Here is a 57,671-nt window from a genome sequence, read left to right as displayed (position 1 = left end):
CCAGCCGCAAGTACGGCGGCACCGGACTCGGCCTGTCGATCACCCGGGAGATCGCCCAGCTGCTCGGCGGCGCCGTCATGGTGGACAGCACGCCCGGCCAGGGCAGCACCTTCACCCTCTACCTCCCCGTGGCACGCGCCGACTTCGAGGAGGTGCTCGACGGCGGCGGCCCTCCGACGGAGCAGCACTCCCGAACGGCCGGCCGTGAACTCCCGTCCGTCTCCCGGCCGGACTCCGCTTCCCCCACGGCACCCGAACAGCGCCGACGCCGCCTCCTCGTCGTCGAGGACCGTCCGCGCGGACTGCTCACCCTCGTCGCGGAACGCGCGGTCGCGGACCTCGCGCCCGACGACGGCCGGCTCGGGGCGATCGACATCATCACGGCGATCGGGGCACAGGAGGCGGCGAGCACACTGGCCGCCGAGCCCTGCCACTGTGTCGTCCTGGAACTGGGGATGCCCGACGACGAGGGGACGCGTCTGCTGGACGCCATAGAGGGTGACTCGGCGCTGGCCGGCGTCCCCGTACTGGTGCACACCGGTCATCGCGTGGACCAGGCGCACGAGCAGGCGTTGCGCTCCCGTGCGGACGGCCGCCCGCTGGACTTCCTGTCCAGCCTGGACGAGCTGCGCGAACGGATCACCCTGCACCTGTCCGCCGAGGAGCCGGGCGACGTGCTGTCACTGGTCCGTACGGACGAGTCCCAGCGCCCGGCCGCACAGGTCGTCGACGGCGCCTTCGCCGGCCGTACGGTGCTCGTGGTCGACGACGACGCGCGCAACCTCTTCGCGCTGAGCGGGATGCTGGAGCTGCACGGCTTCAACGTCCTGCACGCCGACAACGGCCGCAAGGGCATCGAGATGCTGCTCGCCCATCCGGACATCTCGGTGGTCCTGATGGACGTGATGATGCCCGAGATGGACGGCTACACCGCCACCGCGGAGATCCGGGCCATGCCCCAGTACGCCGATCTGCCCATCATCGCCGTCACCGCGAAGGCCATGCCCGGCGACCAGGAGAAGAGCCTCGCCTCGGGCGCGAACGACTACGTCACCAAGCCGGTCGACACCAACGACCTCATCGGCCGCGTCCGGCGCTGGCTGTCCGTATGACGGGGAGCCGCACCGCCCCGCGCGCCGACCGACCGCGTGGTGTCCGAGGACACCCGAGCCGAGGAACAGGTCAACCGTGAGCATTCCCCATCCGCCGGCCGAGCCGCTGGACGCCGGACCGAAAGAGGACGACCACGCGGGGCAGCCCTCCCCCGTGGGCAGACTCGCGGCGACCGTCGAGCGACTGCGCCGCGAGGTGCAGACGGCCCACGCGGAAGCGGACGGCCGTGCCCTGATCGAGCTGGCCAAGGGCATCCTCGTCGAGCGGCTCGGGTGCGGGCCGTCGCAGGCGGCACGGCAACTCGCGGAGCTGACCGAGCAGGCGGGCGTGACACCCCTGGAATTCGCCGTCGAAGTCATCAACCAGGCCGCGCGTGACCGGCTCTCCGACGTGACGACGGCGCTCCTCGAGACCACGGCGGACCGCGCCGACGCCGCCCACCCGCCCAGGGACGGCTCCTTCGCCGTACGGCTGCGGACCGCCGAGAGCGGCGCGCTGGCCGCGCCCGACACGCAGGCCGTGGCCGACTCCCTGCTGGAACACGCTCTGACGCCGCTCGGCGCGGAAGCCGTGGCCATCTGGGCGCTGGGCGCCGACGGCTCCCTCACCCTGGCGGGCAGCGCCGGGTTCCCGGCCGCGGAGGCGGCACGCTGGCGCTATGTGCCGCCGGGCGTGGTCACGGTGGCCCGTCGAGGGCTCGGTGAGCGAGCGGGCCAGTGGATTTCCTGTCTGGCGGAGACCGGCCTGCCCTCCATCGGCCGGAGCCACCACGCCGACGGCGGCCGGGTCGCCCTGCCGGCGGGCACCGGCGGGCGGATCCACGGAGTCCTGGAAATCGTCTGGCCCACACCGCTGGGAGCCCAGCCTCCACAGATCGTCCGCCAGGTCGAGGCCCTCGCCGAACTGTGCGCGCACACCCTGGAGACCTACGCTCCACACCACCCCGACGCCGACACACGGCCCGGGATCCTGCCGGACGCCGCCGAACTCATGGACCTCGCCGACGGTCTCCACGACCCGGCGCTGGTGCTGGTTCCGCACCTGGACGCCACCGGGGAACTGGTCGACTTCCGTATCCACCACGTCAACATCCCCTTCCTCGACCCGGCCGGCCGGCCGCGAGGCGCCGTCAGTGGAGCCCTGCTCCTGGAGACGTATCCGATGGCCGCCGGCGAGAGCGAGTTGTTCGACCAGATCGAACGGGTCTATGCCACGGGTGAGCCGTTCCGCGCCCACCGGATGCGGCTCACGGCCCTGGTGGACGACGTGCCGCTGGCCTCGGTCGCCGATATCAGCGTCAGCCGGCACGGTGGCAGCGTCCTGCTCGTCTGGCGTATGGAGGACGAGACGGCACGGCTGGCGAGCCTGCTGCAGCACGCCCAGCGCCTCGGCCGCATCGGCGGTTTCGAGGAGAACCTCCTCACCGGCGAGATCACCTGGAACGGCCAGCTCTTCAGCCTCTACGGCAAGCCGTCCGTCAGCGGCCCGGTCCCGCTGGAGGATCTGCCCGCCCACGCCCACCCCGACGACGCGGTCGTCGTCGGCAGGTTCCTGCGCACCCTGCTGCACCACCGTCGCGCCGCGTCCGCCGCCTTCCGGCTCCAGCGGCCCGACGGCGTGACCCGGCACATCCGGGTGGTGGCCGAGCCGGTCCTCGACTCCGACGGCCGGCTGTTCGTCGTCCGGGGTGCCTACCAGGACATCTCCGCCCACCACTGGACGGAGGTCGCCCTCGCCGCCACCCGCGACCAACTCGCCCACTCCGAGCAGCAGGCCAGCGAACGCAACCGGCTCACCCTCCAGCTCCAGCACGCGATCATGCCCCCGGCGCAGGCCCCGCTGGAGGCCCCCGGACTGCGCGTGGCCGTCCGATACCGGCCCGCCGAGACCCAGCACCTGGTCGGCGGCGACTGGTACGACGCGGTGGTGCTGCCGTCCGGGCTGGTGCTGCTGTGCGTGGGGGACGTCGCCGGACACGGCATCGAGGCGGCCACCAGCATGGTCGTCCTGCGCAACGCGCTGCGCGGTCTCGCCGTGACAGGCGCCGGACCGGGCCAGTTGCTGTCCTGGCTCAACATGGTCGCCCACCATCTGACCGGAGTCGTCACCGCCACGGCGGTCTGCGGCCTGTACGACCCCGACCGCCGCACCCTGCGCTGGGCCAGGGCCGGCCATCTGCCGCCCGTCCTGGTACGCGGCAACGACGCGACGCCGCTGCCCCTGATCACGGGGCTGTTGCTCGGCGCCGCGCCCGAGGCGACGTACGAGGAACACGAGGTCCAACTGGCCGTCGACGACACGTTGTTGATGTACACGGACGGCCTGATCGAACGCCGGGACCGGTCCGTGGAAGAGTCGCTGGCCCAGCTGCTGCTGGCCGCGCGCACGGTACCGCCCACGCTGGACCAGCAGTTGGACCGCCTGCTCACCTACAGCAAGTCCGACACGGACGACGACACCTGCCTCGTCGGCGTGCGGGTGGCCTAGACCCAAGCCACAGGGCCTTCAGGGCGAACCCGGCGCCGAAGAGGATCAGGGGGCAAGCGACCGGTCGCCGGACGTCTGGGATCGCGCCCTGTGGGCACGCGATATGTACGAGTTGAGCGCGGATGACAGAAAGGGGAAGTCGGTGGTGATCAAGGCGATGGGCTGGGCGCGTTCGTTTCCCGCCTCAGGAGGCGTACGCGCCGGCCGGCACTGGGCGCGAAGGCAGTTGGAGTCGCTGTCCTGGACCGCCGACGAGCCCGAGACAGTGGACGCTGTCGTCCTGACGGTGTCCGAACTGCTCACCAACGCGCATGTCCACGCGCGCAGCGACGCGAATCTGATCCTCACCTGGGACGGCGACTGCCTCCATGTCAACGTCCATGACGAGGACCCGACCCTGCCGAGCCAGCGTGACCCGCAGTCGGGCGAGACCTCCGGACGCGGAGTGGGGATCGTACGGACACTCGCCGACGAGTTGCAGATGACGTGTCAGCGGCACGGCAAGACGGTGTCGGCGTGCTTCCGCCCGCAACGTTCAGCCGGGTGAAACGGATGAAAGGGCCAGGCCCGGGCAGAAGAAGCAGATGGCTGATCTTTCGGAGTTGCTGCAGCAGGGCATGCGCCGTCGTCACCTGAACGCGCAGGCCCTCGCCACACGGACCGGTATCCGCACCCCCCGCATCCGGGTCTTCGCCCAGGACGGGGCACACGGCCCGGTCCATCCCACGCGGGCGGAGCTGGCCGAACTCGCCGCCGCCCTGGCGCTGCCCCTGCCCGACGTACTCGCCGCCGCCCGTACGCCCGAGACAGCACCGTCACCCTGACGCGGCGAGCACCGCGTCTCGGTCGTCGCCCCGGTGGTGGGCGGGCTACGACCTGGCTCTGACCAGCCCGGCGTCGTACGCCGTGATCACTGCCTGGATGCGGTCGCGTGCCCCGATCTTGGCGAGGACCCGGCCCACGTGTTTCTTCACGGTCGACTCGGTCAGGACCAGGCGTTCGGCGATCTCCGTGTTCGTCCAGCCCCGGCCGATGGCCACCAGGACCTCGCGTTCGCGGTCGCTGAGCGAACGCAGCCGGGGGTCCTCGGGAGCGGCGGCGCCGGCCGGTGCGAGGACCTGGTGGGCGTAGGCGTCCAGCAGACGGCGGGTGAGCCGGGGGGCCACGACCGCGTCGCCCGTGGCGACCGCCCGGATGCCGGCGACGAGTTCCTCCGGGCGGGTGTCCTTGAGCAGGAAGCCGCTCGCGCCGGCCCGCAGGCCGTCGTACGCGTACTCGTCGAGGTCGAAGGTGGTGACGATGAGGACGCGGGTGCGACCGCCGGTCGCGATGATGTGGCGGGTGGCCTCCAGGCCGTCCATGCCGGGCATACGGATGTCCATGAGGACGACGTCGGGGCGGAGCTCGGCGGCCATCCGGACGGCCTCGGCGCCGTGTTCCGCCTCACCGACCGGCTCCATGCCCGGGGTGCCCTCCAGGAGCATACGGACGCCCATGCGCTGGAGGGGCTGGTCGTCAGCGATCAGAACGGTGGTCATCGCAGCGATTCTCCCGGTTCTCCCGGTGCCGGTTTGGCGGGTGCGGAGGGTACGTCGAGCACGACGTCCACGAGCCAGCCGTGGCCGGTGTCGCGCGGGCCGATGACGACGGTGCCGCCGTACATGGCGGCCCGCTGGCGGATGCCTACGAGGCCGTGGCCGGGGCCGTCGTCCTGTGCCGTCGCCTTCGGTGCCGAGGGCGCACCGGGGGGTGTGCCGGTGTCGGCGACCTTGATACGTACCTCTCCCGCCTCGGCGGTGAGGCTGACCTCGGCGGACGTGCCGGGTCCCGCGTGCTTGAGGGTGTTGGTCAGCGACTCCTGGACGATGCGGTACGCGGTGAGCTGCACACCGCTGCCGAGGGCGTCGAGGTCGCCCACGGTCCGGTAACCGACGGGCAGGCCCGCCGCCCGGACCCGAGCGAGGAGTGGATCCAGGTCGCGGATGCCGGGCTGCGGGCTGAGCGGAAGGTCGTCGCCGGGTTCCTCACGCAGGACGCCGAGGACGCGGCGCAGTTCGCTCATGGCCTGGCGGCCGGTGTCGCCGAGGATGCGCAGGGCCTCGGCGGACCGTTCGTTCCGGTTGGCGGCGAGGGTGGCGGCGCCGTCGGCGACGCTGACCATGACGGAGAGGTTGTGGCCGACGATGTCGTGCATCTCGCGGGCGACCCGGGAGCGCTCGGCGGCGGCGGTGAGCCGGACACGTTGCTCGTGCTCGATCTCCAGCCGCCGGGCGCGGTCCTCCAGCGCCCCCAGATACAGCTGCCGGATGCGCAGGGTCAGACCGGTGGCGACGGCCGCCGTCGCCGTGCCGAGCACGAAGAAGAGGCCGAGCAGCGGATGCCCGACCGGCACCATGAAGCAGACCGCCTGAACCGCCTCGACCACGGTCAGTGCGGCGGCCCAGCCCAGCACCCGCATCGACCCGTTCCGGGCCACGGTGTACAGGGCGATGAGCGCGGCGATGCCGGTGGGCAGCCAGACATTCAGTGACCACTGGACGAGGGACACCGACACGATCACGAAGTACGTGACGGCCGGGGCCCTGCGGCGCCACCACAGCGGGACGACGAGTGCGGCCGCACAGGCGAACAGGACCCCGTACGGCAACTGGTCACGGACGCCGGCGTCCTCGAAGGGGGCGGAGCCGCCGTCCCGCAGCACGGCCAGCAGGCTGAACAGGGCGACGGCCAGCACCACCGCGGTGTCGAGCAGCCATGGATGCCGGCGGTCCAGTCGCTGCCCGCGGCCCCGGTCGCGCAGCAGCCGGCCCAGAAGAGGGTGTGCCCAGGCGGCGTCGAACCCGGAGGACGGCGGCGGTGACGCCGCCGCCCGGGCCGCGTCCGCGGGGGCCGCCGCACGGTGCGCAGTCATGTACACCATTGTCCCCGTGCCCAGGTCAGACGTCGGACTTCGCGAGCCGGAAGGCCGCCCCGGCGAGAGCGAGGGCCACCCAGCCGGCGAAGACGGCGAGTCCCGCGCCGGGGGAGAGGGCGTCGGAGGACTGGTGCAGGGCGTAGACCGCCGAGCCCGCGTTGCTGGGGAAGTAGGGGTTGATGCTGTCGTAGAGGGAGTCGGGCAACAGGTTGGCCAGGCCGGGCAGGATGAGCAGGATGCCGACCAGGGACGCGATGGCACCGGCGGAGGAACGGATCAGTACCCCCAGAGCCACGCCGAAGACGGCGACCAGACCGAGGTAGAGGCCGGCGCCGGCCAGGCTGCGCAGCACGCCGTCGTCACCCAGCGAGAGGGCGATCTTCTCGCCGTCCAGGCCCGGGCCGCCCAGCTGGAACGCGGCCAGGGCTCCCAGCGCGCTGAGGACCAGGGCGATGGGGCCGATCACGGCGGCCTTCGACCACAGGACGGGCAGCCGGCGCGGCACCGCGGTGAGGGTGGAGCGGATCATGCCGGTGCTGTACTCGCCGGCGGACAGCAGCACCCCGAGCACGCCGACGGCCAGCGAGGCGAAGGTGACGCCGGTCAGGGCCAGACTCACCGCGCTGCTGTCGGCGCCGTTCCCCGGGCCGGGTGGTCCGGCGGTCCCGGTGGCGTCGGGGCTGTAGGTGTAGGAGGCGATCGCCCCGAAGAGGACCAGCAGGAACACGGCCACGCCCAGGGTGATCCAACTGGAGCGCAGCGACCAGAACTTGGCCCACTCCGAGCGCAGCACTCGCGGGCCGGTCACCTTGTAGGCCGTGGATGGGGAGAGTTCGGTGACGGTCATCAGGCTGCCTTTCGTGCGGTGTCGGCCGGGTGGCTCTGGTACTCGACGACGTCGCGGGTGAGTTCCATGAAGGCCGCCTCCAACGAGACGGACTGCGGGGTGAGTTCGTACAACGCCACCCCGTGCTGGGCGGCGACCGCACCGATCTCGCGGGCGTCGCGTCCGGTGACCAGGAGTTCCTCGGCGGAGGAGGAGCTGATGGTGACGTCGGGGCCGGCCAGCAGCGAACGCAGCCTGGTGGCCTCGGTGCTGGCGACCTTCACGCCGCTGCCGCCGGCCTCCCGGGTGAAGTCGTCGACCGTGGTGTCCGCGAGCAGTCGGCCGCGGCCGATGATCACCAGGTGGTCGGCGATCAGCGCGGTCTCGCTCATCAGGTGCGAGGAGAGCATCACGGCCCGCCCCTCGTCGGCCAGCCCGCGCAGCAGGTTGCGCACCCACAGGACGCCTTCGGGGTCGAGGCCGTTGACCGGCTCGTCGAGCATGACGATCGCCGGGTCGCCGAGCAGTGCCGCGGCGATGCCGAGGCGCTGGCCCATGCCGAGCGAGAAGGCGCCCACCCGTTTGCCGGCCACGCTGGTCAGTCCGGCCAGCTCGATGACCTCGTCGACCCGGCGGCGCGGAATGCCGTGCGTGTACGCGAGCGCCATCAGGTGGTTGAAGGCGCTGCGTCCGGGGTGGACGGACTTGGCCTCCAGCAGGGTGCCGATCTCGTGGAGCGGTGCCGTGTGCTTCGCGTACGACGTGCCGTTGACGGTGACCGAGCCCTTGGTGGGGGAGTCCAGGCCGACGATCATGCGCATGGTCGTGGACTTGCCCGCGCCGTTGGGACCGAGGAAGCCGGTCACCTCGCCGGGTTTGACGGTGAAACTCAACTGATCGACGACCGTCTTGTCGCCGTACCGCTTGGTCAGCTCACGCGCTTCGATCATGGGAGGGGGCCTCTCTCACCTGGAACTCGACTCTCACTTGGAACTCGACCGCGGACAAACCGTGGTGTCTGTTCTCGAAGCTATGAGCGCGAACGGTCCGGAGGCTGGGACCGCGGGGGCATCTTCGGTGGGTCAGTGGTACCGCGGTACCACTCGGGCCTCCGCCTCGGCGCGCGCCTGGCCGGGAGGCTGTTGCGTATGCTCGGCATCTCACCGGAGGGCGCCCGTGACGTGGCCCGACGCCCGCTGCCCGACCTCCACCGACAAGGGACTGACCGCCGTGCCCAAGCCTGTCGTCCGCGAACCGCTGCGACGCAACGCGCGTTCCAACCGGGCCCGTATCCTCGTCACCGCCCGGCAGGAACTGGGCCGGAACCCCGATGTGACCCTGGAGGAGATCGCGCGGGCCGCCGGTGTGGTCCGCCGTACGCTCTTCGGGCATTTCCCGGGGCGCGCGGCCCTGCTGGCCGCCCTCGCCGACGAGGCGTCCGAGGCCCTGCGTGACAGTGTGGCCCGAGCACTCGGGTTCAAGGAGACACCGCAGCGTGCCCTGGCCCGGTTCGTCCTGTCGATCTGGGCCGTCGGAGACCGCTACCGGCTGCTTCTCGCCCTCGCCCGCCAGGATCTGGGTACGGAGCGGGTGTCCGAAATCCTCTCCCCGGCCCGTGACGGGGCCACCGCGATCCTGGAGCGCGGACAGGGCGAAGGGGTGTTTCACGACCAGCTGCCGGCGCCGGTGCTCAGCGCCGCTCTCGAAGCCCTGACCCTCGCCCTGCTGGAGAGTGTCAACGCGGGGGCATGGGAGGACGACGGGAGGCGAACGGCTGTCGCCACACTGATCGCCGCGGGCGTGGCCGAGCGGTCGGCGAACGCGATCGTGGGCGACCTGGCGTCGGAGATGCGCGCCGAAACCGCCGACAGCTGATTCCGGGCGAGCCGGAAACCGGCACGGCTGGGCGGACTGTGCCGCCCAGCCGGGAACCGGTCGCAGAAGGTCAGACCCGGTCGGCGGCGATGAGGACGTACTGGAAGGACCCGTCCTTGTAGGAGTTGATGAACGCGTCCTCGATTCCCGTCACCAGCGAGGACGTTGCCCGCAGTTCCCAGTAGGGCAGCGTGTCGGGCGTGAGATCGATGACCGCCTGAGGCACCAGGCGGTTGTCCGCCATGGCACGCAGGTACTCCCGGCGCGAGTGGATGTTGCACTCGAAGTGCGCGTTGATCTGGGAGACCCACTTCGAAGGCTGGCCGTACCGCGGGTTCCAGCAGCCGGTGATGGTCACGTAGCGACCGCCGACCTCGAGAACGCGGGAGTGTTCAGCGAAGAGGTCCTGCAGGTCGACGTACATGCTCGACTCGTTGTTCCACGAGGCGATGGCCTGCCCGGTCGCGAAGGGGGTGGAGAGCATGTTGCAGACGCGGGCGCGGACATGGTCCTGGATACGGAGTTCGTGGGCACGCCGGTTGGCGAAGTCGGCCTGCTTGGCCGACAACGTGACACCTTCGACCTTGCATCCGAATCGTTGGTGCGCCATCACCATCGACCCGCCGCGCCCGCAGCCGGCGTCCACCAGGGTGTCGTCCCGCCCGATGTCGCCGAGGTGCTCAAGGAGGAGATCGGCCTGCGCCGACTCCAGGCGGTGCAGCTCGGCGATCAGCTTCTTCTCGCTCTCGCTGTCCTCGGCGTCGCCGAGTGCGGAGTGGTCGACTTCACCGATGCCGTAGTGGTGGTGGTAGAGACCGTCGACATCGCCGAGACGCAGGTTCACGGGCCTGGCCTCCCCGTCCCAGTAGCGGGCGATGTCTCCCTGGTAGGGAGAGGCCGGGCCGGGGATACGCACAGGAGCGTCGGTGGCGGTGAGTTCGGTGCTGGTCGTGCTGGTCACAGATGAGTCCATTCTTCTAATCGGAAGTAGTTACCAGAAATCGGGCAGGCTGTAGCGGTAGGTGTTGGTCCGGTGCCAGTCGTGGTTTCCGTCGACCCATGCGGCCACGCCCCGCAGGAAGCGCTGCACGCTTGGGACGGGGCAGTCGGCGGCCAGGGCCGCGGCGTTGGTCTCGAAGTCGTGCATGAGGTCGTTGTGGACCTCGATCGACTTCAGATAGGCGTCCCGGTCGGAGAGACCCTCACGTTCGGCGATCACGACGGGCAGATTCAGGTGCCGGCCCGGAGCGTCGAGCTCCTTCGTGTACGAGTACAGGTCGTTCACGATGGTCGTCGCGTTCCCCGCGAGCGCGATGACCTTCTGCATGGCGTCCTGGGCATGCAGGTCCATCGGCAGTTCGTAGCCGCCGATGGTGTCGGTGATGGTCGGGCAGGGGCGGAAGTTGTTGAACTGGCGCATCGCCAGGTACTCCCACACCTCGGGCACGTGGTCCAGCTGCGCCCAGGCCGCCTCGGCGAGATACCCCAGGTGAAGCCGGGCGATGTCGTGCCGGAACCGGTCGCTCTGGGAGGGGCTGGCCACCTGGACGAAGTAGTTCATGGCGGAGTGGTAGGCGCGCCGGGGCGCGTCGGAGTGGAGCGACTTGGCCCACTGCTCCTGGTACTCCTCCGTCGTGTGCACGTGGTCGAGTGCCGTGTGTGCCAGCAGCAGGCGTTCGCCGAGGCCGACGGGTGAGCCCCCGTGGTCCTCGCAGTAGTAGTCGTCCACCGCGTTCTCGGCCACCATCAGCCGGGTGGCGATCATCAGGTGGTCGACGCTGGGTGCGTCGGGATGACAGCCGACCATGTAGCTGCCCACGGAGAAGCCGTCGAACTGCTCCGCCAAGTCGTCCGGATACAGCGAAACCTCGTCCAACGCCCAGGACTTGATCCTTCGGCTGACCTCTTCGACCCGCACCGGATCGGGCTCTGCCACCTGGTGGTGGTAGAGGCCCGGAATGGCGCCGCCCTCCGCCGAGGTCGCGGGCGGCTGTGAAGGCGGCGGCAGTTGCTCCCGCAGGACCAGGCGCAGGTCCGCCGTGCCCAGGCCGCTGGGGCCGCGCAGGATCCGTTCCAGGCCGGGGATCGGTGCCGGCACCACGGCTGTCGGCAGCACGGCTGTCGGGGCATCGGGGGGAGGCAGCGTCGGCACGGAGAGCGCGGGGAGCGCGGGGAGCGCGGGCGGTGCGGGCAGGGACAGCTCGCCGGGTGAGTCGCCGGTGGCAGCCCTGACATCACAGGCACGGGCCGCGGCTTCGGCGAGGACCTGCGCCCCGAAGTGGGCAGCGGCCGCCGGCAGGCTCGACTGCGGAGATGTTGGCTCGGGCGCGGGCATCGATGGCTCCTTGGTGGGGTGGGCGGCTGTCCGGGGACATGTCGGGCATGCGCGAGCCGCGCGGAGGATCCGGGGTCACCGTGCCTTGCATGCCGGGCCCGCTACCTGGGCCGGTGGGCGATCTGCACGTTCTCCAGCACGCCGACCGCGTCCGGCACGAGGATGGCGGCCGAGTAGTAGGTGCTGACGAGGTAGGAGGTGATCGCCTGCTCGTTGACACCCATGAACCGGACCGACAGACCCGGTTCGTACTCGTCCGGCAGACCCGTCTGATGAAGACCGATGACGCCCTGGTTGTCCTCGCCGGTACGCATACAGAGGATCGAGCTCGTCATCTCCCTCGTGACGGGGATCTTGTTGCAGGGGAGGATGGGAACCCCGCGCCAGGCCGGGACCTGCTGGCCACCGAGGTCGACGTGGTCCGGGTAGAGCCCGTGCGCGTTGAACTCACGCCCGATCGCCGCGATGGTCCTGGGGTGCGCGAGGTAGAACTTCGACCCTCGGCGGCGGCAGAGCAGTTCGTCCATGTCGTCCGGGGTCGGCGGCCCGGAGTGCGTCTGGAGGCGCTGCTTGAAGTCGGCGTTGTGGAGCAGACCGAACTCCCGGTTGTTGATCAGCTCATGCTCCTGGCGCTCGCGCAACGCCTCGATGGTGAGCCTGAGTTGCTCCTTGGTCTGGTTCATCGGCCCGTTGTAGAGGTCGGCGACCCTCGTGTGGATCCGGAGAACGGTCTGCGCGACCGAGAGTTCGTACTCGCGGGGGTTCAGCTCGTAATCGACGAACGTGCCGGGCAGGTCGTGCTCGCCGGTGTGGCCGGCCGACATCGCGATCTCCGCCTCGCCGCGGTGGTTCTGCCGTTGGCGGGGAAGGGACTTGAACGCCTCGATGTGGTCCCGGAGGCCCGGCGCCATGGACAGTACGGCCTCGAAGTCGGCGCGCGACAGGGTGAGCAGGGTGCCCGAGGTCACGGCGGTGGCGGTGTGGTCCCACGGGGCGTTCCCGTCCAGCAGGGCGTGGTCCCCGAACCGGTCGCCGTTGGCGAGTACGTCCAGGGCGACCTCGTCGCCGTACCCGCCGACGGAGGTCCGGCTGACGCGGCCGTGGGCGATCAGGTGGAGTTGGTCCGCGGGCGCACCGCGCTCCACCAGCGTCTCGCCGACCCGGAAGTCGCGTTGGACGCACCGATCGGCGAGGGCGGTCAGTACCTCGACGTCGTCGAAGCCGCGCAGCAGGGCCAGTTCACCGAGTTCCTGGGGGATCACCCGGACAGCGGGGCCGTCCTGGACGAACTCCACGCTCCCGTCGCCGACGGTGTAGGTCAGACGACGGTTCACCCGGTAGGTCCCGCCCTTGGCCTCCACCCAGGGGAGCATCCGCAGCAGCCAGCGGGAGGTGATCTCCTGCATCTGCGGGGCGGACTTGGTGGTGGTGGCGAGGTTGCGGGCCGCCGCCGTGCCGAGGGACTGCTGGGGTGGCTCCAGTCGCGCGTCCGGGATCGAGTCAACAGTCATCGGGCGAGCTCTCCTTGCTCAGGGCGGTGATGGCACCTGCATGGGCTCATCGGACCAAACAGGAGAAAAGGTGGTTTTCAAGGTGGAATCCGTCCAGACCCAGGTGAACATTAGTGGCGGCTGCGTCCCGTGTGCCAAGGAAAGTCGGCGCCATTAACTCGATACGATGATCGCGCCCGCACGATGTTTGCCTGGGCATCGACGGGATTCAGCCCGGTTTGGGCGGTGAATCCCGGCGGTCGGCCGCGCTCCCGCTGTCGAACGTCTCGTTCCGGTTCACCCTCATGCGGGGGTAGCCGGGCAGGACGGATTGCGGCCATGGTGGGACCCGTCGAGAAGAGTTCGTGACCCGACCCGGCCAAGACGCACGGCGCATCCGAACCACGTTCCAGGGCCGAGGCGCGAGGCCCGTACCGCTTCCTCCGCCCCGAGGTTCTGCCGCCCTGAACAGCCACTGTGCGCAAGCGCGTTCGCACGCCCAGAGAGGCACTTCCGATGGATTTCTCCTATTCACCGAGGCTCGTCCGGCTGAAGGAAAGCGCTGTCGATCTCGCGCAGAGAATCGAGGCCTACGAGGACGAGTGCGAGACGTCGGGCGGCCTCGGCCCCGAGAGCCGCGCCGCCCTGCGCCGGATCGTGCTGGACAGCGGCCTGCAGGCGATGAACGCACCGGTCGAGTGGGGTGGAGCGGGGCTGAGCTGGACCGAACAGGTCACCGTGGAAGAGGAGTTGGGGACCCTCACCAACGGACTCTGGGCGGCGGTGTGGCGCCCCACCGCTGCTGCCCTGCTGGCCTCGACCCCCGAGCAGCGGGAACGTTATCTGTTCCCGGAGAACCGCGGCGAGCGGTTCGGGGCCCGGGCCATCACCGAACCCGAGGCGGGCTCCGATCCCCGGCGGATCGCGACCGTGGCACAGCGCACGCCCGGCGGGTACCGCATCACGGGCGAGAAGTGGTTCGTGACCATGGGCGATGTGGCCGACTACCTGATCGTGCTGGCGGTGGTGCAGCCCGACGCCGCCCCCACGATGTTCCTCGTCGACAAGGACGCGCCCGGCGTCCGGCTCCTCGAAACCCCGCGCTACTCCCACAACTTCGCCTACGAGCACCCGCACTTCGCCCTGGACGGCGTCGAGGTCGGCGAGGACGCCGTCCTCGGCTCGGTGGGCGACGGGCTCGCACTGGTCCAGGCGACGTTCTTCGAGGAACGGGTGCTGGTCGCGGCGCACGCGGTGGGCGCCGCCGAGCGTGCTCTGCGGCTGGCCGCGGACTGGGCGCGTCAGCGGGTGCAGGGCGGAAGGCCCATCATCAAGCACCAGTTGATCCAGGCCATGCTGGCGGACTCCGCGACGGACATCGCCGTCAATCGCCTGCTGGTCCACCGGGTCGCGTGGGACATCGACCAGGGCGGGGATCCCAAGACACTCAACGCGAAGGTGGCCATGGCCAAGGTGTCGGCCACGGAGGCCGCCGGCCGGGTCGTGGACAGGGCGGTACAGATCTTCGGGGGGCGCGGATTCATCCGGGACAACCCGGTGGAGCGTCTCTACCGGGATGTGCGTGTCGACCGTATCTGGATGGGCACCTCCGAGGTCCAGCGGCTGATGATCGCCAACGAGGTCGACAAACGGGGGCTGTCCGGGCTGCTGCACTTCCCGGCGGCGCCGCCGGACAGGCCCGACCTGGCGGGTGCGGCGGATACGCCGGTCTCCGTGGCCGACGCCGGCGAGGCGCTCCTGGAAGGAGCCTCCCGGTGAGCGCGCCGGCCGTGGCGCGCCGGGACCCCGCGCGCGTGCTGCACGACGTCCTGGAGCCGTATCACGCGGTGGTCTACTACGCGCCCCAGGTCTACGAGGCCTTCCGGGGCGTCGGGTTGAGCGGCACCTGGCGTGGCTACTTCGGCGGACGCGCGGCACCGCTCGGCCCGGTCACCGCGCCGGTGGTCACCGCCGCGTTCTACCACTTCCGACCGAGTGTCGTCGCCGCGGCGGTCCCGGCGGTGTGGGAGAAGGCGGCGCCCGAGAAGGTGCTGGCCGCGCGGCTGGCCGGAGTCGACGCGGCGCTGCGCGCGGTACTGGGCGACGTGCTCGACGGGCCCGAACTCGCCGAGGCCGCGTCCCTCGCGACGGACGCCGCCGGGGCGTGCACCGTGCCCGGACGACTGCTCGGTGCCGCGAACGCCGCCCTCGAACTCCCGTCCGTACCGCATCTCGCCCTGTGGCAGGCGGCGACCACGCTGCGGGAGTTCCGTGGCGACGGGCATGTCGCCGCGCTGACGCACGCCGGGTTCGACGGTGTCGAGGCGCTGGTCACCATCACCGCGGCCGGCGGCGAGGTCCGGGAGGACATCCAGACCAGGCGTGGCTGGAGCGACGAGGAATGGGCCGAGGGCGAGCGAAGACTGCGCGGCCGCGGGCTGTTGGACGCCGGCGGGGAACTCACCCCCGAAGGGCGTGCGGCCCGGGACACGGTCGAGGAGCTCACCGACCGCTTCGCCGCCGCGCCCTGGAACGCCCTGGGCCCCGCCCGCACCCGCCGGCTCCACACGCTGCTCCGGCCGATCGGCGAACGCGTCATCAAGGGGTTCCGGCTCCCGCTGCCCGTCCCTACGGACTCCTACGACGGCTGACCCCGGCAACCCCCTCCAGGACGACGTCCCCGACCCGCTTGGTGGAGCACGTGACAGACCTGACCGATCTGACCCCTCCCCACCCCCTGAACATCCCCACCGGACCGACTGACGCCCTCCCGGGTGACCCCGGCGAGCACGTACCCGCCCACCCGCACGGTTTCGCGGCGGCGACCCCGCCGTACGCGGTCCCGGCGGACGACGGGCAGGGTCTGCGGGACCGGATGGAGCTACGGCAGCTCGTCGACACGTACGCCCACGCCCTCGACCGGCGGATGACGGAGCTGTTCGCGTCACTGTTCGGCGAGGGGGGCGAGCTGGTACTCATGCGGCCGCCGGGCAGCCGTCGGGCGCCGTGGGTACTCGACGGGCGCGACGGCTGGGCGAAGGCACTGGCCGTGCTGGAGCCGTGCCGGGTCACCACGCACTTCGTCGGCAACCACCTGGTCCGGCTCGCCGGGGACAGCGCGACCGGGGAGACGTACTGCCTGGCGCACGAGATCTACCCCGCCGACGGCGCGGACCGGATACGGGTCCGGTCCATCCGCTACCACGACTCCTACCGCCGTACGAACGGATCCTGGCTCTTCGCACGCCGGGAGCTGACCATCGACTGGACCGAGGACCGCACCCTCAGATCCCCCACCGGCCCCTAGGACGGCCGCCGAATTCCCCGCCGACCGGCGACGCCACGCACACGCGCTCGCCGGGCGCGATTCGACGCCCGGCCACAGGCCGCCCACGACCGCCCGCGCCGCGCCCGTGTCACTCCCCTTCGGGCCGGCGCGGGCCCCCGCTCATCCTCCCCAGCACCGCGGCTGCCACCGGCGCGCCCGCGGCGGAACGACCCACGCCGGCGAAGGACGGAACATGGTTGCAGAGAGTGTGCTCACCGAAAGCGGCGCACCCACTCCGGGCGGAGGCATCACCGCCACCGGCCCGATCGACCCGTGGGCCCCCGACTTCGCGGGTGACGCGCTTGTGCGACGCGCGCACCGCATCAGAGAAGCCGCACACATCGTGCGGGAACGATCCACCGGCCGGACGGGCCTGGCCCCCGGCAGCGAGTCGGCCCGCACCCGGCTGGCCGCCGAAGGCCTGCACCAGGTCCTCGGCACACTGCCGCCGCTCTACCCGGAGTGGCTGGGAGACCCCTCGTTCTGCACCGCCCACGGGGTCCGATTCCCTTACGTCGGCGGGGAGATGGCCAACGGCATCGCGACCACGCGGATGGTCCTCGCGCTGGCCCGGGCCGACCTGATGGGGTTCTTCGGCGCCGGCGGACTGGACCACCGGAGCGTCGAACGAGCTGTGGCGGACCTCGCGGCGGGGCTCGGCGACCGACGCAACTGGGGAGTCAACCTGATCCACTCCCCGCAGGAACCGGAGTTGGAGGAGCGGGTGGCCGACCTCCTCGTCACCCGGCGCGTGCCCGTCGTGTCGGCGTCCGCGTTCATGGCGCTCACTCCCGCGGTGGTGCGCTGTGCCGTGGCGGGACTGGTCACGGACCCGGCGGGAGTGATCGTCCGGCGCACCCGCGTCTTCGCGAAGGTGTCGCGGCCGGAGGTGGCCGAGCAGTTCCTGTCGCCCGCGCCGCCGGCTGTCCTGCGTGTCCTCGTCGAGCGCGGCGAGATCACCGAACGGGAGGCAGACCTCGCGGCCCATGTGCCCGTGGCCGAGGACCTCACTGTGGAGGCCGACAGCGGCGGCCACACCGACAACCGGCCGCTGGGCGTGCTCCTGCCCGTCCTGGCCGCGCTGCGCACCGAACTCACGGCGCGGTACGGCTACCGGGTGCCGCCACGGGTGGGCGCGGCCGGCGGCCTGGGCACCCCGCAGGCGCTGACCTCCGCGTTCGCCATGGGCGCGGCGTACGTGGTCACGGGCTCCGTCAACCAAGTGGCCCTGGAGGCGGGGCTGTCCGACGAGGCCAAGGGTCTCCTCGGCCGGGCGGACATCGCGGACGTCACCATGGCGCCCGCGTCCGACATGTTCGAACTCGGCGTCAAACTGCAGGTGTTGCGCCGGGGCACGATGTTCCCCGCGCGGGCCCAGCAGCTCTACGAGGTGTACCGGACCTGCGAGTCGCTGGAGACGATCCCCGAGGACGTGCGCGCCCGGCTGGAGCGCGACGTACTGGGCGGCACCGTCGCCGAGTTGTGGAGCAGCACCCGCCGGTACTGGCAGGACCGCGATCCGGGACAGCTGGACCGGGCGGAGCGGGACCCCAAGCACCGTATGGCCTTGCTGTTCCGTTCCTATCTGGGGCAGTCGAGCCGCTGGGCGATCACCGGCGAGTCGGCCCGGCGCACCGACTACCAGATCTGGTGCGGACCGGCGATGGGTGCCTTCAACCGCTGGACGAAGGGCAGCTTCCTCGCGCTGCCCGAGAACCGTTCCGCGGTCCAGATCGCGCTCAACCTTCTCGAAGGAGCCGCCGTGGTCACGCGCGCCCAGCAACTGCGCACCCACGGCGTGCCGTTGCCCGCCGCCGCGTTCGCCTACCGGCCCCGGCCACTGGCCTGAACCCTCACGACGACTCCCCGGCACGCGGGTCGGCTCCGGCCCGCGCCCGTCGTCGGATCGCCCGCACGCCGTTCAAGCCGCCCGGCGTCGCCCCCACCGCTGCAGACGGAGAACTCCTATGACCGTATCGAAGGCATCGAAGGCATCGCCCGCGTCATCCGGACTCGCTGGTTCCGACCCGGCCGACCTGCCCGGTCCCCCCGACTCGATCGCGCCGACATCGGCCCGGCCCAACCGCCCGCTACACGTCCCCATCGCCGTCATCGGCACCGCTGCGCTGACTCCCGGTGCCGCCGACGCGGAGGGCTTCTGGCGGAACGTTCTCACCGGACGGGACCTGATCACCGACGTGCCCGCCGACCACTGGCTCGTCGAGGACTACTACGATCCCGATCCGTCCGCGCCGGACCGGACCTACGCCCGGCGCGGCGCGTTCCTTCCCGCGACCGACTTCGACCCGTCGGCGTACGGCATCCCGCCCAACGCGCTGCCCGCCACCGACACCACCCAACTGCTCGCCCTCGCGGTCGCCGAACGGGTGCTGGCCGACGCGGGGTTGAGCGGGACGGAACGGTTCGACGGAGAGCGGACCGGGGTCATCCTGGGCACGGCGGCGCTGGAACTCCTGCACACCATGAGCAACCGCATGCAGCGTCCGGTGTGGCTGAAGTCGCTGCGGGAGAGCGGCATTCCGGAGGAGCGGGCCCAGGAGATCTGCGACCGGATCGCCGGCCACTACGTGCCGTGGCAGGAGGAGTCCTTCCCCGGAGTGCTCAGCAATGTCGTCGCCGGGCGGATAGCGAGCCGCTTCGACCTGCACGGTTCCAACTACACCACGGACGCCGCCTGCGGCAGTTCGCTCGCCGCGGTGACCGCCGCCGCGAACGAACTCGCCGTCGGGACAGCCGACTTGATGATCACCGGGGGCGTCGACACCCTCAACGACATCCTGATGTACATGTGCTTCAGCAAGACCCCGGCACTCTCACGGTCCGGGGACTGCCGGCCGTTCTCCGACGCCGCCGACGGCACGATGCTTGGCGAGGCGCTGGTGATGTTCGCACTGAAGCGGCTCGACGACGCGGAACGCGACGGCGACCGGATCCATGCCGTGCTGCGCGGGATCGGCAGCTCCTCCGACGGCCGGGGAAGCGCCATCTACACGCCCGTACCCGCCGGACAGGCCTGGGCGCTGCGGCGGGCCTACGTGTCCGCCGGTTACGGTCCCGAGTCGGTGGAGCTGGTCGAGGCGCACGGCACCGGGACCACGGCCGGTGACGCCGCGGAGTTCACCGCGCTGCGCACCGTGTTCGAGGAGTCCGGCCGTACGGACGGCCAGTGGTGTGCGCTGGGCTCGGTGAAGTCGCAGATCGGGCACACCAAGTCGGCCGCGGGCGCGGCCGGGCTGCTCAAGGCCGTGATGGCGCTCCGGCACAAGGTCCTGCCGCCCACGATCAAGGTGGAACGACCCAACCCCGCACTGGAGTTGGAGAACAGTCCGCTGTATCTGAACACCGAGGCCCGCCCCTGGGTGAAGGAGGCGGCACAGCCCCGGCGCGCCGCTGTGTCGAGCTTCGGATTCGGTGGCACCAACTTCCATCTCACGCTGGAGGAGTACGTTCCCGCACCAGGGGCGCGGTCCCGTCCGGTTCCGCCGGCCCGGGCGGTGCCCACCGAACTGGTTGTCCTCGGAGCGTCCTCGGCGGAGGAACTTCTCACGCGAGCGGCGGAGTTGGCTAACGAGGCGGCCGACGGCACATGGGCCGAGGTGACGTTGGCGGCTCAGCGGGCCTTCCGCCCGTCCGATCCGTACCGGCTCGCCATGACCGCCACAGGGCCCGAGGATCTCGCGAAGCGGCTGGAGCAGCTGAGCACGCTGATCCGCCGCGACCCCGACCGCCCACTGACCACGCCGGACGGTGTCACCTACCGCACCGGCACCGCCACGCCCGGCCGGACGGCCTTCCTCTTCTCCGGGCAGGGCAGCCAGTACACCGGGATGGGTACCGACCTGGCCATACATTTCCCCGCGGCGCGGGAAGCCTGGGACCGGGCGGCCGGGCATGAACTCGACGCCGAACTACCGCTGCACAAGGTGGTGTTCCCGGTGCCCGCCTTCACCGGGGAGAGCCGCGCCGCACAGCAGGACCTGCTCACCCGCACCGAGTGGGCCCAGCCGGCGCTCGCCGTGCAGAGCACCGCACTGCTCGCCGTGCTGCGTGCCGCGGGTGTCGAGCCCGACTGCGTCGCCGGTCACAGTTTCGGTGAACTGGTCGCCCTGCACGCCGCCGGAGTCCTCGACGAGCGTGTGCTGCTGCGACTGGCGCGCAGGCGCGGGGAGTTGATGCGTGACGCGGCCACGGAGCCGGGCGCCATGCTCGCGGTGATGGGCGTTTCGCGCGAGGACGTCGCCACGCTGACCGACGGCTTCGAGGACGAGGTGTGGGCCGCCAACGAGAACGCTCCGGGGCAGGTCGTCCTCTCCGGACGGGCCCATGCCGTCGACCAGTTGGAGCGCCGCCTGGTGGCACAGGGCGTCACCGTACGGCGGTTGCGGGCGTCGGGTGCCTTCCACACTCCGCTGATGGCCGGCGCGGTCGAGCCGTTCACCGAGTTCCTGGACGACCTGGACCTGCGGGCGCCGAAGTTCGACGTGTACGGCAACGCCGACGCGCAGCCGTATCCGGAGGATCCCGCGCTGATCCGGGAGCGGATCGCCGGGCATCTGCTGTCACCGGTACGGTTCGTCGCCGGTGTCGAGGCGATGTACGAGTCAGGGGTACGCACATTCGTCGAGGTCGGGGCGGGGTCGACGCTGACCGGACTGACCGGGGAGATCCTCGACGGCCGGGAACACCTGGCCCTCAGCCTGGACCGCCGGGGCGTCCACGGCGTCACGGCGCTCCAGCAGGCCCTCGGCACCCTGGCGGTGTCCGGCGTCGCCGTGGACCTGGACGAGCTGTGGGCGGTGGGCGGCACGACGGAAGCCCGCGAGGAGGGAGACCGGGGTACGCGTCCGCAGGCCCCCGCCCAGCCGTCTCCCCGGCCCCGGGCCCGGATGGCCGTGCCGATCTCCGGCGCCAACCATGGTGCGCTCTACCCACCGCCGGGGGGAGCGCAGGCCCTGCCCCGGCCCGTCCCCGCCGAAGCGGCGGCACAGGCCGAGCAGGCCACGGAGGCCGGATTCGCACCGGCGCCGCCCGTCGCAGCGGCTGCGGCCGATCCCTGGCTGGCCGCCTTCCAGGAGACACAGCGGCAGGCCGCCGAAGCACACGGCGAGTTTCAACGGACCATGGCGGAGAGCCATATGCAGTTCCTGCGGACGATGGAGACATCCTCCCTCGGCGCGCCCACCGGCACCCGGCTTCCGGACCCGACTCCCCAGATCCCATCGACACCCCAACTACCGCTACCCGTAGTGGAGTTCACACCGCCGGAGGCGCCACGGACTGAAGCGACGGCAGCACCGGCACCCACCACAGAGCCGAAGACCCCTCCCGTCGACCCCGGGCTGGACGTGGGCGCACTGCTGCTGGAAGTGGTCGCCGAGAAGACGGGATTTCCGCCCGACATTCTTGAACTCCATATGGAGTTGGAGACGGATCTGGGGATTGATTCGATTAAGCGGGTGCAGATTCTTTCGGTGCTTCGTGAGCGGGTGCCGGCGCTTGCGCGGGTGGATGCTCATGAGCTGGCGCCGTTGCGCACGCTGCAGCAGATCGGTGACAAGTTGCGCGAGGCGCAGCAGGCCGGCAGCCCGGCCGCCGCGTCTGTGCCGGCCCCGGCTGTCGTGGGAGACGTGGGTGCGCTGCTCTTCGAGGTGGTCGCCGAGAAGACGGGTTTCCCGCCCGACATTCTTGAACTCCATATGGAGTTGGAGACGGATCTGGGGATTGATTCGATTAAGCGGGTGCAGATTCTTTCGGTGCTTCGTGAGCGGGTGCCGGCGCTTGCGCGGGTCGACGCCCATGAGCTCGCGCCGCTGCGCACCCTGCAGCAGATCACCGACAAGCTCCGTGAAGCCGAGTCCGGCGCGGCGCCGGTCGCCCCGCTCGCGCCGCCGCCACGGCCGGTCGACGAACAGACCCCGCCGCCGCCCCAGTTGGCGCGGGCCGTCAGCGTGATGGTGACCGCGCCGCTCCCGGGGATGGAGCTGGCGGGGCTGCGGGACGGGCCGGTCCTGGTCACCGACGAGGGGACCGGAGTGGCCCGGCGGTTGGTGGACCGGCTGGGGGAACACGGGGTCCGGGCCGCGGTCGTGACGGAGGCCGTGCTGGCCGATGCCGCCGACGTGGCCGACGCGGAGGGCGGAGGCGTGGTGCTGCTCTCCGGTCTGCGCCCCGTCACCTCCGCCGAGGCGGCGACCTCCGTCAACCGGGAGGCATTCGGCGCGGCGCGTTCCGTGGCCCGGCAACTGGCCGCGCGGGGGCGGGTGTTCGTCACCGTCCAGGACACCGGAGGTGACTTCGGGCTGGGTGGCGGACAGGGCGAACGGGCCTGGCTCGGCGGATCGGCCGGGCTTGCCAGGACCGCCGCGAAGGAGTGGCCCGACGCCTCGGTCAAGGCCGTCGACTGCGAGCGCGGTGACCGCGACGCCGACGCCCTCGCCGAGGTGCTCGCCACCGAACTGCTGCGCGGTGGTTCGGCCGGCGACATCGGTCTGCGGGCCGACGGCACCCGCTGGGCGCTGCGGGACAGGGCCGAGCCCGCAGGACCGGCCGAGGCGGCGGGGGAACACGCCGGACCACTGGGCCCGGACGCCGTGATCGTCGCGACCGGCGGTGCCCGAGGGGTGACGGCGGTGACCCTGTGCGCCCTGGCCGAGGCTCATCTGCCGTCCATCGTCCTGCTGGGCCGCACCGAACTGACCGAGGAGCCACCCGGGTTGGCCGAGGCCACGGACGAGAGGCAGCTCAAGGGACTGCTCGCAGGCAGGGCCCGCCGACAGGGCGGCACGACTGCGTCCCCGGCGGAACTGGCCGCCGAGGTCGCCCGCATACTGGCGGTCCGTGAGATCCGGGCGACCCTCGACACCATCGAGGCGAGCGGCTCCCGGGTGCGCTATCTGTCCGTGGACACCCGCGACGCGCGGGCGCTGCACCGGGCACTCGACACGGCGCGCGAGGAGTTCGGGCCCATCAGCGGCATCGTCCACGGAGCGGGCGTCCTCGCGGACAACCGGCTCGCCGACAAGACCGACGCGCAGTTCACGGACGTCTTCGACACCAAGGTCGAAGGGCTGCGGACGCTGCTCGCGGCGACGGCGGACGATCCGCTCGACCTGGTGTGCGTGTTCTCCTCCGTGGCTGGCCGCTTCGGCAATACCGGCCAGGCCGACTACGCCATGGCGAACGAGGTCCTGGCCCAGGTCGCCTCCACCGTCGCCGTGAACCGGCCGAACTGCCTGGTGAAGTCCATCGCCTGGGGCCCCTGGGACGGCGGCATGGTGGGACCGGAGCTGCGGGAGCACTTCCGTGAGCAGGGCGTGCCGCTGATCCCGACGGACGCGGGCGCCCGGGCTCTGCTCCGGGAACTGAACGACGTACCCGATCCCGCTCGGGTACGGGTCACCCTGACCGCCGGCGACGCGGACGCCTCCGCGTCCCTGGGCGCGCCCCCGGCACAGGCCGTGGGCGGGGACATCATGGTCGGGCTCGGTTCCCACCCCTATCTGGCGGACCACAGCGTCGCCGCGACCCCGGTGGTGCCGATGGCGCTCGTCATGGAGTGGTTCCTGGACGCCGCCCGGGCGTGGCGTCCCGACGCCCCGGGTTTCGTCCTGCGCGACCTGGAGGTGCTCAGCCGGATCGGCCTCGACGGCCCGGGCACGGCTCCGGAGCAGGGACAACGACTGAGGGTCCGTGGCCTGGCCGCTCCCGCCGGGGATCGCGCGACGTCGCGGCTCGTCCTGGAACTCACCAGCGGTGCTCCGTTGCCGCACTACCGGGCGGCGGTCGAGGTCCTGACGGAAGCGGACCACCCGCTCACCGAGTCGGTCCGTTACGACGCGGGGGACCTCGACAACCCCCAGGACCAGGAGATCTACGACGGGCATGTGCTGTTCCACGGTCCGGCCTTCCATGCGATCACCGCCCTGGAGGGACTCTCCGCGACAGGCGCCGCCGCGCTCGTACGAGGAGTACGCGAACTGGCCTGGCCCGGAGAGAGCTGGCACACCGATCCCGCCGCGGTCGACGCGGGTCTCCAACTCGCCCTGAAATGGGCCGAGTACGCGCACGACGGCGCGTTCCTCCCGATGGGCGCGGCGGAGATCAGGACAACGGGCCGGGGCCCGGTGGGGGAGGGCGCCCGGTGCGTGGTGCTCGCCCGGGGCGCGGCCCGTGACCTCGACGTCTCCTGCGACGTGGCCCTGCTGGAACCGGACGGATCGGTGCACACGGAGCTGCTCGGGGTGACCCTCGTCCGCCGTCCGGACACCAACAAGGCATCTCAGGCCCGGGCCGCCGCCTCGGCCTCGGACGCCGCTGAGGTCGCCACCGCTTCCGGGACTGCCTCCGGCGGCGACCGTTCCGTACGAACTCTCCCGGCCGCCGCCGGGACACCGGGCCGGAGGTGACCGGGGCCATGCGCTTCGAACCGATCGCCGTGGTGGGACGCGGCTGCGTCATGCCGGACGCCCCCGACCCCGACACCTTCTGGAACAACGTCCTCGCGGGCCGGGTCAGCCTGCGCGACACCCCGCAGGACCGCCGGCGCCTGTCCGACGCCTGGGCGCTCGGCGATCCGGCCGACTGCACGGACCGGACCTGGAGCCGCACCGCCGGCTATGTCACGGACTTCACCGCGTCCGGTCCCCTGGACCCGTCCCTGGATCCCGTCTTCCACTGGACGTGGCAAGGAGCCGCCGCCGCACTGCGGGAGGCCGGCCAGGAACGACTGCTGCACCGCGCGGGACTGGTGCTGGGCAACCTGTCGTTCCCCACCACCGGAATGGCGTCCTACGCCGAACACATCTGGCTGCGCGACCAGCACCTGACGCCGGGCGGCCCGCCGCCGGATCCCCGAAACCGCTTCATGTCCGGTCTGCCCGCACATCTCGCCGCCCGCGAACTCGGCCTGGGACTCGGCGGGTTCGCCCTCGACGCGGCCTGTGCCTCCGCGCTCTACGCGATCGGGCTGGCCTGCCGGAAGCTGCAGGAGCGCCGGGCCGACCTGATGGTGGCGGGCGGAGTGAACAGCGCGGACGACCTCTTTCTCCAGGTCAGCTTCTGCAGCCTGGCGGCGATGAGCCGCAGCGGATCGAGCCGGCCCTTCCACCGGGACGCCGACGGTCTCGTCCCCGCCGAGGGCGCCGCCTTCGTCGCCCTGATGCGCCTCGACGACGCCCTCGCCTCCGGCGCGCCCGTCTTCGGGGTGATCCGTGGGATCGGCCTGTCCAACGACGGCCGGGGCGGCGGACTGCTCGTCCCGTCGGAGGACGGCCAGGAACGGGCGATGCGACAGGCCTACGAAGCCGCGGGCGTCGCCCCGGAGAGCGTCGGCCTGCTCGAATGCCACGCCACGGGCACACCCGTCGGTGACGCGGTCGAAGTACGCAGCGCGGCCCGGGTGTTCACCGACTCGGCGGACCTGCCGACGGGTTCGGCCAAGTCCAATGTGGGCCATCTGATCACCGCGGCCGGTGCCGCCGGGCTGCTGAAGGCGCTGGGCGCGCTGCGCGCCGGGATCCGCCCGCCGACGGTCGGCGCGGAGGAACCCCTCGCGGCGCTCGCCGGAACCCCGCTGCGGCTGCTGCACGAACCCGAGGAGTGGACCGGGCCGCGCCGTGCGGCGGTCAGCGCGTTCGGCTTCGGCGGCAACAACGCCCACCTGATCGTCGACGCCTGGACCGGCGACGACTCCGGAACCCCGGCGCTTCCCCCGCCGCCGCGCACCCCTCGGACGCCCGAGCCGATCGCCGTCGTCGCCGTCGGCGCGCGCGTCGGCGACGGCCGGGATCTGCACGATCTGCGGGACGCGCTGTTCGCCGGGCAGCGCCGGGACGATGCCCGCCACACCGTGGAAGTGGCCCTGGACGGGCTGCGGTTCCCGCCGCTGGACCTGGAACACACCCACGCCCAGCAACTCCTGGTACTTGAGGCGGCCCGCGAGGCGGCGGACCGTACGGCCCTGCCGGGGGACCGGACGATGGTGCTCATCGGCATGGGCTGCGATCCCGAAGTGGCCCGGTACATCACGCGCTGGCGGATCCCGGAGCTGCTGGACGAGAACAGCAGTCGTGTACGGGAGTTGCGGGACGCCGTCCAGTCGCCGCAGTCCGCGTCCGCCGTGGTGGGGACGATGCCCAATCTGGTCGCGAACCGGATCAGTGCCCAACTCGACCTGACCGGGCCCGGGTTCACGATCAGCGCGGAGGAGGCCTCCGGCCTCGTGGCGCTGGAGGTCGGCGCCCGGGCGCTGCGGGCGGGCGACGCCGACGCCGTGCTGGTCGGCGCGGTGGACCTCTCGCACGAGCCCGTCCACCGCGCGGCCCTGGCCGAACTCGGCCGGGACGACCGGCCGGGAGACGCGGCTGTCGTGCTGGTGCTCAAGCGACTCGCCGACGCCCGAGCCGACGGCGACACCGTTCTCGCCCTGCTGGACACGGAACTGACGGACACGGAACTGACGGACACAGGCCTGACGGACCTGGATCTGGCGGACCTGGATCTGACGGACGCGCCACCGTCCGAGAACCACGACGAGGAAGCCGTCGGGCGGCGGTGGACCGTCGGGGACCCCACGCAGCCGGGCGCCACGCCGGATCACTTCGACCCGGCCGATCTGTTCGGCCGTGCCCACGCCGCGAGCGGACTGCTCGCCGTGGTGTCCTCGGCGCTGGCCCTGCACCACCGGGCCGTACCACGGGCCGGCGCCCCGGCCCGCCCGGCGCTGCGTGCACGGACCGCCGTGGCCGGGGTGGAACCGCTGGGTGGGCCCGCCCGGCGGATACGGCTGCGTGCCGCCGACCCGGCTCCGTACCTCACCGAACTCCCGCGCAGGGTCCATGTGTTCTCGGGGGACAGTCGCGCGGACGTCGTGCGGGCCCTCGCCGAGGGCCGTGAGTCGCACGACGGTCCGGCCCGGCTGGCGCTGGCCGCCGCCGGCCCCGAGGATCTCGCGGACCGGACCGAGGCGGTGCGGAGATGGCTCGCCGGCGAGGGCGGCGCACGGCCGGACCTCACGGCGTTCCGCGACCGACCCGTGGGCGGCGAGGTGGCCTTCGTCTTCTCCGGGGGATCCATGGCGTACGCGGGTATGGGCGCCGACGTCATGCTGGCCTTCCCCGATCTGCTCGCCGCCGTCGAGGAGCGCAGCGGGCCGCTGCACGGGCTGGTGGGCTGGGCCCACGAGAGCGAGCGGCCACGTCCCCGGCATGCGCTCGACCAGATCTGGGGCGCGTCCGTACTCGGCCAGCTGCACGCCCGGATCACCCGAACGCTGCTGCGGATCGAACCGCAGGCCTCGCTCGGTTACTCCTCGGGCGAGTCCAGCGCACTGGCGTCGCTGGGTGCCTGGACGGACGTCACGGGCCTGTCCGCGCAGGCCCGGCGCGCCCAGCTGTTCGCCGACGGGGTGGTGGGCGAGCTGAAGGTGCCGCGCCGCGCCTGGCGGAAACTGGGTGTCGAGGGCACCGTATGGGCGAGTTACCAGGTGGAGGAGCCCGTCGAACGGGTGCGAGCCGCCATAGGGGACGAACCCGGGGTGCACCTGATGGTCGTCAACACCCCCGACTCCTGTGTGTTCGGCGGCGAGGCGAGCGGCTGTCTACGGGTCCTGGACCGGCTGGGCACCACCCAGGCGCTGCACATTCCCTACCAGGTCGCCGCACACGTACCGGAGTTGGCGGAGATCCGGGACACCTGGTGGCGGATGCACCATCTGCCCACCACCGATGTCGGGGTGCGTTTCTACACCTGCTCCACCAGTCGCTGGTACCGCGCGAGTGCCGACGCGGCGGCCGACGCGCTGACGGAACAGGCCCTGGGCCCGATCGACTTCGGCCGTACCGTCGAACAGGCCTGGGAGGACGGTGTCCGGGTTTTCGTCGAACACGGTCCCCGCAGCCACTGCGCGGGATGGATCAGGCGGGTCCTGGGGGACCGCGAGCACGTCGCGGTGTCCCTGGACGCTCCCGTGGGTCGTGGCATCAGCCAACTACTGCGCTCCGCAGTGGAGTTGGTTGCGGCGGGAGTGGAGGCGGACACCGACGCGCTGTGCGACACGCTGGCCGCGGCCCGGCCCGAGCCCCGAGCTGCGAGCCGTCGGCTCACCCTGCCCGCGCATCCACCGGCGATCCGGCTGCCCGATCCCGGCACACTACCGTCCCCCGAGGTGATGCCGAGGGCACCCCGGCTGCCGAGCACACCGGAGTACTACGCGGGCACGGACACGGACACGGACAAGGGCATGGGCGAGGGCATGGGCACGGTCCCGGCGTGCGACGCGCCAACTCGCCCTGCCCTCGGGGTGGTTGGGGATCCGGATCGGATCCTGCTCCCCGCGCCGGCCGCCGCTGCGCTGCCCGTCCTGGCCGAGGCCCCTGCCGCGCCGGTCGGTGTCACGCAGGCCCCCGGCACCCTGACGCGCCACCCCGCGACGACCGCGGTCATGGGGACACAACACCTCGTCGTTTCCGCCCACCGTCACTTCCTCGCCGTCCAGGCCCGGGTGCACGGGGAGTTCCTGGCGACACGCCAGAGGGCGGCGGCACACCTCCTGGCCGCTCGTCCGAACGCTGCCGGTTCGCCGCCGAACCCCATCGGTTCGCCCCCGCACCCGTCCGCGCCCGCATCCCTGCTCCCACCCCCACCCCCACCCCCACCCCCGTCCCCGCTCCCGGCGCCGTCGGCTCCCGTGGCAGTGGCCACACCCGTGGCCACACCAACCCCCGCCGCAGCCGACGTATCCAGCGGCTCCGTCTTCACCCGCGCCGACCTGGAACGTCTCGCCACCGGCCCGGTGTCCGCCCTGTTCGGCCCCCTGTTCGCCGCGCAGGACCAGTACCGGCGGCAGACCCGGATGCCCGCGCCGCCGATGCTGCTCGCGGACCGCGTCACCGGGATCGACGCGGAGCCGGCGTCCATGGGTACCGGGACCATCCGGACCGAGACCGACGTCCGGCCCGACAGCTGGTATCTCGACGCGTGCGGACGCATGCCCGCCGGCATCATGGTCGAGGCCGGCCAGGCCGACCTGCTGCTGATCAGCTGGCTCGGGGTGGATCTGCTCAACCGGGGTGAACGCGTCTACCGCCTCCTCGGCTGCGAACTGACCTACCACGGCAGCCCGCCACTCCCGGGCGACACACTCCGCTACGAGATCCACATCGACGGCCACGGCGAGCACGGCGGCATCCGGCTGTTCTTCTTCCACTACGACTGCTACGTCGGGGACGAACTCCGCCTGACCATGCGGGGCGGTCAGGCGGGCTTCTTCACCGACGACGAACTCGCGCGCACCGGCGGCGTGTTGTGGGACCCGGAGACCGAGACCCCCGACCCCGCACTGCCCTTCGACCCGCCACCTGTCAGCACCCCGGCGCGTTCCTTCGGGCCCGATGCGGTGCGGGCGTTCACCGAAGGCCGGCCCTTCGACTGCTTCGGCACCGGCTGGGAACTCACCCGTAGCCACATCCGTTCGCCCCGGACGGGCGACGGGAGGTTGCAACTCCTGCACGAGATAACGGAGTTCGACCCCACCGGCGGGCCCTGGGGTCGAGGCTTCCTACGGGCCGTCACCCAGATCTCACCCGACGACTGGTTCTTCGAGGGTCACTTCCCCGAGGACCCGTGCATGCCGGGCACCCTCATGTTCGAAGGCTGTCTGCAGGCCATGGCGTTCCATCTCGCCGCCCTCGGCTGCACCGTCGACCGTGACGGCTGGCGTTTCGAACCGGCCCCGGGCAACCCCGTGCCGATGCTCTGCCGAGGACAAGTGACGCCCGACAGCAGGCAGTTGACGTACGAGGTGTTCGTGTCGGGGCTGTCCACCGGACCCGAACCGGAACTGGTGGCGGACGTGCTGTGCACGGTCGACGGGGTCAAGGCGTTCCATGCGCGGGGCGTCCGGCTGCGGCTCGCTCCGGACTGGCCGCTGACCCACTGGCGGCAGCTCGGGCCCGCCGCGGTCCAGCCGACCGGCGTGCCCGTCCCGCACCGCGCGCTCGCCGGTCTCGTGGGCCACCACGAGGCGACGGCTGTCGCCGAGGCGGAGGGTTTCCGCTACGACTACGCCTCGATGCTCGCCTGCGCATGGGGCAAACCGAGCGAGGCATTCGGCGCCGCCTACGCCCCGTTCGACAGCGCCCGTAGGCTGGCGCGGCTGCCGGGGCCGCCGTTCCACTTCATGAGCCGTGCCGTCGCCGTGGAGGGTCCCGCCTGGGTGCCGCAGGCAGGCAGCGCGGTGGAGGTGGAGTACGAAGTCCCGGACCAGGTCTGGTACTTCGAGCAGAACGGCTTCCCCGTCATGCCGCTCGGGGTGCTCATGGAGGTCGTTCTCCAGGCCAGCGGCTGGCTGGCCTCGTATGTCGGCAGCGCCCTCGGTCACGACGAGGACCTGCTGTTCCGCAACCTCGACGGCACGGGAACGGTCCTGCGGGAGATCCGGCCCGGCACGAAGGTGCTGCGCACCCGGACCCGGCTGCTCGACATCGCGCACAGCGGCGACATGATCATCGAGACGTTCGGGGTGGAGTGCTTCGCCGACGGCGAGCCGGTGTTCTCGCTCACCACCGTGTTCGGCTTCTTCCCGCCGGCGGCGTTCGAGAACCAGATCGGACTGCCACCGACCGACGACGAACGGCGGGCCCTTGAACGGCCGTGCGACGTCCGTGTCGCTCTCGACGCCAGGCCCGCGAAGTACTTCGAGGGGCCGCTCCACCTGCCCGGTCCGATGCTGCTGATGCTCGACCGGGTGACCGGCTGGTGGCCGGACGGCGGACGGGCCGGGCTCGGGAGGCTGCGCGCGGAGAAGGATGTGGACGCCGACGAATGGTTCTTCAAGGCCCACTTCTTCCAGGACCCGGTCCAGCCGGGATCCCTGGGCGTGCAGGCCATGTACCAACTTCTCCAGTTCTACGCCATGGAGAGCGGACTGGGTGACGCCCTGCGCCGACCGCGCTTCGAACCGGTACTCCCCGGGCGGCCCCTCACCTGGAAGTACCGGGGCCAGGTGACCCCGCGCAACAGGACGATCACCGTCGAGCTGGAGGTCACCGAGACCGGCGAGACCGAACGCGGGCCGTACGCCCTCGCCGACGCCTGGCTGTGGGCCGACGGGACTCGCATCTACCACGTGACGGACCTCGGCATCGGACTGACCGAGGACGACGGCTGAGCGCCCTGCCCCTTCCCCGAGGACCCCTTCTCCGCGAACCCCTTCTCCACGAACCAAGGAGGTTCCACCGTGGCCCCGTACTACGCCGACGACCTCACCGAACTCGTCGACTTCGTCCGGCAGCACTCGCCCTACTACCGCGACCTGTACGCCGAGGTGCCGCCCGGCCCCGTGGTCCTGGAGGACCTCCCCGTCCTGGACCACTCGTCCTTCTGGGCCGCCAACACCGCCCACGACAGCCGGGTGCTCACCGGCCCCCTCACCGACGGCATCGTCTTCAAGTCCGGCGGCACCACGACCGAGCCCAAACTGTCCGTCTACACCCGACAGGAACTGCTGGGCATGAGCCGGCTCCAGGGCAACGGCTTCGAGCACGCCGGACTGCGCCCCGGCGACCGGATCGCCAACCTCTTCTACGCCGGGGAGCTGTACGCCAGCTTCCTGTTCAACGTGCTGTGCCTGCAGGAGTCCTCGGTACCGAACGTGCACCTGCCCGTCGCGTCCGCCCCGCTGGAGTACACGGCACATGTCATCCACGAGTTCGCCGCCACCGCGCTGTTGGGGCCGCCGACCACCATCTGCCAACTCGCCGCCCAGCTCACCGAGTTGGACCGGCCGGCGCCCGACGTCCGCCTCGTGATGTTCGGCGGCGAGTCGTTCTACGAGGACCAACGCCCCCTCCTCGAAGCGGCGTTCCCCAACGCCCGTATCCGCTCGATGGGTTACGGCAGCGTGGACGGCGGCATGCTCGGAGCGCCCGTGGCGGACGACCCCGATCCCCGGGTCCACCGCACCCACCGGCCACAGACGGTGATGGAGATCGTCGACGACGACACCGGCGAGCCCGTCAGGGAACCGGGCCGGCCCGGACGGCTCGTCGTGACCGATCTGGCCCGCCGGCTGATGCCCGTGATCCGGTATCCCACCGGGGACCGCGGCACCTGGGTGGACCGCGAGGAAGGGCTGTTCCGGCTGTTGGGCCGCTCCGACGAAGGCGCTCGGGTCGGGCCGATCACCGTGTATCTGGAGGATCTGCGCGCCGTGGTGCAGCAGGTGGCCGACGGCCGGCCCCTCGTCGGCATGCAGGTGGTGCAGCGCCGCAAGGACGGCCGGGACGAGCTGGTGGTGCGCATCGCGGGCGACCTCGGCGATCCGGACGCCGTGGGCAAGGCCGTCGCGAGCCGGCTCGACGAGATCCGCCCGATGTTCGCGGAGCACGTCGACGCCGGACTGATCAGCCCGCTGACGGTGGAGTGCGTTCCGGCCGCCGGGCTCGTCGTCAACTCCCGGACGGGAAAGCTGCTCCGGCTGATCGACGAACGCACGCCGTGAGCGCCCGCCGCCCAGCCCAGGGAACACGCCCCCGACCAGAACAGGAACCCTCATGATCCAAACTCGTCAAGGGGACCCTCGCCGACTCCATCGCCGTACGGAACAGGGTCCGGGTCCGGACGTCCTCCGCCGAGAGGGAGGCCTCGACCATGACGCGTGACACGGACGATCACGACACGGACCTTCATGACACGGATCTGTCGGACGTCGCCGTGGCGGAGGCCGGGGCCGAGGCGGTGACCCGCAACCTCGGCATCGTCAACGAGCGTGAGCAGGCGGCGTTGCGTGCGGCGACCGTGCTCGTGGCAGGCTGCGGCAGTGTCGGCGGCGCGGTGGTGGAACCGCTGGCGCGGCTCGGCGTGGTGCGCTTCCGGCTCGCCGACCCGGATCACTTCGACGTCTCGAACCTGAACCGGCAGGCCTGTGTGCTCGCTGACGCCGGTCGGCCGAAGCCCGAGGTACTGGCCGAGCGGGTGCGCGCCATCAACCCGTCCGCCGAGGTGACCGTCTGTCCGGAGGGGCTGACGCTGGAGAACCTGGACGAGGCGCTGGACGGTGTCCATGTCGCCTTCGACGCCATCGACCCGCAGATGTCCGCCTGGGTCAAGTACCAGCTCCACGAGCGTGCCGCACAGCGTGGCATCCCCGTTGTCGCGGGTGCGGACTTCGGCGGGAAACCTGCCGTGTACGTCTTCGACTACCGTCGCCGACCCGTGCCCTTCTACGGCACCGCCACCGCCGAGGCCCACCGGGAGGGCCGCGTCTGGGACTCCGTGCGCTGGTTCGGCAGGTCCCACTTCCCCAGCGACTACCTCCCGGTCATGGCCGACCGGTTGTCCCACGGCGGCACCTGGCCGCAGATCTCCTACTGTGTGCTCGGCATGGGCGCGTTGGGCAGCAGGGTGGTACTGGACCTGTTGATGAACCGCAGGACGCGGCACGTCGTCACCGTGGACCTGCACGCGGCGGCCATGCCCCGCGCGGCGGCGCTCGCCCACCGGGTCAGAATGCCGCTGGAACTCGCGCGGACCCTTCGAGCGGTCCGGTCGGCGGCCCGAGCATCGGTCCAGGCTCCGGCATCGGCCCACCTCCGTCCGCCCGAGTCCGCGGCCCCGCCCGTACGTCCGCTCCCCGAACGTCTCGCGATCGTGCTGCGGGGCGCCCGGCTCGCACCGTCCCCGTACAACGCCCAGCCCTGGCGCTTCGAGCCCCTCGACGGGCGTACGGTGCGACTCGCACCGGACCCCACGCGCTGGCCCTCCGCCGCACCCGACCCGCTGGGCTGGGCGGAGAGCCTCGGCTGTGCGCTGGGGGCGATGTCCTACCTCGCCCACGGGGAGTGGGAGGAAGGTGGAGCCACCGCCGATCCGGGCGAGGCGGACTGGTTCGCGGGCCGGTTCCACTGCGACCGACTGCGCGACGACGTGCTCGCCCGGCAGGGAGCTCTCGGCCTGCGCAGTACCCACCGGGACGATCTGCTGCGGACACCGCTCGACGGGACCACACTGAAGCGGATCGAACTGACGTGCACCGAGCGGAACCTCACCCTGGAAACGGTCACCGGAGCCACAGCCCTGGGCCGGCTCGCCCGCACCGAGCTCGACGCCGGGGAAGACGGGCGCGCGGACGACGGTGCGCTGTGGGAGTGGCTGAGGGAACGAGCACGAACCGAGGACGGCCGACGCTCCTTCGGTGATCCAAGCGATCTGCTCGCCGCTTCGGGAACGACCCATGCCGTCGGCCGCGTCCTGGGAAGCCGGATGGTGCCACCCCGGTGGGCGACACCACCGGCCATGGCGACGGCCCGTCTCCGGGCCCGAGGACTGCGCAACTGCGGAGCCGTACTGGTCCTGCGGGGCCCACGGCGGACGGTCACCGACAGGCTCGACGCGGGTGTGGCGCTGATGCGCGTGTGGCTCGCGTTGACCGAGGCCGGATACGCCGCCCAGCCACTGGGCCACGAGTCCGGCGGACCGGCGGCGCTCCGGACCGGCGGCGGCGCGGACCCGAACGACACGGTACTGGCGGTGCTGCGGGCGGGACGGGCCACCGCCGCGCCGGCCCGCCAGGTGACGCGCTGCCCGACCGACGCCTCCGTGCGGTGGACCGGATGGACGGGACGGTGACCGAAGCGCAGCCCGTCCCGGACCGGGCAGAAGGGGTGGGCCACCAACTGCTCCATGCGGGTCTTCGCGCGGGCCATGTCGGGGGGCGGGGTTGTTACTTCTGCGTGGCCGCTTCGGAGGGGACGGGTTGGTTGACGCGCAGGTGCTCCTTCAGTGCCCGCGCGGTGTTGCTGACGTGCAGCAGGGCGGCGGCCTGGCTGAGGGCGCTGTCGCGCGTGGTGAGTGCCGCGTAGATCGTCTCGTGCTCGGCGAGGGTCCGGCCCGCCGCCTGGTCGTCGACCAGGCCACGCCAGATCCTTGCGCGCAGCGTTCGGCCGGAGACGCCCTCCAGCAGGGTGAGCAGGGTTTCGTTGCCTGTCGCGGCGACGACCGCGCGGTGGAAGGCCGCGTCGTGCGCGTTGAGCAGTTCGACGTCCTCGCGGGCCTCGCGCATGGCGTCCAAGTGGCTTTTGACCTCGACCAGTTGGTCGTCGGAGATGCGCGTGGCGGCCAGTGCGGTGGCGGCCGGTTCGAGGAGCCGCCGTACCTCCATGAGGTCCTGCAGGACGGCGGAGTCGCCCTGCAGGAGTTCCACCGCCCCGCCCAGTCCCTCCAGGAGCAGGCTGGGCTGGAGACTGGTGACATAGGTGCCGTCGCCCCGGCGGACCTCCAGGATCCGGGCGACGGCCAGCGCCTTGACCGCCTCGCGGGCGAGATTGCGGGAGAGGCCCAGCTGGGCGGCCAGATCCGGTTCCGGGGGGAGCTTGGATCCCGGCGGCAGTGCGCCGGTGCTGATCAGCTCGCGGATCCGTTCGATGGCTTTGTCCGTCAGAGACACCGCGCACACCCTCCCCGGTCGTCGCCGCCGTGCATGTCCGCTCGGATCAGCCCCTGGGCGCGGAGTTCCTCCCAGAGGCCTTCGGGGACGGGTCGCCCGTGGAGTTCCATGTTTCGTCCGACCTGTTCCTGAGTCCGCATGCCGAGAGTGACAGTGATGATACTGGGACGGTTGCGGGTGAAGACGATCACGGCGGCGGACAGTGCGACAGGTCAGCGGCTGACGGCTGCTGTGCCGCCTGCCATGAGTGCTTCGACTTCGCTGAGCGTGGCCATGCTGGTGTCGCCCGGGGTGGTCATGGTGTGGGCGCCGTGGGCCGTGCCGTAGGCGAGGGCGCGTTCCAGGCGGGGGACTGACAACGGGCCGGGCCAGGGCTCGTCGCCGGTGAGCAGGCCGTGGATGAGGCCGGCGGCGAAACTGTCGCCTGAGCCGATGCGGTCGAGGATGTGCAGGCCCGGCATGTGGGGGCCGGCGACGTAGCCCGTTTCGGGCGACCAAGCGGCGGAGGTCCAGTCGTTGACCGCGGCTGAGGGCACTTCGCGCAGGGTCGTCGCCAGCACCTTGGCGGTGGGCAGTCGGCCGGCGATGTCGGCCAGCGCGTCCGGGACTTCGTCGGGGGCGAAGCGTGGGGCCTCGGGGCTGGTTCCGGCGAGGCCGAGCGCGCCGACCAAGACGTCGGCGTGGCGGGCGAGGTGCAGGTCGACCTGGCGGGCGGCGGCGGCCCCGCCTCGGCCGGTCCAGAGGCTGGGGCGGTAGTTGGGGTCGTAGGAGATGGTGATGCCGTGGCGGCGTGCGGCGGTCATGGCTTCGTCGGCGACGTCGAGGGTGGTGTCGGAGAGGGCGGCGAAGATGCCGCCGGTGTGGAACCAGCGGACGCCGCTGGTGAAGACGGTGTCCCAGTCGATGTCTCCTTTGCGGAGTTGGGAGGTGGCGGTGTGGGTGCGGTCGCTGACGCCGAGGGCTCCGCGGATGCCGTAGCCGCGTTCGACGAAGTTGAGTCCGTTGCGGGTGGTGCGGCCGTTGTTGTTGTCGGGTGTCCAGCGGATGTGGGAGGTGTCGACGCCGCCTTGGAGGATGAGGTCTTCGACGAGGCGGCCGACGGGGTTGTCTGTGAGGGCGGTGACGATGGCGGTGCGCAGTCCGAAGCAGCGGCGCAGGCCGCGGACGACGTTGTATTCGCCGCCGCCTTCCCAGACGTGGAAGGTTCGGGTGGTGCGGATGCGTCCTTCACCGGGGTCGAAGCGGAGCATGACCTCGCCGAGGGCGATCACGTCGGTAGTCCCGGTCACAGTGCGCTCCTGTCCACGGCTTCGCGGGTGAGCCGGCGGATGGTCGCGTAGTCGCCTCGCGCCAGGTGGGTGGCGGTGGCCATCCAGCTGCCTCCGACGGCGAGGACCGAGGGCACGGCCAGGTAGGCGGCGAGTTGCTCGGGCCTGATCCCGCCCGTGGGCACGAAGCGGGTCTGCGGGAAGGGCGCGCCGAGAGCCAGGAGGGTGGCCAGGCCGCCCAGAGCTTCGGCGGGGAACAGTTTCACCGTGTCGAGACCGGCGCGCAGAGCGCGCATCAGTTCCGTGGCGGTGGCGATGCCGGGGACCACGGGAACACCCAACTCCCGGCACTTGGCCACGACTTCCTCGTCGTAGCCGGGGGAGACGACGAAGCGGGCCCCTGCCTGTACGGCCCGTTCCGCCTGTTCGGGGGTGAGCACGGTGCCGGCACCGACGGTGAGTCCGCCGTGAGCGGCCATCTCCCTGAGTACCTGTTCGGCGCCGTGGGCGCGGAAGGTGACCTCGGCACAGGTGGCGCCGCCCGCTGTGAGCGCCTCGGCCAGTGGGGCGGCGGTGGCGGGGTCGGGCACGGTCAGTACGGGTATCAGTCGGGCGCCCCCGAGGACGCGGGCAAGGATGTTGGCCAGGGCCGGATCGCTGGTGTTGTTCATCGGCCGAGCCATCCGCCGTCGACGGGGAGGGTGGTGCCGTGGATGTAGGCGGCGGCGTCGGAGGCGAGGAAGACCGTGGCGCCGGCGAGGTCGTCGGCGCTGCCCCAGCGACCGGCGGGGATACGGTCCAGGATGGCTCTGCTGCGGGCCGGGTCGTCCTGGAGGGCTTGGGTGTTGTCGGTGGCTATGTAGCCGGGGGCGATGGCGTTGACGTTGACGCCGTGCGGCGCCCACTCGTTGGCCAACGCCTTGGTGAGTCCGGTGATGCCGTGCTTGGCGGCGGTGTAGCCGGGGACGGTGATGCCGCCCTGGAAGCTGAGCAACGACGCGGTGAAAATGACTTTTCCCTGTCCCCGTGCCACCATCGCCGCGCCGACGGCCCGGGTCAGCGTGAACTGTGCGGTCAGGTTGACCTGGAGGACCAACTCCCAGTCGACGTCCGAGTGTTCGGCCGCGGGGGCGCGGCGGATCGTGCCGGCGTTGTTGACGAGGATGTCGACGGACCGGGTGCGTGTGGCGAGGTCCGCTCCGAGGGTTCGTACGGCTTCGGGGTCGGCGAAGTCGGTGCGGATCGCCTCGAACGTACGGCCCGCTGCGGTGACGTCCTTCTCCACGTCGCTGCCGGAGGGCTCCAGGTTGGCGCTGATGCCGATGATGTCCGCGCCGGACCGGGCGAGGGCGCGGGCCATGGCGCGGCCGATGCCCCGGCGGGCGCCGGTGACGACGGCGAGCTTCCCGGTGAGGTCGAAGGCGTTCACGCTCCGGCTCCGTTCGTCCGCTCGGTGCAGTCCACGAGGATTTTCATGACGTCGCCGCCCGCTTCGAGGGCTTCGAAGGCGGCCGGTGCCTCGGTGAGCGGCACGACCTTGCTGATGAGCCGGTCGGCGGGGACGGTGCCGTCCGCGACGAGCGCCACCGCCTTCTCGAAGTCGGTGCGGTTGTACAACCGGGCGCCGACGAGGGTGAGTTCGCGCCAGAAGAAGCGGTGGAGGTTGACCTCCCGGGGCCGGGGATGGATGGCGACGAGACACAACCGGCCGCGCACGCCCAGCACTTCGACCGCAGTGTCCACGCCTGCCGCGGCGCCGGACACCTCGAAGGCGACGTCGGCGCCCGCGTCCCCGGTCCACTCCCGCACCAGCTCGGGCACATCGACGGCGGCCGGATCCCAGGTGGTAAGCCCCAACTCCGCGGCGATGGCACGCCGGTGGGGGCTGACTTCCACCACCCGTACGTCGGCTCCCGTGGCTCGTGCGACAAGGGCGATGAGGATGCCGACGGGCCCGCCACCGACGACGACGATCTGCTCGCCGGGGCGTACCGCGGCGCGCTGGACGTCGTGGACGGCTACGGCGGTGGGTTCGACGAGGGCGGCGCGGTGGAGGGGGAGAGTGTCGGGCAGGCGGACGAGGGTGGTGGCGGGTACGGTCCAGCGTTGCTGCATGGCGCCCGGGGAGTCGATGCCGATGAAGTCGAGGTGCTGGCAGATGTGTTGGTGACCGGTGAGGCAGGCGGGGCAGGTGTCGTCCCAGCGCAGCGGCATCACGGTGACCGCGTCACCGGGCGCCCAGCCCTCCACGTCCGATCCGATACGGGTGATACGGCCGGACATCTCGTGTCCGATGACGGCGGGGGTCTGGACGCGGGCGTCCATGTCCCCGTGGAAGATGTGCAGATCGGTGCCGCAGATCCCGACGTAGGCGGGGGCGAGTTCCACCTCGCCCGGACCCGGCGGGGCGGTCTCCGCGGGGGCCGTGTCCAGGGTGCGGGCGGCCGTGTAGCGGACGGCGAGGGTCATCGTGTGCTCAGGGTCCCTTCTGCGCGGACCCCGATGGTCAGCAGCAGGTTCGCGGAGGTGCGGATGTCGGCGGTGACGATCGCCAGTGCCAGGCCGGGAGAGCGGGCGGCGTCGTAGAACTCGAAGCGGCCGAGGGTCCCGACCGGGTCGGGGTGTGCGGGTGCCTTGGTGGTGCGCTCGGGGTGATGGCCGGGGTCGCACACCGGCTGGTGGGGGTCCACCGGGCGCCGGGTGTCAGACACGGGCGGCCCAGACCGGGCCGTCGGGGTACGTGTACTGCTTGAGGGACTCGGGGTGCATCTGGGCGCCGAGTCCGGGGAAGGTGGGGGCGAGGTAGTGGCCGTCGGCGATGCGCACCGGGTCGACGAAGTGCTCGTGCAGATGGTCGACGTACTCGATGACGCGGTCCTCGGTCGTGCCGGAGACGGCGATGTAGTCGAACATCGACAGGTGCTGGACCATCTCGCACAGCCCGACCCCGCCCGCGTGCGGGCACACGGGGACGCCGAACTTCGCGGCGAGCAGCAGGATCGCGAGGTTCTCGTTGACGCCGCCGACCCGCGCGGAGTCGATCTGCACGATGTCCACGGAGCCGGCCTGGAGAAGCTGCTTGAAGACGACCCGGTTGGCGATGTGTTCGCCGGTGGCGACCCTGATGGGGGTGAGGGCCTGGCGGATGGCGGCGTGGCCGAGGATGTCGTCGGGGGAGGTCGGCTCCTCGATCCAGTACGGGTCGTAGGGGGCCAGTTCGCGCATCCAGTCGATCGCGGGTTGCACGTCCCATCTCTGGTTGGCGTCGACGGCGATGCGGATGTCCGGGCCGACGGTCTCGCGGGCGGTGCGCATGCGGCGGATGTCGTCCCGAAGGTCCGCACCCACCTTCAGCTTGATCTGGGTGAAGCCGTCCGCGACCGCTTCGCGGGCCAGACGGGCCAACTTCTCGTCGGAGTAGCCGAGCCAGCCGGGGGTGGTGGTGTAGGCGGGGTAGCCGCGGTCCAGGAGGAGGGCGACGCGCTCCGCGCGGCCGGGTTCGGCCTGCTTCAGGATCTCCAGCGCCTCTTCGGGGGTGAGGGCGTCGCTGAGCCAGCGGAAGTCGACCTGGGCTACCAGCTCCTCGGGTGACATCTCGCCGAGGAAGCGCCAGACGGGCTTGCCGGCGCGCTTCGCCGCGAGGTCCCAGGCGGCGTTGACGACGGCGCCGGTCGCCATGTGGATGGCGCCCTTCTCCGGTCCCAGCCAGCGCAGTTGGGGATCGTGGACCAGGGAGCGGGAGAACGCGCCGAGGTCGGCGCACACCTCCCGCACCGACCGGCCGACGACATGCGGGGCGAGCGCAGCGATGGCCGCGGCCTGGACGTCGTTGCCGCGGCCCGTGGTGAAGGCCAGAGCGTGGCCCTCCAGCCCGTCGCCCGCATCGGTGCGCAGGACCACGTAGGCGGCCGAGTAGTCGGGCTCGGGGTTCATCGCGTCCGAACCGTCCAGCTGCTCCGACGTCGGGAAGCGTACGTCGAGGACGTCCACGGCGATGATGCGAGCGGATGCCGGTACGGGGGACTCAGCGCAGGACATGGCAACTCCTAGGGGGCAGGGGGCGTGGACCCTGCGACGAGAGAGGGCGAGAGCGGGGAGGACAGCGGGGGGTTCGGCGGCCGTGCGGTTCCCGTGGATCCCGGCGACGGCAGCCAGCTCAGTCCTGGACCTTGCCGCCCGTGATGCGCGAGATCATCAGCGCGACCAGGATGATCAGGCCGTTGAGGGCGCCGATCCACTGCGCGGGGACGCCGCCCAGGGTGAGCACGTTCTGGATCATGAAGAGCAGCAGGATGCCGCTGAAGGCCCCGAACATGGTGCCCTTGCCGCCGTTGAGGCTGATCCCCCCGATGACGGCGGCGGCGAAGACGGTGAAGATGTAGCCGTTGCCCTGCGCGGAGGCCACCGAGGCCAGCCGCCCCGAGAGCAGCAGTCCGGCGAGGGCGGCGAGCACGCTGCCGGTGATCAGGACGATCCACAGCACCCGGTCGGTACGGATACCGGCCGCCTTCGCGGCGTCGACGTTGCCGCCGATGGCGTACAGGGAGCGGCCGAAGCTGGTCCAGCCGAGAACCACGACGGCGATGGCGAACAGTGCCAGACAGAGCCAGATGGAGGCCGGCATCCCGAACCACTGGGCCGTGCCCAGGTAGAGCATCGACTCCGGCAGCTGGAAGAAGGTCTGGCCGCCCGAGATACCGGTCAGGACACCGCGCAGCACGATCAGCATGCCGAGGGTGACGATGAAGCCGTTGAGGCCGAAGCGGATGATCAGCAGGGAGTTGACCACACCGATCAGCAGGCCCATGGCGAGGGTGACCGGGATCGCCCAGGCCCCGGGGAGGAGCCCGAGGCCGTGTCCGGCACCGGTCGGAACGACCAGCCAGGCCGCGACGCCGGGCGCGAGGCCCATGGTCGACTCCAGGGAGAGGTCCATCTTCTTGACGATCAGGATCATCGTCTGGGCGAGGACCAGCAGTGCGATCTCGGACATCGTCTGCAGAACGTTGATCAGGTTGTCGGTCTGCAGGAAGACCGGGCTGACGATCTGTCCGACGATCGCGATCGCCACGATCGCGGGGACCAGCGCGAGGTCGCGCAGCCTGGCCAGCGGTATCCGGCCGCCGAACAGTGCGGTCCGTCGGGCCCCCGGCTCGGCGGCCTTCGGCGCGGGAGTCTCGGCGAGAACGGTTTCAGGCATGGAGGTCCACTCCTTCCATCGCGGCCACGAGGTCGTGGTCGTGCCAGCCGCGGGTGATCTCTGAGGTCACTCGGCCCTGGAACATCACCAGAACCCGGTCGCACATCCGCAGGTCGTCGAGTTCGTCGGAGGCGATGAGCACTCCGGTCCCGGTCTGCGCGGTCTCCTCGACCTTGCCGAGGAGGAACTCCTTGGAGCGCACGTCCACGCCTGCGGTCGGGTTGATCAGCACCAGCAGTCGCGGGGCGTCGGCCAGGGCGCGGGCCATGACGACCTTCTGCTGGTTGCCCCCGGACAGCGCCGACACGGGCAGTTCGGGACCCGGTGTCTTGATCGCCAGGTTCTCGATCATCCCCTCGGCGAGCCGGTCCCGGGTGCGGCCGCTGACGAACCCGTTCCTGCCGAGCCGGTGGGGCACGGACAGGGTGGCGTTGTCCGCGATCGACATGTCGGGGACGAAGCCCTGGTGGTGGCGGTCCTGCGGCACGAAGCCGGCGCCCGCGGCGAGCGCGGCGGGGACACTCCCCGGCCGGGGCCGCCGCCCGGCGATCGCGACCCGGCCGGCGTCCGCCGCCCTGAGGCCCACGACGGTCTCGGCGATCTCCGTGCGACCGCTGCCGGCGGCTCCCGCGAGTCCGACGATCTCGCCGGCGCCCACCTGGAAGGTGACCTCGTCGTAGGCCTCGCCGCTCAGTTCGCTGACGTGCAGTGCGGCGGTCGCTTCCGCGACCAGCGAACTCGTCCGCTCCTCGCGCCGGTCGCCGGCCGCCTCGCCGGTCATGGCGGCGACGAGTTCGGTGCGGGGAAGCTCGGTGACCGGGGCGGTCAGGATGTGCCGGGCGTCCCGGAACACCGTCACCATGTCGCAGATCTCGTAGACCTCCTGGAGGTGGTGACTGATGAACAGGAAGGTCACGCCCTGGCCCTGCAGGTCCCGGATCCGGTCGAAGAGCCGGTTGATCGCCGCGCCGTCGAGCTGGGCGGTCGGCTCGTCGAGGACGATGAACCGCGCGCCGAACGACAGTGCGCGGGCGATCTCCACGAACTGCCGCTGTTCCACGTTCAGTTCACCGGCCGGGGTCTGCGGATCCACGTCCACCGACCAGGTCGACAGCAGCTCCTGGGCCCGGCGTCGTACGCCCTGCCAGGTGATGAGCCGGCTGCGGCCGTGATCGTGCCGGTTCAGGAAGAGGTTCTCGGCGACGGTCAGCGTGGGGATGATCGTCGACTTCTGGTAGACGCAGGCCACCCGGCTGCGCCAGGCGTCGCGGTCCGAGGGCCGGGGGGCCGGGGCGCCGCCGAAGGTGACCGTGCCCTCGTCGGGCGCCTGAAGTCCGGTGAGGACGGACACCAGGGTCGACTTGCCGGCTCCGTTGCGGCCGACGAGCGCGTGGGTCTCGCCGGGCCTGATGGTGATCCGGGCGCCGTTCAGTGCCACCGTCGGACCGAATCGTTTGACTATGCCCGTCGCCTCGACGACGGGCGGGCCGGACGTGGCCCGTCCGTCGTCCGCCGGGGCGGGCTCGGGGGTGACTGCTCGGTCCCCGTCGCTCATCTCAACCGCCTTGTGTTCGTCGGTCCGGAAGTCCTGGCGGTCCGTCAGCCGAGGTTGTTGCCCCACAGGGACTTCTCGTCGCTCTTGATGCTGGGGACACCGCCGTAGGTGCCGCCGTCGGCGGTGACGAGCGGGGCGGAGAGCTGGTCCTCCAGGAGACCTTCACGGACCTGGATGATGGTGCTGTCGTGGTCCGTTCTGCCCGGCTTGAACGTCTTCCCGTCGATCGCGGCCTTCAGGTAGTACAGGGCGTACTTGGCGTACAGGTCGGCCGGCTGGGAGACGGTGGCGTCGATCTTGCCGTCGGCGATGGACCTGAGCTCCTCGGGGATGCCGTCGTTGGAGACCACGAACACGTGCTTCCTGTCCGACGGCTCGACCAGCAGGCCCTTCTGCTTGAGGACCTGGAGGGTGCCGGCCAGGGCGAAACTGGACTGCATGTAGACGCCCTTGATGTCCGGGTTCGCGGTCAGGTCGGTCTGCAGCTTCTGCGCCGCGACGGCGCCGTCCCAGTTGGTGGCCTCGCCGAACACCTTGACGGCCGGGAAGTTCTTCTTCATGCAGTCGTTGAACGCCTCGGTGCGGTCACGGCCGTTGATGGAGTCCAGGCCGCCCTGGAGCATGACGACCTTGCCCTTGCCGCCGAGCTTGGTGCCCAGGTACTGGCACGCCTTCTCGCCGTACGCCCGGTTGTCGGCGCGCACCACCATGAAGACCCTGCCGCTGTCGGGGCGGGTGTCGACGGTGACGACGGGGATCTTCTTCGCCTCCAGCTGAGCCAGCGTCGGCGCGACGGCCGCCGTGTCCTGCGGGGCCATCGCGACACCCTTGACGCCCTGGCTGATGAACGTCTGCGCGTTGGCCGTCAGCTTGGCGACGTCGTTCTGCGAGTTGGTGGTCTTGAGCGAGAGGCCGAGCTCCTTCGCGTACTCCGGCGTGTACTTGATGTACGAGTTCCAGAAGTCGGTGTCGGAACGCGGGTAGTCCACGCCGACCAGCGGTGCGCCGCTCGACGACGCCGAGCTGTCGGAGCCGCTGCCACAGGCGCTGAGCAGCGCCAGGGCGGACAGGGCGGCGGCGGTGGAACAGAGAGCGTTTCTGAATCTCATCGGTACTTCCTCACGCTGGTCCCGAAGCGGGAGATTTTCCGCAAGAGCGACGATTTTACGTCGCCGTCTGGGAGAGATGGGATGTTTATAGGGTGCGCGATGAGATCACGTCTAGCCCTTGACGTAATTTCCCCGAAACTGGCAGGTCACTTGTGAAGCGAGATGCCGTCGGTGGCGGCTGTGAAGGTTGGATCCATCCCATCAATCGATCACATCGCCAGTCATTGGCTGCCCGACCTCGGTTGGACCGCACCCGAAGACATGCGATGTCTGATCGACTGAATACCTGACCAAAACGCAAGAAAAGGCGCAAAATGCCTGGCCGAGTGATGCCACTCATCCCTGCACGCCCGTTGACATCCCGGGGACACATGGTCGATCTTCGTGCGTAACAAGTGGCGACCCGGACACCGTGAGTGGCGGCGGACTCCCGTTCCCCACGTCCCCCCTCTGTCACCTTCCGTATCGAGGATGTCTTCATGTCGAGTTCGAGCAACAGGCGCCAGTTCCTGGCCAGTGCCACCTTCGTGGCCGCGACGGCCGTCGCCGGAGGCATCTTCGGTGCCGGCGGCGCGCAGGCGGCGCCCAGCACGTACACACCCGACTGGAACTCGGTCGACCAACACCCGGCGGCCCCGGAGTGGTTCCAGGACGCCAAGTTCGGCATCTACTTCCACTGGGGCGTCTTCAGCGTTCCGGCGTACGGCAACGAGTGGTATCCGCGCAACATGTACGAGAGCGGCAACAACGCCAACCAGCACCACATCGCGACCTACGGCCAGCCGTCCGCCTGGCCGTACCACAACTTCATCAACGGCGCGAAGGACCTGGCGGGCAACACCGTGCAGTTCGCCCCGAAGCTGAAGTCGGCGGGCGGTAACTTCGACCCCGACGAATGGGTGCAGCTGTTCGTCGACGCGGGTGCGAAGTACGCCGGGCCGGTCGCCGAGCACCACGACGGCTTCTCGATGTGGGACAGCCAGGTCAACGAGTGGAACTCGGTCGCCAAGGGACCGAAGCTGGACCTGCTGGGCCTGTTCACCTCGGCGATCCGCAACAGGGGCCTCAAGCTGCTGGTCGCCATGCATCACGCGTACAACTACAACGGCTTCTACGAGTTCGCGCCCGCCCAGACCGACCCCAGCCTGAAGAAGCTCTACGGGCAGCTCGGTGCGGCGGCGGAGAACCAGCTCTGGTACGACAAGCTCAAGGAGGTCATCGACCGGGCCAAGCCCGACATCCTCTGGCAGGACTTCAAGCTGGACGCCGTCGACGAGACACAGCGGCTGAAGTTCCTGTCGTACTACTACAACCAGGCCAACACCTGGGGCCGTGAGGTCGTCGCCACGTACAAGGACGGCATGAACGGCAAGGGCGAGGTCTTCGACTACGAGCGGGGCGGGCCGGGCGACCTCACGACCCCCTACTGGCTGACCGACGACAGCATCTCCAGCTCCAGTTGGTGCTACACGCAGGGCATCGGCTACTACAGCACCAAGCAGATGCTGCACTCGTTTCTCGACCGGGTCAGCAAGAACGGCAACGTGCTGCTGAACATCGCGCCGATGGCCGACGGGACCATCCCCCAGGCGCAGAAGGACATCCTGCTCGGCATCGGCGACTACCTGAAGCGCTTCGGCGAGTCGGTGTACTCGACCCGCGCCTGGAGCGTGTACGGCGAAGGCCCGACGAAGATGGGCGGCGGGTCCTTCACCAACCCGACCGCCGGCACGGCACAGGACATCCGTTTCACCCGCGACAAGGCGAACACCGTCCTGTACGCCACCGTCCTGGGCTGGCCCGGCAGTTCACTGACGATCAAGACGCTCGCCTCGGGCCAGATCAACCTCTCCTCGCTGACGTCGGTGAAACTGCTCGACTCGACGGCCGGCAGCTACATCAGTCTCCCGACGCCGGTACAGACCTCCTCCGGGCTGACGGTGTCCCTGCCGTCCTCGGCGCCGTACAACGCCAACGCCTACGTCCTGAAGCTCAGCTTCTCCGGCGGGATTCCCAGCCTGCGGCCGCTGACCGGAGCCGTCGCCTTCAAGGACGTCGACTACGCCGATCCCGGTACCGTCCTCGCCGTCGGCGACTACACCGCCGCCCGGTTGCAGCAGGCCGGCCTGGGCACGCTCAGCCTGTCCTCGCTCTGGCTGGCCCCCGGCTACCGGCTCGTCGGCTACTCGGGCGACAACTTCACCGGTACCTCGTGGACCTTCACCGCGGACAACCCCGACCTCCGGGCCACCGGCAACAACGACCAGGTCGCCTCGCTGAGAGTCCAGTTCAACCCGTCGACGTACTTCCGGATCACCAACGTCACCAACGGGCTCGCACTGGACGGCGGCGGCAGCACCACCTTCGGGGCCAACCTCAAGCAGTGGACATGGGACGGGAGCACCAACCTGCAGTGGCAGGCGGTGGACATCGGCAACGGCTACTACCGGCTGGTCAACCGCACCACCGGCATGGTCGCCGACGGCTGGGGCGCCACGGCCGACGGCTCCGTCGCCCAGCAGGCGGCGTGGAGCGGCGGAGACAACCAGCAGTGGACGATCACCCACAGGGGCGCCGGCCGCTACTCGATAGCCAACCGCACCACCGGCCTGGTCCTCGACGGAGGCGGCAATGTCGCCTCCGGCTCCGTCGCCAAGCAGTGGACGTACGACAGCAGTACCAACCTGCTGTGGACCTTCACGGCGCTCTGATCCACCAGGCAGGAAAGAAGGCGGTGGCGTCCACCAGCCCGGGCGCAAGCTCGGGCTGGGCCCGGACATCGTTCAGGAGGTGAGCGGCCGGTAGTCGAACCAGTCGAAGTGGGCGGTGCCGGTTGCGGCGTACATGCCGATGACGCGTCCGGTGAAGCCGCCGGCGACCTCGGTGGTCAGATAGCGGCCGTCGAGGGTGGCGAGCGCGGTGAAGGTGTCGTCCGGTTCCTCGATGCCGAAGGTGAGGAGGTCGGGGCCGGTGCGGGGGCCGTTGGGAGGGGTCTCGGAGATGTCGAGGCGCAGGATCACGGGTCCGGCAGGTACGGAGCGGGATGCCACGGTGGTGCGCAGTGGTCCGATACGGCTGAGGACGCGCACTTCGCCTTCGGACGCCTCGATCTCGTAGTGGTGTTCTTCGTCCAGACGGACGGCGAGGCCCCCGCGACCTTCGGCCGGGTCGATGAGCGTGCGTGCCTGGCAGGCGAGATGTTGCTGGCGGCGGCCGACGAAGACGACATCGGGTTCGTCCAGGGAGTCGCCCCGGGCGTGCAGGGTTAGCCAACCGGGCCGTTCCTTGGTGGTGCAGTGTTCTGCGGGCCGGTCCCGGACGGAGATCCATCGCGGGTGCGGCTCGCTGAGGTCGAAGTCGTCGCGGACCTCTTCGGCGGGTCCGGGAGCGAGCGGCCAGTCGGGGGCGGGCAGTTCGGACGGGACCTCGCCGAGGACGGGCCAGCCGTCCACCCAGTCGACCGGTGTCAGGTAGGTCTCACGGCCCAATGCGTGCCAGCCGGGGGTTCCCCCGCGTGGGCGGACGCCGAGGAAGACCATCCACCACGAGTCGTCGGGTGCCTGGACGAGGTCCGCGTGTCCGGTGTTCTGGATGGGGTGGTCGGTGCTGCGGTGGGTGAGGATCGGGTTGCCCGGGCATGGTTCGAAGGGGCCTGCGGGTGTGCGGCCGCGCGCGATGGAGACGCTGTGGCCGCGTTCGGTGCCGCCCTCGGCGATGAGCAGATACCAGTAGTCGCCGATCCGGTAGAGGTGCGGTGCCTCGGGGGCCTTGGCGCCGGGAGCACCGGACCAGACCTTGCGCGGTGGCCCGAAGGTCTGCCCGGTGTACGGGTCGATGCGGACCTGTGAGACTCCGGCGACGGTGCACCAGCAGGTGTTGTCCTGGTCCCAGGCGAGGTCCGGGTCGATGCCGGGGACGTCGGGCAGGCGCACCGGGTCGGACCAGGGTCCGGCGGGGTCGGTGGCGGTGAACAGCATGTTGCCGCCCCCCTGGGCCACGTTGGTGACGATCAGCCAGAATCGGCCGTCGTGGTGACGCAGGGTGGGGGCGTAGATGCCGCCGGAGGACGGGGTGGCGGCGGTGAGACGGAGCTGACCGGGCCGGTCGAGGGCGTTGCCGATCTGCGTCCAGTGCAGCAGGTCGCGGCTGTGGAAGACGGGGATGCCGGGGAAGTACTCGAAGCTGGAGCACACCAGGTAGTAGTCGTCGTCCACGCGGCAGACGCTGGGGTCGGGATGGAAACCGGGGATCACGGGGTTCGGGAAGGCGCCGTCCGCCCGCTGCTTCTCTGACACTCGGTCAAGTCCCTTCAGGAGTTGGCGAACCGGCGGGCTCAACATGTGTCGAAGCGCTTCACCTGACAGCGACGCTAATGACATGTTTCTCGCGAAACAAGAGGGAGGAAGCCGAGAAACTTCCTCGTCTTCTCGTTATTGACAGTCCACGGGGAGGGATGGCAGCGTCGAAGCGCTTCAACATTCCGCCTGCCCAGGGGGTCACCTCGTGGATTCGCCGCACCGGTCCACCGCCCACCGCCTGCCGTTCCGTGACCCGGCGCTGCCGGGCGACAAGCGGGTCGACGACCTCCTCGGGCGGCTCACGCTCGACGAGCGGATCGCGCTGCTGCACCAGTACGGGCCGGCCGTCGAACGGCTGGGCATCGCCGCGTTCCGTACCGGTACGGAGGCACTGCACGGGGTGTCCTTGCAAGGCGAGGCGACGGTGTTCCCGCAGGCCGTCGGGTTGGGTGCGACCTGGGACGAGGACCTGGTGCGAGAGGTGGCCGAGGCGGTCTCGGTCGAACTGCGTGCCTTTCACCACCACCGTCCGACGGCGAACGTCGTCGGCGCCAACAGCCTGCAGGCGTGGGCGCCGGTGGTGAACCTGCTGCGTGACCCGCGCTGGGGCCGTAACGAGGAGGGCTACTCCGAGGACCCGGTGCACACCGCGCGGCTCGGCACCGCCTACTGCCGGGGGCTGGCCGGTGACCATCCGACCTATCTGCGCGCGGCCGGCCTGCTCAAGCACTTCCTCGCCTACAACAACGAGGACGACCGCTCCGTCACCTCCTCCGGTCTGCGCCCCCGCGTCCTGCGGGAGTACGACCTGGCCGCCTTCCGCCCGGTGGTCGCCTCGGGGGCCGCGACGGGAGCGATGGCCGCGTACAACCTGGTCAACGGCCGCCCCTGTCACGTCAGTCCGCTCCTGGAGGAACTGCGCGGCTGGGCCGTGCCGACAGGCCACGAGCTGTTCGTCGTCAGTGATGCCGAGGCGCCGTTCAACCTGGTCGAACACGAGCACTACTTCGACGATCACGCCCAGGGGCACGGCGCGGCACTGAAGGCAGGGATCGACAGTTTCACCGACCAGAACGAGGACAGCCGGATCACGGTCGGGCGGTTGCGTGAAGCCCTGGAGCGCGGCCTGATCGACGAGACGGACATCGACCGCGCGGTACGACGCCAACTGCAGCTCCGCTTCAGGCTCGGCGAGTTCGACCCGGACCTCGACCCGTACGCCGGCATCGGCCCGGAGGTGATCGACAGCCCCGAACACCGCGCGCTGGCCCTACGCGCCGCGACCGAGTCGGTGGTGCTGCTCAAGAACGACGGCCTGCTGCCGTTCCGGACGGACCGCACACCGCGCATCGCCGTCATCGGCCCGCTCGCCGACGCCGTGTACGAGGACTGGTCCAGCGGCACCCTGCCCTACCGGGTCGGCGTCGCGTCCGGGCTGCGCGCGACGGCTCCTGACGTTGTCACCGTGGAGGGCCTCGACCGGATCGCCCTGCGCTCCCGCACCACGGGCGAACCGCTCGGCGCGACCGCGTACGACGTGGCGGAATGGGGCGACGGGGTGCTGACCCTGCGCGACGCCACGACCGGCCGCTACCTCACCCGCACGGACGACGACTCGCTCGCCGCCGACCACGAGATGATCAAGAGCTGGTTCGTCGACGAGAGGTTCCTGCTGGAGCCCGACCCGCACGGCGACGCCGACACCGTGCTCCTGCGCAACGTTCGCACCGGCCGCTACGCCGCCGTCGACCCCGCCGACGGCAGGGCCACCGTCACCGCCGACACCCCGAGGGAAGCCGAACGCTGGCAACGTGAACTGCTGCGGGACGGCCGGGCCGAGGCCCGCAGCGCCGCCGCGGCGGCCGACGTCGCCGTCGTCGTCCTCGGCAACCACCCGCTCATCAACGGCCGCGAGACCGAGGACCGTACGGGCACCGCCCTGCCCGCAACCCAGGAGGCCCTGCTGCGCGAGGTCGCCGCGGTCCGGCCGGAGACCGCGCTGGTCGTCATGAGCAGCTATCCGTACGCCCTCGACTGGGCGGACGAGCACCTGCCCGCCGTGGTGTGGACCTCCCACGGCGGGCAGGAGACAGGGCGGGCGCTGGCCGCCGTACTGCTCGGCGAGGCTGACCCGGCGGGGCGGCTGCCACAGACCTGGTACCGCGGCGACGACGAACTCCCGCCCCGGCTCGACTACGACGTCATCAAGGCCGGCTGGACCTACCAGTACCACCGCGAAGCACCCCTGTACGCCTTCGGTCACGGTCTGTCCTACACGGACTTCACCTACGGCGACCTGCGGCTGTCCGCGTCCACGATCGGGCAGGACGGCGAACTGGACGCCACAGTGACGCTGTCCAACACCGGGACGCGGTCCGGCAGCGAGGTCGTCCAGCTCTACGTCCGTGCCGTGGACGCCCGTTACGAGGCGCCCCGGCTGAAGCTCTCCGGCTTCCGCAAGGTGCGCCTGGAGCCGGGGGAGCGCCGGGAGGTGGCCTTCCGGCTCCCGGCCGAGCAGCTCGCCCACTGGGACGTGGCCACCGGAGCCTTCACCGTGGACCCCGGCGCCTACGAGGTGCTCGTCGGCCGCTCCGCGCAACACGTCGTCCTGGCCGCGCCGTTGACGGTGACCGGGCCGGCCCCCGAACCCCGCCGGGTCGTCGACCGGCGCACTGCGGCCGCCGACTTCGACGACTACACGGACGTCACCCTCGTCGACGCCACCCGTACCGCCGGGGACGCGGTCACCCCCGCCGATCCCACCCGCCCCGCGACCGTGCTGTTCCGCTCGGTCGACCTGTCCGGCGCCGCCCGCTTCGAGGCGGAGGTCGCCCGGGAGGACACGAGGCCGGGCGAGGAGGCACGGCTTGAGGTCAGGGCCGGTGACCGGCTCCTGGCGGAGATCGCCGTACCGGTCACGGGCAGCCGCTACACGTGGACCAGCGTGACCGCAGACGTGGGAACTGTCGCTGACGGTGGGGGCGTTCACGACCTGCGGCTGACCCTGCACGGAGCCTTACGCCTCGCCTCCTACCGGTTCGACTCACGCGCCGGCCACGCACAGGGCGACGAGGCAGACGCATGAGCGGCCCCGGCTGCTACGCCCGTCCGATCGACTGACCATTTACGTCTCGCCCAAATCCCGGTGCGGGGCAAGCGGCTTGCTCCGCACAATGACCGCCATGACATGGGACGGGTTGATCCGGCTGGGCGACGGGGACGTATGGGCGGCGGACAGCGGGGGTGACGGGCCGTCCTTGGTGCTGCTGCACCCAGGGGTGGGCGACTCGCGGATCTGGGACGGGTTGTTGCCCGAACTCACCGCGCGCTACCGGGTGATTCGCTACGACGTGCGCGGCTACGGGCGCTCACCGCAGCCCACAACCGCCTACTCGATGCTGACCGATCTGCACGCCGTGCTGGACCACTTCGGGCTTGACCGGGTCCGCCTGGTCGGCTGCAGCATGGGCGGCGGGACGGCGCTCGGGTTCGCACTCCGACATCCCGAACGGGTGGAGTCGTTGGTACTTCTGTGCCCCGGTGTGCCCGGATACCCGTGGCCGGCCGAGCCGGAGCTTGACGCCGAGTACGACCGGCTGGTGGCCGACGGCGATCTGGACGGGCTGACCGCTTTCGGCCTGCGGGAGTGTGCGGCGGCCGGCGCCGACGAGGTCGCGGCCTCCCAGTTGCGCTCCGCCGCCGGAGCCTGGCCGGGCGAGGATGTCCACCAGCAGCCCGACCCTCCGGTCTACGACCGGCTCGGCGAGTTGTCCGATGTGCCCGCGGTGGTGCTCGTCGGTGGCCTCGACCGCCGTCCGGTGATCGACTGTGCCGAGCGGACTGCCGCCCGACTCGGCTGTGAGCTGGTCCGGTTGCCCGACGTCGACCACCTGCCTCCGCTCAGGGCACCCACCGCCGTCCTGCGCCTGATCAAGTAGGGATCAAGCAGGAGTCAAGTAGCAAGGACGGCGGTCCGGCCGCGTCGGTTCGGCGCTCAGTCGAACAACGGTGCAAGCGCGGTCTCGCCCGCCATGATCCGCCAGGCGGGCACCCGCACCGTCCGGCTCACGGGGCAGGGCTTGGCCCCGTGACCTCCGGAGGGCAGTCCCGTGAGCAGGTCGCCTCGCGCGTGGGTCAGCCGAAGGTGCCGTGCGAGGTCCGCCCCGGGCCCCGGGCCGGAGTCGATCAGCACCGCTGTGTTCTCGCCGGCGTCGGTGAACAGCAGGTCCACCGGGTGGCCGCCCACCAGCACAGCCCGCTCCAGATCCGTGATGCCCCGTCCGGCCAGGTAGGCCTGAAGGCGGTCGGCGAGGTCCTCGCGGGCCTCGGACACCGGTCCGGACGCGCCGGTCTCGGCCGTCGTGCCGTCGTCGCCCGCGCCCAGCGGCGCCGAACGCGCGGCGAGGAGGGCGGGCAGGCCGCTCTGGTCCTGCCAGAAGGCACGGCCGCCCACCGTGATCAGCTGCGACTTGGCCCGGGTGACCGCCACGTTCCACAGGTTGACCTGGCTCCCGACCCAGTGAGTCGTCCGGGGCGGTGTGTTCGGTGCCGCCACTGGGCTGAGCACCATCACGTCCCGTTGTCCGCCCTGGAAGGTGTGGACGGTGCCGACCCGGACGCGGTCGTCGTCACGCCACATCCGTGCCAGTGTCTCCTTCTGCGCCCGGAACGGCGTGACCACCCCCACCGTCGCGTCCGGCGGAAGCCCCGCCAGCAGCCCGTCGACCACACTCCGGACGGCCTCCGCCTCCACCGCGTTCCGCCAGGACTGCCCGTCGCCGCCGCGCGCCGACTCCCCGGACGGTACGTCGACCCAGCCGAGCACCGGGGCCGGGTCGGCCACCCCCACCGGGTCGTGCGCCGGCACCTGCCGCCGCACGTCGGTCAGCACCCGCAACCGGCCGCCGTAGCAGTGCCCGTTGACGACGTCCGCGATCCGCGGGTGGCAGCGGTAGTGCTCGTCGAGGAGCAGCGCGCTGTCGCCGTGTTGTTCGGCGGCGTGGTACGAGGAGTACACGTGATAGGTGAGGCGGTGGTGCTCCAGCTGCGCGGCGCTCAGCCCGGCCCGCACCCGTGCCTGACGCTCCTGCTGCGGTGACACACCGGGGATGTGCCCGAGCTGCATGGGGTCACCGATGATCAGTGCTCTGCGGGCCCGGAACAGCAGCGGCAGCACCGACGGGATGGAGCACTGGCTGGCCTCGTCGATGACCACGAGGTCGAACAGCTTCGGGGCGAGTTCCAGTTGTCGCACCGAGTGGGTGCTGACGGCCCAACCCTTGATGTGCGTCATCAGGTTCTTCTGGCTGCGCTGGTAGCCGGAGCGGCGCCGGAGCACCTGGAGCCGCTGGTTCATGAGCCCGGTGGCCCGGCTCAGGACCTCGGCGGACAGCGCACGGGACAGTTCCGCCGACAGCCCGGACAGCGCTTCCGCCGTCGCGAGCCGGGACTGCCTGAGCCCTTCCTCGTCCCATTCCCCGTGCCGGTGGCCGAGTTCCCGTACCTCCCCCTCCACGGACACGATCCCGGCCAGGGACTCCAGCAGCTCGGGCGGCACGGGGCGTCCCGTCGCCCACTCGGGCCATGCCGGTCCGGTACCGTCCGGGCGCCTCACCTCCGCCGCGACCAGAGCGGCGAGCGCGCGCCCGCGCCGCCATGCCCCCAGCTGCCACCAGCGGGCCCCGGCAGTCTTCCGCGCCCGCTGGGCCCACCGGCCCAGCGATGCCGGGCCGTCGACGTCCGCCGCCCAGGCACCTTCGAGCAGGGACAGGGGCAGCTCCAGGGCCGCGGCCCGCTCCTCCCGGTCGCGGAGCAGTTCCAGCAGCTGCCCTTCCTCGCCGACACGGTGCGCCGCCTGCGCCCGCAACCGGTCGGCCGTTCCCCGAGTGTTGCGCAGCTCGCCACCCACGGTGGCCGATCCGCGCCGAGCCGCCCCGGCCGGTTCGGCGAGCAGCCGTTCCAGTTTGGCCGCCTCCCGCTCGAGCGCCTCCGCGTTGCCCGTCCGCATCAGCAGGCCGGGCGCGATGTCGTCGCAGCGCTGGGCGACGACGTTCACCGCCTCGTTGTTCGTGGAGGCGACCAGTACCGACTGCCCGGCGGCGACACAGGTGGTGACAACCGCTGTGACGACCTCGCTCTTGCCCGTGCCGGGCGGCCCGGTGGCCACCGTCAGAGGCTGGGTCATCGCCGACGAGATCACCAGTTCCTGGCTCTCGTTGCACGGCCCCGGAGCGACGGGTGTCACCGGGTTCGCCGCGACGGCGGCCGTGGCCGACGCCTGCCGGGCCCCGCCGTTCAGCAGCGCGTCCAGGGCGGTGCCCTCGATCTGCGCGGTCCGCGTGGAGATCTGCAGCAGGTTCTCCACCAGCGCCTGGGTGGCCATGGCCTCCGCGCCCGAAGGCACCAGCAGCACGGCCGCGTTGTGCGCGCCGGGCCGCAGTGCCTGCATCACCGTACGGTCGCTCAGGGCGGACGGGTCCAGCGGTTCGAGTTCCGGCAGCCCCAGCTCTTCCAGCAACTCCCTGACGGCGCGCAGCATCTGGGCGTCGTTGCCCTCCTGCCAGGCCGGCTGCCAGCGCGCGACCAGGTCGGCCGCGTCACCCGCGTCCAGGAACTCCGAGACGACACCGCTGTGCAGGGACGGCACACCGCTGGGCCGGAGCACGTCCCGGCCGTCCTCGTCCGGCGCCAGCTCCATCTGCTGGATGAGCAGCGGCGCCAGCTCCACCGTCGCACGCCGTCCCCGGCCGCCGTCCCGCGCGGGCAGTGTGACCGCCGGATAGCCGTACCAGTACTCCTGCCGCGATCCCGCTTCGGTGTCCGAGCCGTTCCGCCCCTCCTGCGGCCGGGGCAGCGGTCCCGGCGCGAGGATGTGCGGTCCGCGCCCGGACTGGATGGTCTCCTCGCCCTGGGCCAGCAGGAAGTACTTCTTGTTCCGGCCGCTGTCCCGGTCCGGTCGCATTCCGGCCGCCGCCTGCGCGGTGAGGCAGCCCGCGTAGTACCGCAGCAGCCCCTGCCGGTCGACGCCGTCCCGCTCGTCCGCCTCCGCCAGCGCCCGGGCCTTCAGCAGCGCGGGGGAGCGTCGGGCGGCGGCGTCGTGGGGAAGCGCGGGGAGCCGCACGGGCCGGGCCACCGACCGGGCGAAGGGAAGGCTCCGGGTGGCCCTGATCGTGGACTTGGTGGGCCGCTGCTCCTCCGGTACGCCGTCGCGGGTCATCTGGGCGGTCAGGTAGTCGAAGAGGTCGTCCGGGGTGATCCAGCCGCCCTCCTTGATCCGGCCGTTGCGCAGTCCCTCGACGATCTCCCCGGTGAACCGGGAGGTGCCGAGGCCCGACCCGGGCGGTGCCATCGCGGAGGCCGCCTGGAGGGCGTCGGACGCGGTGATGAAGTACACGCCGGTCGGTCGCAGCAGGGTGCTCGGCGCGGGTGGGTTCGCTTCCCCCGACGGGCCCTTCGCGGTCCAGCCCTGGACGACGGACCCGCTGGAGCAGCAGTCCAGCAGGACCAGTTTGGAGGCGGCCCGGCAGGACTGGAGCATTCGCTCCAGGAACTCCGCCGGTACGGCCGTGCCCGGCAGGTCGGCCGGGTCGGTGTCCCGGGTCAGGAAGTACAGCTGGCCGTCCTGCTCGCAGTACTCGCCGTGCCCGCTGAAGTAGAGCAGCGCCGTCTCACTGGGCTGCCGTGACTCCAGGAACGTCTCGACGGCGTGCAGCATCTCCGCCCGCGTCGGCTCGGCGGCCAGTGCGCACTCGTTGTACATGCCGATCTCGGTGTTCTCCAGTACCGCCCGCATGTAGTGCAGATCGGCGCGTACGGCCGGGAGGTCGGCGTACCTCTCGCTGTCGTACGTGGAGACGCCGACGAGCAACGCGTGCCGGTCGTTGTCGGTCATCGCCGCTCAGCCCGCCGTCGGCGCCGACGCGTCGTCGTCGCCGTCGTCCGCGAGGAACCGTTCGATGAGCGTGTCGTCCTCGCGGGCCTCCTTGCCGGTGACATGCAGGGTCGCCCCGTCGGGCCGCTTGACCACGATGGTGCGCTGCGGGACCCGCGCCAGCCACGTCTGCACCAGCGCGACGACGAACGAACCGGCGCTCAGCAGCAGCCCGACGGTCTCGGCGGACGGCCCGCCCTTGTCGCCCGCCCCGAACAGGCCGCCGGGCTCGGGCAGGTCCAGCCTTGCCGTGGGGTCCACCTCGCCGAGCGCGGCGAGCAGTTCGCGCGCGTCTTTACGGGCACGCAGCGGGTCGTCGTCTACGACAGAGATCAGGTATGTGGCGTGATTGTCGGGCATGACGGTCTCGTGCTCCCCCTGAGTGCACCGGCTCCTTGCCGGGCGAACGAGACTAGTGCCCGGCACCGGCACCGCACGCCCACGAGGGTCCGGCCTCCGGGTCGTTGGCGTAAAACCGGTG

Annotated in this window: 36 protein-coding genes (1 of these 36 only partly in view); 16 read left to right on the top strand and 20 right to left on the bottom strand. The window is 71.2% G+C overall.

Going from position 1 to position 57,671, the window contains the following annotated elements; genetic code table 11:
* From OG241_RS05150 to OG241_RS05135, 4 genes are all read left to right on the top strand, one after another.
* On the top strand, positions 1–1,112 hold the 3' end of the coding sequence (locus OG241_RS05150; protein ID WP_405813928.1) for a HAMP domain-containing protein. The gene continues 3,160 nt to the left of window position 1, outside the view; the window shows 1,112 of its 4,272 coding nt (coding positions 3,161–4,272); the start codon falls outside the window, past its left edge; the stop codon is at positions 1,110–1,112.
* Between the two features lie 106 nt (positions 1,113–1,218).
* Positions 1,219–3,600 (top strand): SpoIIE family protein phosphatase, encoded by a 2,382-nt coding sequence (locus OG241_RS05145; protein ID WP_405826051.1) that lies wholly within the window; start codon positions 1,219–1,221, stop codon positions 3,598–3,600.
* 142 nt (positions 3,601–3,742) lie between these two features.
* A complete protein-coding gene (locus OG241_RS05140; protein WP_405813927.1) occupies positions 3,743–4,147 on the top strand; it encodes an ATP-binding protein in 405 nt (134 codons plus the stop codon).
* A 37-nt stretch (positions 4,148–4,184) separates the two neighbouring features.
* The gene (locus OG241_RS05135) at positions 4,185–4,424 is read left to right on the top strand and encodes an XRE family transcriptional regulator (protein WP_405813926.1); all 240 of its coding nucleotides are present in this window, start codon (positions 4,185–4,187) and stop codon (positions 4,422–4,424) included.
* A gap of 45 nt (positions 4,425–4,469) precedes the next feature.
* Here the strand turns inward: OG241_RS05135 and OG241_RS05130 are convergent, their stop codons facing one another.
* The 4 genes from OG241_RS05130 to OG241_RS05115 are packed head-to-tail and all read right to left on the bottom strand — an operon-like array spanning position 4,470 to position 8,290.
* A complete protein-coding gene (locus OG241_RS05130; RefSeq protein WP_405813924.1) occupies positions 4,470–5,138 on the bottom strand; it encodes a response regulator in 669 nt (222 codons plus the stop codon).
* Positions 5,135–6,511, bottom strand: a complete 1,377-nt coding sequence (locus tag OG241_RS05125) for a sensor histidine kinase (RefSeq protein WP_405813923.1) — start codon at positions 6,509–6,511, stop codon at positions 5,135–5,137. Before OG241_RS05125 ends, OG241_RS05130 begins: the two co-directional genes overlap by 4 nt.
* A gap of 25 nt (positions 6,512–6,536) precedes the next feature.
* Positions 6,537–7,361: an ABC transporter permease gene (locus tag OG241_RS05120; protein ID WP_405813922.1), complete on the bottom strand. Its 825-nt coding sequence runs from the start codon at positions 7,359–7,361 to the stop codon at positions 6,537–6,539.
* On the bottom strand, positions 7,361–8,290 hold the full coding sequence (locus tag OG241_RS05115) for an ABC transporter ATP-binding protein (protein WP_405813920.1): 930 nt from the start codon (positions 8,288–8,290) through the stop codon (positions 7,361–7,363). Before OG241_RS05115 ends, OG241_RS05120 begins: the two co-directional genes overlap by 1 nt.
* A 280-nt stretch (positions 8,291–8,570) precedes the next feature.
* Between OG241_RS05115 and OG241_RS05110 the strand changes: the two genes are divergently transcribed.
* Positions 8,571–9,215, top strand: coding sequence for a TetR/AcrR family transcriptional regulator (locus tag OG241_RS05110; protein ID WP_405826049.1), 645 nt, complete (start codon positions 8,571–8,573; stop codon positions 9,213–9,215).
* A gap of 70 nt (positions 9,216–9,285) precedes the next feature.
* Here the strand turns inward: OG241_RS05110 and OG241_RS05105 are convergent, their stop codons facing one another.
* The 3 genes from OG241_RS05105 to OG241_RS05095 all read right to left on the bottom strand — a co-directional run bounded on the left by OG241_RS05105 (position 9,286) and on the right by OG241_RS05095 (position 13,061).
* On the bottom strand, positions 9,286–10,188 hold the full coding sequence (locus OG241_RS05105) for a geranyl diphosphate 2-C-methyltransferase (RefSeq protein ID WP_405813918.1): 903 nt from the start codon (positions 10,186–10,188) through the stop codon (positions 9,286–9,288).
* A gap of 18 nt (positions 10,189–10,206) precedes the next feature.
* Complete coding sequence (locus tag OG241_RS05100) at positions 10,207–11,550, bottom strand: family 2 encapsulin nanocompartment cargo protein terpene cyclase (protein ID WP_405813917.1); 1,344 nt, start codon at positions 11,548–11,550, stop codon at positions 10,207–10,209.
* Positions 11,551–11,651: 101 nt separating this feature from the next.
* Positions 11,652–13,061: a family 2B encapsulin nanocompartment shell protein gene (locus OG241_RS05095; protein WP_405813916.1), complete on the bottom strand. Its 1,410-nt coding sequence runs from the start codon at positions 13,059–13,061 to the stop codon at positions 11,652–11,654.
* Between the two features lie 495 nt (positions 13,062–13,556).
* Here OG241_RS05095 and OG241_RS05090 point away from each other — a divergent pair, with 495 nt between their 5' ends.
* The 8 genes from OG241_RS05090 to OG241_RS05055 all read left to right on the top strand — a co-directional run bounded on the left by OG241_RS05090 (position 13,557) and on the right by OG241_RS05055 (position 35,013).
* The gene (locus OG241_RS05090) at positions 13,557–14,819 is read left to right on the top strand and encodes an acyl-CoA dehydrogenase family protein (RefSeq protein WP_405813914.1); all 1,263 of its coding nucleotides are present in this window, start codon (positions 13,557–13,559) and stop codon (positions 14,817–14,819) included.
* Positions 14,816–15,691 (top strand): SCO6745 family protein, encoded by an 876-nt coding sequence (locus OG241_RS05085; RefSeq protein WP_405813912.1) that lies wholly within the window; start codon positions 14,816–14,818, stop codon positions 15,689–15,691. The genes OG241_RS05090 and OG241_RS05085 overlap by 4 nt, the downstream gene beginning before the upstream one ends.
* 50 nt (positions 15,692–15,741) lie before the next feature.
* On the top strand, positions 15,742–16,347 hold the full coding sequence (locus OG241_RS05080; protein WP_405813910.1) for a nuclear transport factor 2 family protein: 606 nt from the start codon (positions 15,742–15,744) through the stop codon (positions 16,345–16,347).
* A 214-nt stretch (positions 16,348–16,561) separates the two neighbouring features.
* Positions 16,562–18,217, top strand: coding sequence for a PfaD family polyunsaturated fatty acid/polyketide biosynthesis protein (locus OG241_RS05075; RefSeq protein WP_405813909.1), 1,656 nt, complete (start codon positions 16,562–16,564; stop codon positions 18,215–18,217).
* Positions 18,218–18,335: 118 nt separating this feature from the next.
* On the top strand, positions 18,336–24,794 hold the full coding sequence (locus OG241_RS05070; protein WP_405813908.1) for an SDR family NAD(P)-dependent oxidoreductase: 6,459 nt from the start codon (positions 18,336–18,338) through the stop codon (positions 24,792–24,794).
* 8 nt (positions 24,795–24,802) lie between these two features.
* Complete coding sequence (locus OG241_RS05065; protein WP_405813907.1) at positions 24,803–31,555, top strand: beta-ketoacyl synthase N-terminal-like domain-containing protein; 6,753 nt, start codon at positions 24,803–24,805, stop codon at positions 31,553–31,555.
* A 69-nt stretch (positions 31,556–31,624) separates the two neighbouring features.
* Entirely contained in the window at positions 31,625–32,887 is a 1,263-nt protein-coding gene (locus OG241_RS05060; protein ID WP_405813906.1) for a phenylacetate--CoA ligase family protein, read from the top strand.
* A gap of 149 nt (positions 32,888–33,036) precedes the next feature.
* Complete coding sequence (locus OG241_RS05055) at positions 33,037–35,013, top strand: ThiF family adenylyltransferase (protein WP_405813904.1); 1,977 nt, start codon at positions 33,037–33,039, stop codon at positions 35,011–35,013.
* Between the two features lie 94 nt (positions 35,014–35,107).
* Here OG241_RS05055 and OG241_RS05050 read toward each other — a convergent pair whose 3' ends face one another.
* The 10 genes from OG241_RS05050 to OG241_RS05005 form a co-directional block, all read right to left on the bottom strand.
* Positions 35,108–35,830, bottom strand: a complete 723-nt coding sequence (locus tag OG241_RS05050; protein ID WP_405813903.1) for a FadR/GntR family transcriptional regulator — start codon at positions 35,828–35,830, stop codon at positions 35,108–35,110.
* A 212-nt stretch (positions 35,831–36,042) separates the two neighbouring features.
* Positions 36,043–37,119 (bottom strand): sugar kinase, encoded by a 1,077-nt coding sequence (locus OG241_RS05045; RefSeq protein ID WP_405813902.1) that lies wholly within the window; start codon positions 37,117–37,119, stop codon positions 36,043–36,045.
* On the bottom strand, positions 37,116–37,769 hold the full coding sequence (locus OG241_RS05040) for a bifunctional 4-hydroxy-2-oxoglutarate aldolase/2-dehydro-3-deoxy-phosphogluconate aldolase (protein ID WP_405813901.1): 654 nt from the start codon (positions 37,767–37,769) through the stop codon (positions 37,116–37,118). Before OG241_RS05040 ends, OG241_RS05045 begins: the two co-directional genes overlap by 4 nt.
* Positions 37,766–38,527, bottom strand: coding sequence for an SDR family oxidoreductase (locus OG241_RS05035; protein ID WP_405813900.1), 762 nt, complete (start codon positions 38,525–38,527; stop codon positions 37,766–37,768). The genes OG241_RS05040 and OG241_RS05035 overlap by 4 nt, the downstream gene beginning before the upstream one ends.
* Entirely contained in the window at positions 38,524–39,567 is a 1,044-nt protein-coding gene (locus tag OG241_RS05030) for a zinc-binding dehydrogenase (protein ID WP_405813899.1), read from the bottom strand. The genes OG241_RS05035 and OG241_RS05030 overlap by 4 nt, the downstream gene beginning before the upstream one ends.
* Positions 39,564–39,809: a hypothetical protein gene (locus OG241_RS05025; RefSeq protein WP_405813898.1), complete on the bottom strand. Its 246-nt coding sequence runs from the start codon at positions 39,807–39,809 to the stop codon at positions 39,564–39,566. Before OG241_RS05025 ends, OG241_RS05030 begins: the two co-directional genes overlap by 4 nt.
* Positions 39,802–41,136 (bottom strand): L-fuconate dehydratase, encoded by a 1,335-nt coding sequence (locus OG241_RS05020; RefSeq protein WP_405813897.1) that lies wholly within the window; start codon positions 41,134–41,136, stop codon positions 39,802–39,804. Before OG241_RS05020 ends, OG241_RS05025 begins: the two co-directional genes overlap by 8 nt.
* Positions 41,137–41,254: 118 nt before the next feature.
* Complete coding sequence (locus tag OG241_RS05015) at positions 41,255–42,298, bottom strand: ABC transporter permease (RefSeq protein WP_405813896.1); 1,044 nt, start codon at positions 42,296–42,298, stop codon at positions 41,255–41,257.
* Positions 42,291–43,853, bottom strand: a complete 1,563-nt coding sequence (locus OG241_RS05010; protein WP_405813894.1) for a sugar ABC transporter ATP-binding protein — start codon at positions 43,851–43,853, stop codon at positions 42,291–42,293. Before OG241_RS05010 ends, OG241_RS05015 begins: the two co-directional genes overlap by 8 nt.
* A gap of 44 nt (positions 43,854–43,897) precedes the next feature.
* Positions 43,898–44,962 (bottom strand): sugar ABC transporter substrate-binding protein, encoded by a 1,065-nt coding sequence (locus tag OG241_RS05005; RefSeq protein WP_405813893.1) that lies wholly within the window; start codon positions 44,960–44,962, stop codon positions 43,898–43,900.
* 479 nt (positions 44,963–45,441) lie between these two features.
* Between OG241_RS05005 and OG241_RS05000 the strand changes: the two genes are divergently transcribed.
* Positions 45,442–47,673 carry an alpha-L-fucosidase gene (locus OG241_RS05000; protein WP_405813892.1) on the top strand — a complete coding sequence of 744 codons (2,232 nt, stop codon included), beginning with the start codon at positions 45,442–45,444 and terminating at the stop codon, positions 47,671–47,673.
* A 72-nt stretch (positions 47,674–47,745) separates the two neighbouring features.
* Here the strand turns inward: OG241_RS05000 and OG241_RS04995 are convergent, their stop codons facing one another.
* Positions 47,746–49,257 (bottom strand): glycoside hydrolase family 43 protein, encoded by a 1,512-nt coding sequence (locus tag OG241_RS04995; protein WP_405813891.1) that lies wholly within the window; start codon positions 49,255–49,257, stop codon positions 47,746–47,748.
* A 208-nt stretch (positions 49,258–49,465) separates the two neighbouring features.
* On the opposite strand from OG241_RS04995, the gene OG241_RS04990 reads away from it, so the two are divergent.
* Positions 49,466–52,345 carry a glycoside hydrolase family 3 C-terminal domain-containing protein gene (locus tag OG241_RS04990; protein WP_405813889.1) on the top strand — a complete coding sequence of 960 codons (2,880 nt, stop codon included), beginning with the start codon at positions 49,466–49,468 and terminating at the stop codon, positions 52,343–52,345.
* Positions 52,346–52,433: 88 nt separating this feature from the next.
* Entirely contained in the window at positions 52,434–53,198 is a 765-nt protein-coding gene (locus OG241_RS04985; RefSeq protein WP_405813888.1) for an alpha/beta fold hydrolase, read from the top strand.
* Positions 53,199–53,254: 56 nt separating this feature from the next.
* On the opposite strand, the gene OG241_RS04980 is transcribed toward OG241_RS04985, so the two are convergent.
* Together OG241_RS04980 and OG241_RS04975 are read right to left on the bottom strand one after the other, a co-directional pair.
* On the bottom strand, positions 53,255–57,151 hold the full coding sequence (locus tag OG241_RS04980) for an AAA domain-containing protein (protein ID WP_405813887.1): 3,897 nt from the start codon (positions 57,149–57,151) through the stop codon (positions 53,255–53,257).
* A 6-nt stretch (positions 57,152–57,157) separates the two neighbouring features.
* Entirely contained in the window at positions 57,158–57,550 is a 393-nt protein-coding gene (locus tag OG241_RS04975; RefSeq protein WP_405813886.1) for a hypothetical protein, read from the bottom strand.
* Between the last annotated feature and the right edge of the window lie 121 nt (positions 57,551–57,671).

It is taken from the genome of Streptomyces sp. NBC_01390 (assembly GCF_045040105.1).
Classification (GTDB): domain Bacteria; phylum Actinomycetota; class Actinomycetes; order Streptomycetales; family Streptomycetaceae; genus Streptomyces.
The sequence above is the reverse complement of the archived record's forward strand: the minus strand, read 5'-3'. Positions and strand labels throughout refer to the sequence as shown.

Coding starts and splice junctions, on each gene's coding strand:
- OG241_RS05020 (WP_405813897.1), bottom strand. CDS start 41,136: ATGTCCTGCGCTGAGTCCCCCGTACCGGCATCCGCTCGCATCATCGCC.
- OG241_RS05100 (WP_405813917.1), bottom strand. CDS start 11,550: ATGCCCGCGCCCGAGCCAACATCTCCGCAGTCGAGCCTGCCGGCGGCC.
- OG241_RS05005 (WP_405813893.1), bottom strand. CDS start 44,962: ATGAGATTCAGAAACGCTCTCTGTTCCACCGCCGCCGCCCTGTCCGCC.
- OG241_RS04985 (WP_405813888.1), top strand. CDS start 52,434: ATGACCGCCATGACATGGGACGGGTTGATCCGGCTGGGCGACGGGGAC.
- OG241_RS05000 (WP_405813892.1), top strand. CDS start 45,442: ATGTCGAGTTCGAGCAACAGGCGCCAGTTCCTGGCCAGTGCCACCTTC.
- OG241_RS05070 (WP_405813908.1), top strand. CDS start 18,336: ATGACCGTATCGAAGGCATCGAAGGCATCGCCCGCGTCATCCGGACTC.
- OG241_RS05120 (WP_405813922.1), bottom strand. CDS start 7,361: ATGACCGTCACCGAACTCTCCCCATCCACGGCCTACAAGGTGACCGGC.
- OG241_RS05030 (WP_405813899.1), bottom strand. CDS start 39,567: ATGACCCTCGCCGTCCGCTACACGGCCGCCCGCACCCTGGACACGGCC.
- OG241_RS05015 (WP_405813896.1), bottom strand. CDS start 42,298: ATGCCTGAAACCGTTCTCGCCGAGACTCCCGCGCCGAAGGCCGCCGAG.
- OG241_RS05095 (WP_405813916.1), bottom strand. CDS start 13,061: ATGACTGTTGACTCGATCCCGGACGCGCGACTGGAGCCACCCCAGCAG.
- OG241_RS05075 (WP_405813909.1), top strand. CDS start 16,562: ATGGTTGCAGAGAGTGTGCTCACCGAAAGCGGCGCACCCACTCCGGGC.
- OG241_RS05105 (WP_405813918.1), bottom strand. CDS start 10,188: ATGGACTCATCTGTGACCAGCACGACCAGCACCGAACTCACCGCCACC.
- OG241_RS04975 (WP_405813886.1), bottom strand. CDS start 57,550: ATGCCCGACAATCACGCCACATACCTGATCTCTGTCGTAGACGACGAC.
- OG241_RS04980 (WP_405813887.1), bottom strand. CDS start 57,151: ATGACCGACAACGACCGGCACGCGTTGCTCGTCGGCGTCTCCACGTAC.
- OG241_RS05010 (WP_405813894.1), bottom strand. CDS start 43,853: ATGAGCGACGGGGACCGAGCAGTCACCCCCGAGCCCGCCCCGGCGGAC.
- OG241_RS05130 (WP_405813924.1), bottom strand. CDS start 5,138: ATGACCACCGTTCTGATCGCTGACGACCAGCCCCTCCAGCGCATGGGC.
- OG241_RS05115 (WP_405813920.1), bottom strand. CDS start 8,290: ATGATCGAAGCGCGTGAGCTGACCAAGCGGTACGGCGACAAGACGGTC.
- OG241_RS05040 (WP_405813901.1), bottom strand. CDS start 37,769: ATGAACAACACCAGCGATCCGGCCCTGGCCAACATCCTTGCCCGCGTC.
- OG241_RS05090 (WP_405813914.1), top strand. CDS start 13,557: ATGGATTTCTCCTATTCACCGAGGCTCGTCCGGCTGAAGGAAAGCGCT.
- OG241_RS05055 (WP_405813904.1), top strand. CDS start 33,037: ATGACGCGTGACACGGACGATCACGACACGGACCTTCATGACACGGAT.
- OG241_RS05065 (WP_405813907.1), top strand. CDS start 24,803: ATGCGCTTCGAACCGATCGCCGTGGTGGGACGCGGCTGCGTCATGCCG.
- OG241_RS05125 (WP_405813923.1), bottom strand. CDS start 6,511: ATGACTGCGCACCGTGCGGCGGCCCCCGCGGACGCGGCCCGGGCGGCG.
- OG241_RS05135 (WP_405813926.1), top strand. CDS start 4,185: ATGGCTGATCTTTCGGAGTTGCTGCAGCAGGGCATGCGCCGTCGTCAC.